The organism is Bacillus sp. FJAT-45350 (genome assembly GCF_002335805.1).
GTDB lineage: Bacteria > Bacillota > Bacilli > Bacillales > NISU01 > FJAT-45350.
Genome location: NZ_NISU01000002.1, coordinates 130,181 through 187,851, shown reverse-complemented (window position 1 = coordinate 187,851; position 57,671 = coordinate 130,181). Strand labels below are relative to the sequence as shown.

Sequence of the window (57,671 nt, the reverse complement as noted above, 5' to 3'; positions counted from 1 at the left end):
TTTGATTTAGCGATTACAACAACATCAAAACATTATGGAAAACACTTAGTACTAGATATGCTTTCAAATCGTTTCGCTATCATCGGTAGAGATGACCTTGAAGAGCCAGGCTATCTAGAACATGCTTACAACATCACAGAAGAAGAAGCGAATGACCTACGTGAGTTTTTATATGAGGTAGTATAACGACTAGGACCAATAGTTGATGTTTACTTTTAGCTCTTATTCAAACCGTATACAAAATCCACGATGACATGTCATCGTGGATTTTTTTATATGTTTGACTTGATTGCTTGTCTATCTAAGAAATTATTCTGTTTTCTTAGGTTTACTTTCTTTTTGCTTCTTCAGTACAAAATACGCACAACCAAAATTACAATATTCATACAAATATTCTGGTAATGTACTAATTTTTGTATCAAAGGTGGATTTACGATTATGATCTTCAAAAAAGCCCCGAAGTCGAAGCTGTTCGTAACCCCAATCTCCAACAATATAATCATATTTATTTAATACTTCACTATATCTCGCTTTAAACTCTTCTTCATTCCAAGCCTCTTTAACATCCTCAACTACTTCAAATTGAACACCTTGAACTCGAACCATTTTGAGTTACACCTCACCTTCAAACATAATTTTACCACAAATTTTGAAAAACAACATGAGAGCAATTAAATTGCAATTACAAATTATGAATTGCGAATTGCGAATTGGAAAGCTAAATTACTTTTTTTGCATTTGTACTTTAATTAAATTTGCCATTTGTAATTCTACATTTGCAATTTTTACTACCCTCCACTTCGGATAAAACGGTATTTTTCGGTCACTCTATTCAATAAAGGGAGGTATATGTTTTATGAAAAAATTGATACTTACGGCGTTTGTTGGTCTTTGTACATTGTCTCTTACTACTGGTTGCGGTCAAATGATGGGTAATGAATCTCCTACAGCACTTGGTGAAGCGGAAACAGACGTACGGTACCACCATTCACAAACTGAAAAAATTAATCGTGAAGATGTTGACCGAACTAAATTTGGTTATGTTCGACATCATGAAGCACAGGTAAGACAACAGAACCGTAACCCACGAGTAGCTTATTATGATCGTGCATTACTTGCTGATGCAATAAGTGAAATGGCAGTTTACTTACCTGAAGTTGAGGAAGCAGGGACACTTGTTTCTGATAAGTATGTACTTATAGCGTACACAACGGATTCAGAAGATCGTGAAGCTGTTGCAAATCAAGTGCGTTTAACAGCAGAATCGATTATCCCACGCTTTTATGACGTGTACGTTGCAGATAATCCACGTATGTTCAATGACATTCAACGTTTTGGGTCTTTAAGTACAAGTAGCCCTGATGTAGATGAAATTATGAGCCTAACAATAGAGGAAATGAGATCATATCCTCAAGGGCACGGGCAAGCACAGCAATATGATAATGAAACAAATTTAAGGAATGACGATACAAATATGCGTTAATAGCATAATAAGGGTGTGCCTTAGAAGTGGCACACCCTTATTTCCATCTATTCTACAGCTTTTTTTGCTTCTTCTCTCACTTGTGCTTCGTTTACTTGCTCATCAGCATGATACGAAGAACGTACTAATGGACCAGCTTCACAGTGATTGAATCCTTTTGATAAGGCGATTTCTTTAAGCTCTGCAAATTCATCAGGTGAATAGTACTTTTCAACCTTTAGATGCTTTCTTGACGGCTGTAAGTATTGACCTATTGTCATAATATCTACATTATTTGCACGTAAATCATCCATTACCTCAAGAATTTCGTCCCATGTCTCGCCTATACCAATCATTAAACTTGACTTGGTTGGGATTTGTGGTTGTAATTCCTTAGCACGACGTAAAAACTCTAATGAACGGTCATATGTTGCACGCGCTCGCACCCTTGGAGTCAAGCGACGCACTGTTTCAATATTATGATTCAGAATATTAGGCTTAGAGTCCATTAATGTTCTTAAGCTATCTAGAGAACCCATCATATCAGAAGGTAATACTTCAATTGTACAGAAAGGACTTTTTTTACGAACAGCACGTACTGTTTCTGCAAAAATAGTAGCTCCACCATCTTTTAAATCATCTCTTGCAACTGCTGTGATAACAGCATGCTTAAGACCCATTAACTCAACTGATTCAGCAACTCGTTCAGGCTCTTTAGTATCTAGTTCAGTAGGTAGTCCTGTTTTTACCGCACAAAAACGACAAGCACGAGTACAAACATCTCCAAGAATCATAAAAGTAGCTGTTTTTCTTTCTGCCCAACATTCATGGATATTTGGACATCTAGCTTCTTCACACACTGTATGAAGATTTTTTTCTCGCATCATTTTTTTTAAGCCTGTATATGTTTCATTCGTTGTTAATTTAATTTTTAGCCAATCTGGTTTTCGAATATGTTCTTCTTTCTTTGCCATTTTTTTCACTCCAATTATAAATTTGGCCAATAGCTCTTTATGTAGCCTATAGTGCTTAACTATTATTTTAATATTATCATCTCATGATTAATTGTATTTGTCGACTAACATACTTAAAAGGAATAGAAACCTTTCAACCTATAATGTAACACGGCATTGGACAAGTTCCAAATCTCACAGGAATTTTACCACCATTTACCTACTATTATTTTGAACAAATAGAATCAAACTAATTCTAACAGTAAGTGAGAAAGGAGCTTTTAACAATGATGAAAAAGGTTGCCATCATTTTCATTGTTTTTTTCATGGTTATACCTACAGTAACAGAAACAAATATTTACGCTAACGAAGAACTATCGTACGAAGAAAAGCTTGAAAAAAGAATGGCACTTTATAAAAAAGTAGAAACTGTCACAAATGTACCGTGGCAATACCTTGCTGCTGTTGATTATTACGAAAGAGGCTTGCGTAGAGCAAGAAAGGATAGACCGGAAGAAGAAGGTATCATTGGCATATACTTTGCGCCACAGCACTGGGTTGGACCACTTAATCCTAATTTAGAAGATGATGATCCTTTCTCTATTTCTCTTTTTGGTGGAATCGGTCTCGACGGAAATGGTGATGGAATTGCAAGCCGTACAGATGATGAAGATATTCTCTTCACATTTGCTCGACATATTGAGAAATATGGTTTTGAGGAACAAGACTTTCGCATTGCCTTGTGGGAATACTATCACCGGGAACAAACTGTAAACATTATACACGGTCATTCGAAAATATTCGAAACCTTTGACACATTAGACTTAAACAAAAATGCGTTTCCAATGCCACTTCACCACAACTATAGCTACAAAAATACATGGGGTGATAAGCGTGGCTGGGGTGGACGACGCATCCATGAAGGTACGGACATTTTCGCTAATTATAACGTTCCTGTTAAATCAACTACGTATGGTATCGTAGAACTAAAAGGTTGGAATCGATACGGTGGATGGCGCGTTGGTGTACGTGATCTAAACAATGTCTATCATTATTACGCTCATCTAAGTGGATTTGAAAAAGGAATTGATACTGGTACCGTTGTTAAGCCAGGAGATGTAATTGGCTATGTAGGAAGTAGTGGTTATGGAAAGCCTGGTACACAAGGGAAATTCCCACCACATTTACATTACGGTATGTACCGTGACAATGGTTATACAGAATGGTCCTTTGACCCATACCCATCATTAAAACGTTGGGAACGACAAGAGCGAGCAGCAAAGAAAAAATAAGGAAAGCATGCAAGTGGAATTTGTTGAATATGCTTTCATTTATCCACATTAAAGTACAGTTTCCTAAACAAAAATTGCGTCAAGGTTTATCAAACCTTGACGCAATTTCTACATATTATTTACTTTGTTTCGCTACTTTCACAGCATGAAGGATACTTAATGTTAATCCACCCCAAATAATTCCTAATCCAATAATCATCATAACGATTGCACTTGCACTCATTATTGATCAGCTCCTTTGTCAGTTGTTGTAGGAACCTCTAGGTCGTTTTTACCCCATTTAAGTGACGCAAAAATAAATCCAATTACAATTGCACCAATAGCAACGCCCCATCCAGAATATAGTAAGAACGATGTTGGATAACCTTCATAATTCTCTTGGAAGTTTCCAATTAAGTTTTGGATAGCCATGTATCCAAGTACAACAGGTGTAATAATACCTAAGCAGATTTTCCACCATTGTCCTAATACAATATCTGATACTGAGTTTGCATGACTTTGTAAATCAGGAAGCTTCTTCGCAAACCAAGCAATTGCAATAACACTGATTAAACCAGAAAGAGCGATACCAAATGTGTTAATGAAATAGTCAGCTGCGTCTAAGAAGTATAATCCACCTTGTGTAGCATATAAGATTGAAATTAATGCAGATAGTCCACCACCATACATAACTGCTTTTGTACGTGATACTTTAAACTTATCTTGAATCCCAGCTACATACGTTTGTACGATTGAAATTAAAGATGATAGACCTGCTAATACCAAACTTGCAAAGAATAAGAATCCAAATAATCCATTTAATGCAGGGAACTCATTTATAATTTGTGGGAACACCACGAAAGCTAAACCAATACCTGCAGCAGCAACTTCATCTACCCCTACTCCTGCTTGTGTAGCCATGAAACCTAACGCAGCAAATACACCAATACCTGCTAGCATTTCAAAACTAGAGTTACCAAAACCTGTAATGAAAGCGTTGTTTGTAATATCTGATTTTTTACCAAGATAGCTTGAGTACGTAATCATAATAGCAAAGGCAATTGATAAACTGAAGAATACTTGCCCATAAGCCGCTACCCAAACACTAGGCGTCATAATTTCACTCCAGTTTGGCTTGAAGAATGAATCTAAACCTAAAGCTGCTCCGTCAAGAGTTACAGCACGAATAACAATAATTAAGAATAATACCACTAATGTCGGAATGAAGATACGGTTTGCAACCTCAATCCCTTTCTTAACCCCTTTAAATAAAACACCTAAAGTAATCACCCATACAAGAATAAGTGGAATAAATACAGATGGTACAAGACTTCCAACCTGACCTGGAGCATCAGCTAGCTGTAAATGCTCTCCGAAAAGGAATCCTCCTGTATCATCACCCCATCTTAAATCTAGTGCAAAGTATGCATATGCCATAGCCCATGCGATGATAACAGCATAGTATGTTGCAATGACAAAGGATATAGCTACTTGCCACCAACCAATCCATTCAGTTTTCTTATTCATGCGTGCATATGATAGTGGGGCTGAGCCGCGATACTTGTGACCCATTGTAAACTCCATTATTAATAGCGGAATACCAGCAGTTAAAAGTGCAAATAAATACGGTAGTAAAAAGGCTCCTCCTCCATTTTCATAGGCCACATAAGGGAAACGCCAAATATTACCTAACCCTACAGCAGAACCAATTGCAGCTAGTATGAAACCAGCACGTGTGCCCCATTGTTCACGATAATTCATTTTCTCTACCCCTTTCTAAAGTGTTTTGTTTGACAATACATTATATTCTAAATATTTAAACATTATTATATATAAAAATATTATTCTTGTCTAAACATTTATTATAGTAAAAGAAAATACCTATTCACTTTAACGCATAAAATTAATAAAATGAGGCATTCCCTTCTTGAACCGTCTTTTTATTTTCTGACAATTCATTATTTTATTATAATTACGGGCTTTTAGTTTGTCAAAGGATTTTTTGAATTTTTTGACGAATTTTCTCGAAAAGTTGATGGAACATTTCTAATAGAAATAGGTGCCCCTAAAGCTAATAACTTTTAGGACACCTATCTTACTAACAAAATTAATTTTGATTGTTTTCAATTACCTCTCGTATATCTGATTCCCTTATAATCGCTGGAGCTGGCATTTCTCCACCACCAGAATTATAAAATTCAGGAACTTTTCCTTGAACGAACATAATGCCAACTGGAATTGATGTAGCAACCACTTCCGTATCTGTCGCAAATGGTATAACGACTTTTACATCGACTTGGATGTCAACAGAGACACGTATGTACGTGTTATTAATGCCTGTAGACTCAATTCTTTCACTCATTTGTGCCTTTACATCTCCAATCGCTGTAAAACGTACTGGTACTTGTGGACCTAAATGAGCGAGAAGGGCATTGTTTGTAGCTTGACCTAGAGGGATCGTATGAATAATTCCGTTTTGCGAGAACGATTGTTCATTCCACTCTACTTCAACTCCATCAGGTACTCCCAAATCTTCAATTTGACCTTGCTCTACCATTTTTAAATACTTTTGTACCCTTAGTGTTGCTTCTGATGTTACCCGGTTATAAATTTGCGTGTTAAAACTGACAGATGTAATATCACCGTTGTTATCCTTATCTACAATAATTAATTCTTCCATATCAATCTGTTCGACAATCTTTTTTGAAATTGCATCATTTATTGCCTGTGTACCGATTTTTTGAGTTTCTGTTTTAGCAATATGGATTAAGGTCGGTCTAATCCCCTTTTCCACAAGCCAGAAACCTTGCACGGTCAAAACAATAAAAATAACAAACGATAATAGCAACACATACCGAAAAGGCAGTGGGCCTTTGCGGGGTCTAGGTCTGTTCCATCTGCTGCGCATAGTAAAAAACCCCCTTTGCACTATACCTATGCATGCGGGGGACAGGGTTGACCTGCTATTTACGATTTTCTCTCATAAATTAAGAATTCGTGCTCATGTATATTTTTTTCATCTACAATTCCTTTTTCTGATGAAATTAGCTTCCATTGCTTCATATCTATCTCGGGGAAGAATGTATCTCCATCAAACTCTTCATGAATTAGAGTGATATATAATTTGTCTGCAATTGGGAGAGTCTCTTTAAAAATTTCTGCCCCACCAATAACAAATATCTCATCACTTCTCTCTTGTTCAAGCTTCTTTATTTCTTCTGTTGAATGAACAACGATACAGCCTTCTGCTTCGTAATTCTCGTTTCTAGTAATAATAATATTATCCCTACCTGGTAGTGGTCGACCAATTGATTCATGTGTTTTTCTGCCCATCAAAATCGGGTTTCCCATCGTCACCTTTTTAAAATATGCTAAGTCTGCTGGCAATTTCCAAGGCAAATCATTATCTTTTCCAATGACGCGGTTCGTATCCATGGCAACAATAAATGAAATCATTAGAACACTCCGTTCGTTCAGAATTTTAATATTTAAACTGCTATTGGGGCTTTTATTGAAGGGTGGGGATCGTACCCAATTAACTCAATGTCATCCATTTCAGCATCAAAAACTGAGCCAAGCTCTGAATTTATTTTGATTGTTGGTAATGCACGTACATCTCTTTCCAGCTGTGTTTCTACTTGCTCTTGATGATTTAAATAAATATGTGCGTCACCTAATGTATGAACAAACTCTCCTACTCCTAAACCACATTCATGTGCAATTAGATGAGTCAATAGCGCATAGCTTGCTATATTAAATGGAACACCTAGGAACACATCCGCACTTCGCTGATAAAGCTGGCACGACAATTTTCCATCTGCGACATAAAACTGGAACATCGTATGACAAGGAGGTAATGCCATATTGGGTACATCCTCTGGATTCCATGCTGATACTAATAAACGTCTAGAATTAGGGTTTGTTTTTATCATATCGATCACGTCTTTTAGCTGATCTATTGTCTCATCTGTAGTTGTACGCCATTCTCTCCACTGCTTCCCATAAACATTGCCTAAGTCGCCGTATTTCTTTGCAAAATCATCATCATTTAGTATTTTTTCCTTGAACTTGTCCATTTCATCCTGATACACTTTGTTAAAATCTTCATCTTGTTGACAACGAATCCCGAATTCTTCCATATTTGGACCTGAATACTCTTCACTTTTCGTCCACCGCTCAAAAGCCCACTCATTCCATATATTATTATTATGCTTTAATAGATAACGTATGTTTGTATCACCTTTAATAAACCATAATAGCTCACTGACAACTAATCTAAAAGGAACACGTTTTGTCGTTAATAAAGGAAAGCCTTCATTTAAATCAAATTTCATTTGGTGTCCAAATATAGAAACCGTACCTGTACCTGTTCGATCCCCTTTTTTAGCTCCTTTTTCAAAAATCGTCTGACATAAATTTAAATACTCCTGCTCATTCAAGCTCATATATAAACTTCCTTTCATCTACTTTTCATTAAACTATTGTACCACTTCTATCAAACAGGACAAATCTTAAAACGTACAATATTCTAAGGATAAAAGCAGAAATATTACACACGATAGAAGTAGAAACTTACATAGGGAGTGACTATTGTTGAAAAAGTTCTGTTTAAGCTTTGTAGCTGCAAGTGTTTTATTAGTAGGTCCATTAGTAGGTCATCAAATTCACGCAGAAGAAGCGGTTCCGGACCAAGAGGTATCTGAAATTCTATTGACAAAGAAACAACAGCAGGAATTATCAGTATTATATGAAGGTATTTTAGTAAAACAAAAAGAAGTCATTGGGAAATATGTTGAGTTCGGAGTCTTTACTGATGAAAAGGGTAAAAAGATAATTGAGCACTTTGAAAGTCATCATAGCAAATTAAAGGAAAACGGATATATTCCAAAATGGAATAAGCATAAGAAGGGACATAGTGAAGAAGAATAAAGTCCTCATAATTTAAATACACCCCAAGGCATTTCCTCCTTGGGGTGTTTATTTTACAAAATCGCTTCACATTCTGTAATCGTTACATTCATCTGTTTCATTAAGTCTACATCATATGGCTTGTCTAGAGGTGTACCATTTTCAGACAGAATCCGAATGACTGGACGGGTACTAAGCTGATTATTTTGTTTTACAACTATACCTTCTTTTCCATCACTTAACCCTACCGTTACACCCACAGGATATACAGCTACAGTACGACGAAATGCTTCGATCAATGCATTATCATACAACTTTCCTGCGCCAGCATATAATAGCTCTAACCCTTCATGTGGTAGCATCGCTCCTCGGTAAACTCGACTGGAAGTAACTGCATCAAATACGTCTGCAATTCCAATAATCTTTGCATATGTATGGATTTTATCCCCTATAAGCTGCTGTGGATACCCTGATCCATCTAACCTTTCGTGATGCTGCAATGCACAATGTGCTGTTAGTAATGAGATGTTAGGTAAATCCTTTAATAGCTCATATCCTTCTCTTGCATGTCTTTTGACAATAGCAAATTCTTCATCATTAAGTCTGCCAGGTTTATTTAAAATTTCCGCAGGTATTGCCATTTTGCCAACGTCATGAAGCATCGCACCAATACCAATTTCCATAAGCTGTTTATCAGTCATCTTCAACTGCATAGCAAGTCCTAAAGAATAAATAGTTACATTCATAGAATGGGTAAAAATATAAGAATCATACACATAAACATCAGTAAGCATCGCAAGGGCTTCTTGATTATTTTTTATATCATCTAATATAGCGCGAACTACTCCGGAAAAATTCTTACTCAAATGATCTCGATTAAAGCTTTTCTTAGACAGTAAGTCTTCAGAAATCGATGTGAACTCTTCTTTAATCGTAGTAAGAGCTTTCATCTTCGTCTGTTCAGAAACAACCTCTTTCATTACAATATCTCGAGTTAATTCATCCTCTATGTAAATAAAGGTTATGCCTATATTTATGAGTCGTTGGATCATCCTAGATGTTAAAGGGACTCCTTCATGTAACAGAATTTGCCCGTTCTCATTAAAAATTGGTTTCGCTAGCTTTGTATTTTCCTTGACTGATTTTGTTGCCACTAGTCTCATAAATGTTCTCCTAACTATTAGACATTCCCCATGTTATACTTAGAGTACCATTAGTGTTAAAGTTTGTTAACATGGTTTATGTTAACTATATGAAAAAATCTCAAAAAGTCCATATTATGTTTACTTAATTAGGAAATGAATAAAGCCTAATGAACTATACGGATAAAATCACATATAGTTCATTAGGCTTTTGATTCAAAAAGTTAACTACTTACTCTAAAAAGCTTCCTAGAAATTTAATACTCCATTTTTAATAAAGCGTCTTTCCCTTTCATACCAACTTTAATTCCTAACTCTTCTGCTTCAAGAGTAACTGACTCTAATGGAGCATCAAGGAGTTGGTCAATTGTACGTACACCAACTGCTCTTCCAGCAACGATCTTTCTTTCTTTTAGCTTTTCATTTAACAAAGCTACGTCAAGAGCACCACACATAATGTATCCTACATCATTCGTCACTGCCATAAAGTTTGTTTTTGGTAGCTTTAATGTAACTGCCGTAAATGGCTTACCCTCAATGATAATTGGTGTCATCTCTAACATGTTATCCACTCCTTTTATCAGGCGTTTATCCTTTCTCATGATTACTTTATGAGGCTACCTAATAAAAAGTGCAAAGCTTAGTCCAATGCCTATGCCTAAAGCTTTTTCAGCTTCCATGTAAGGATGTCCCTCAGCATTTCTGGCATGAAAAATTCCTTGTCTTCTGCTGCAGCAATTGCTGGGTATAGCTTTCCAAAGGTGAACATATCAAGAGTCGCGAAACGATACTCTTTTTCCAAAGATAGTGGCTCTCCCAATACCTTTATTTCAGTTACATGGTCTAATCCATCTTTTAATTTCTTAACTTTAACATCAATACCTGAAAAGACCATCTGCCCTAATACTTTTCCTCTAAAGCCATAGCCACGTAATTCAAGCTTTTTCATTCGTTCAGTAAAGGCATGATGGATTGTTTCTTTTAACCTCTTTCCTGAAAGTGTAACAACACACGGATTAATAGGATGTGGACAAATTCGATGTACATCTCCTTTCGTCACAGGACCTACAGGCAATTCCTCAAGGAGAACACCTGCATTAACCATACTCAAATCTGTTTGACACCATTCCTTTAAACCTTCCGCTAATAGCTCCACAGCATCAGATGTATCAAACCACTCTAAAGTTAATGGCGCTTTTAAATTTACAATAGTTTCACTCATTATTTTCTCTTTGATTTGATTAACCTCTGCTAGTAATTCAATCGTTTCTGCTGAAGGCTCTATATCTTTCATCTCTATTACACCAATACCGTACTCAACAATTGATTTTTCCTTTTCGTCATAAGTAATTTCAAGATGACCGACATACTCTCCAAACTTACCTGCTTGACCAATTAGAGTATTGTTCACAACACGTCCCTCTTCTAAGACATGATGAAGATGTCCTCCTAAAATGACATCAATTCCTTCAATCCCCTCTGCAATAAGCTCGTCCTGATAAATTCCTAAATGACTTAGAAGAACTACAAAATCTGCCTCTCTTCGTACTTTCTCTACTAATGGAGGTAATACTTTTAATGGATCTTTAATCGTCCAACCTAGCTTAGTGTAAAAAGGATAGAACGGAACAGTTACACCTATTACCCCAACCTTTACCCCATTCCTCAACTTATGTATATCAAATTCCTTTGTCCAACGAGGAGTTCGTCCTTGTTCGTCATATAAATTTGAAACAAGCACCTGGAAGTTTGCATCACTGTATAAATCACTTAAATCTTCCTTAGCAAACGTAATCCCTTCATTATTACCAATTGTTACATTATCGTAGCCAACTTCATTTAGTAGTGTTACATTGGCTTTCCCTAGCGAAGCATCTGTAAGCGGATGACATCTATCTGCATGATCACCAATATCAAAGAGAAGAACATCCTCTGAACGGTCATGGAGTTCTTTTCGCTTTTCCTTTAAATATGAAGCTATGTAAGGCCATTGTTCAAAATGGCTATGTAAATCATTTGTATGATAAATATGAAAGGTCGATAATGACATCACTTCACCTCTTTTTTTCAGGTAACACTCAGACTAATATATCTTTTTATGATAAATATAAATGGTACGAAAAAACAAGGAATGCTGTTATCCAGCTATTCCCTGCCAAATCAATCGAATACCTATGATAATTAAAAAAATTCGAAGTATATTTACGACAGTGTCGCTTTTTAGGCGTTGATTTATTGTTGCACCAAGTTTTCCACCAAACCAAGCTCCAGGTATTAGGGCTAGAGCATATAACCAATTGACATTCCCTAGGCTTATATGAGAAATGGAACTTACAATTGCAGATAAAAAAATCATAAACATTGAAGTTGCAACTGCTGTATGAGCTGGAAATCCAAATAATAAAATCATCGCAGGAACCATTAAGGAACCTCCGCCAATTCCAAATAGACCGGAGAACATGCCAACAAAGAAAGCAATCATTATGGCTAACGCAGGTTGAAACCCGTATTCTATCGTTATTCCTTCATCATTCACATAAGAGCGACGTATTCCTTTTGGACGTAATTTCAATGGCTTCAAGTACTTTCTAATCATTAAAACAAATGAGACAAATATAATAAAAATTCCAAAATAAATAAGAAAGCTTTGTACTTCTATATCTCTATTAAGCCATACACCAAATAATGCCCCAGGTCCACTTCCCGCAAAGAAAATTGCACCACTTTTATAATCAACCTTCTGTTGTTTAATATACGCCAACGTGGAAGATAATCCTGTAAAAATCATAATGACTAGTGATGTTCCTACTGCCACCTGAGGAGTAATCCCCATCAATATTACTGTATAACTGCTAAGGACCATTAAGGCAGGAACAATAATAATTCCACCACCAAGTCCCATTAAACTTCCAAGCGTACCTGCAATCAAACCTATAACAACTAACAAAACCCATTCCATGATAAACCAACTCTCTCTTAGTACAATTATGAGTTCTGGTTTATGAATTATGAATGTAAAAACAAAAACCTAAAACAACCATGCTAATTCTGATTATTCAACTGATAAATCATAACTCATCCTTCATAATTCAAAATCTGCTCTTCCCTTATTATCATTCAAACAGTCCCAATTGTCGAGGTGCTAGGCCTGTGTATTCGATGTTTAATAAATCAATTAAGTCTTTACCGTTTTGGGCCGCGTCGCCACCTGAGTTATTATTAAAAATGATATATAGTTCTTCTGTTGATTCCTTTAATTGAAGGATATTCTCTTTCCATTCTAGTAATTCCTCTTTTGAATAAGTATACAAGTATCGAACGTCTCTCCAGTTCCCGTCACCTGGATCATTCCAGCCTTTCGTATTCCTCCCGTGGAAACGAATCAGTGTCTTTTTAGAATCAGTATTCTCTAGTACAACAGGAATTGAACCAACACCTGCCTGTGGCTCATCACATATACTATGAATCCATCCTTCATCTCTCATGAACTGCAGCGTTTTCTGACGATACTGCAGTGAAAACCATGATTGATGACGAAACTCCAGAGAAACGGGTATTTCTCCAAATTTCCTTTTACAATATCGCAAAGCTTGCACATTTTCTTTCGAACAATGAAACCAAGGAGGAAACTGACAAAGAACCATAGCCAATTTATTACTAGTTATAAGAGGCTCTAAGGATTCTATAAACAACTCATACATAACATCCCTTGATTTAAAGGGCAGTTCACCTCTGCTATGACCTGTAATACCTTGAAATGCCTTAACAACGAAGCGAAAATCATCTGGGGTATCTTTAACCCATTTTTCGTAATTTTTCTTTGGCTGAATTCCATAAAATGAGGAATCTATCTCAACAACAGGAAAATGACCGCTATAAATAATTAGTTTCTCATTACTCTTTGTACTACCTTGATAGAGGTCATCATGATCTCCCCATCCAGCTAAACCAATGTAAATAATACAAATCAACTCCTATCGAGAAATGAATTGAATATCAGAGACAAAAAAATCCAACCACACGTGGCGGTTGGATTTTTTGTCATTACCCGATAGAGCCTTCCATTTCGAACTTGATAAGACGGTTCATTTCAACAGCATATTCCATTGGCAACTCTTTCGTGAATGGCTCGATGAAGCCCATTACGATCATTTCAGTTGCTTCTTCTTCTGAAATTCCACGACTCATGAGATAGAAAAGTTGGTCTTCAGACACTTTTGACACTGTCGCCTCATGCTCAAGAGTAATATTGTTATTTAAGATTTCATTGTACGGAATTGTATCAGATGTTGACTCATTATCCATAATTAGTGTGTCACACTCAATTTTAGATTTTGAACCTTCTGATTTACGACCGAAGTGGCAAACTCCACGATATGTTACTTTACCACCATGTTTTGAAATCGATTTAGAAATAATTGTTGATGAACAATTTGGCGCAAGATGATGAACCTTAGCACCAGCATCTTGGTGCTGCCCTTTACCAGCAATTGCGATAGAAAGAATAGTTCCTTTTGCTCCTTCACCACGCATTATAACAGCTGGGTATTTCATCGTTAACTTAGAACCAATGTTACCATCAACCCATTCCATCGTCGCACCAGCATCACAAACTGTACGCTTCGTAACTAGGTTGAAGATATTTGGCGCCCAGTTTTGAATTGTTGTATAACGGCAATACGCATTTTTCTTTACGATGATTTCAACAACCGCACTATGAAGTGAATTCGTTGAATATACAGGTGCTGTACAGCCCTCAACATAGTGAACATGGCTATCTTCATCAGCAATAATCAACGTACGCTCAAATTGACCCATGTTCTCTGAGTTGATACGGAAGTAAGCCTGTAATGGCTGTTCAGTCTTTATACCTTTAGGCATATAAATGAACGATCCACCTGACCATACTGCTGAATTTAATGCAGCAAACTTATTATCTGATGGAGGAATTACTGAACCGAAGTGCTCTTTGAAAAGTTCTTCGTGCTCTCTAAGAGCTGAATCAGTATCCATAAACAAGATTCCTTGCTCTTCAAGGTCTTCTTGCATGTTGTGATATACAACCTCTGATTCATACTGTGCTGAAACCCCAGCAAGATATTTTTGCTCAGCTTCAGGAATCCCTAGCTTATCAAACGTATTTTTAATTTCTTCAGGTACTTCATCCCAAGATTTCTCAGATTTCTCTGACGGCTTTACATAGTACGTTATTTCATCAAAGTGTAGCTCTGATAAATCGCCACCCCATTGTGGCATAGGCATTTGATAAAAAAGCTCCAGTGATTTTAGACGAAAATCTAACATCCACTTTGGCTCTTTTTTCATATTAGAAATTTCAGTAACGATTTCCGGAGTTAGACCTTTTTTCGAACGGAAAATTGACACGTCCTTATCCGAGAAACCATATTTATATTCCCCGATATCTGGCATTTTCTTCGCCATGTAAAAAACCTCCTAAAAGAGTGTATAAGAAAAACGAATAACGTTTTTTCTTAAAAGCAATGTGCGGAGCCACTACTGTGTTTTGAGAGTAACAGCATGTGTTTTTCTTGCTGTTACCCGTGTAGTGCGCAAAGCCATTGCCCTTCTTGAATTACTTACAATTACCTTAGTTTTCGTCACCAAGTCCCTTTTCCATTGCTTTCCAAGCTAATGTTGCACATTTAATTCGTGCTGGGAATTTAGCCACACCTTGTAATGCTTCTATATCTTCTAAATCAAATCGGTCAACATCATAGTCTTTACCTAGCATCATGTTTGAAAAAATTTCAGACATTGCAAAGGCTTCATCGACACTTAAGCCTTTAACCGCCTGTGTCATCATCGATGCAGATGCTAAACTTATCGAACATCCTTCACCTACGAACTTAGCATCCGCAATCTTTCCATCTTCAACCTTCATTTGAAGTTGAATACGGTCACCACAAGTTGGATTATTCATATTAACTGTGACAGAATCACCATCAAACTCACCACGGTTACGAGGGTTCTTATAGTGGTCCATAATCACTTGTCGGTATAGTGTATCTAGATTATTATTTAAAGACATCTCCAAAGTACTCCTTTGTTTTTATTAAACCTGTTACAAGAGCATCGATATCTTCTTTCGTGTTGTATAGATAAAAGCTTGCACGTGCAGTTGCTGTTACTTCTAACCACTTCATTAATGGCTGAGCACAGTGATGTCCCGCACGAACAGCAATTCCTTCTGCATCTAATACCGTCGCTACATCATGAGGATGGACGTCATCACAGTTAAACGTTACAAGACCAGCTCTTTCTTTCGGTCCGTAAATTGTTAACCCCTCAATTTCACTCATACGCTCCATTGCATAGGCTGCAAGCTCATGCTCATGAGCTTCAATTGCATCCAATCCGATATCCTCAAGGAAGTCAATTGCAGCGCCAAGTCCAATCGCACCAGCAATAATTGGTGTACCACCTTCAAACTTCCAAGGTAGCTCCTTCCATGTTGACTCTTGTAAGCCAACAAAGTCTATCATCTCTCCACCAAATTCAATTGGTTCCATTTTATCTAGAAGTGCCTTTTTCCCGAATAAAGCTCCAATACCAGTAGGACCTGCCATTTTATGAGCTGAAAGAGCGAAAAAGTCACAATCTAAGTCTTGAACATCAATCTTCATATGAGGTGTACTTTGAGCACCATCAACTACCATCACTGCGCCATGCTTATGAGCGATAGCTGCAATTTCTTTCACAGGATTGATTGTACCTAGAACATTCGATACTTGCATGACAGATACAATTTTTGTATTAGCTGTTACCGTCTTTTCAACATCAGCTAAATCGATCGTACCGTCTTCTTGTAACGGAATATATTTCAGTGTTGCTCCAGTTGCTTTGGCTACTTGTTGCCAAGGAATGATATTACTATGATGCTCCATTGGCGTAATAACAATTTCATCACCTTCTGAAACGTTGGCACGACCATAACTAGATGCAACAAGATTTAATGCAGTTGTTGTACCTCTTGTAAAGATAATTTCTTCAGTTGACTTTGCATTAATAAAAGAACGGACCTTTTCTCTCGCACCCTCATATCCATCTGTCGCGTATGTCCCTAACGTATGGACACCACGGTGAACATTTGAGTTATAGCGACGATAATAATCATCAATTGCTTCAATTACTTGAATTGGCTTTTGTGATGTTGCCGCACTATCTAAATAGACAAGAGGGTTTCCATTTACTTCTTGATTCAAAATCGGGAACAACTGTCGAATTTCTTTAACATTCATTATTGTACTTTCCTTTCGATAACAGCAGTTAAACGCTCTTTTACCGATTCTACAGGAAGTTGTCTTACAACTGGTGCTAAGAAGCCATGAATAACTAAACGCTCAGCTTCTTTCTTAGAAATCCCACGACTCATTAAATAGAACATTTGCAATGGGTCGATACGTCCAACTGATGCAGCATGCCCTGCTGTTACATCATCTTCGTCAATTAGAAGAATTGGATTTGCATCCCCACGTGCTTTTTCACTTAGCATTAATACACGCTCTGTTTGTTCCCCGTTTGATTTAGAAGCGCCATGCTCAATTTTAGTAATACCATTAAAAATTGCTGTCGCTTCTTCTCGCATAACACCATGCTTTAGGATATATCCTTCTGAATGTTTACCATGGTGGAAAATTTGTGTCGTGAAGTTTTGCTTTTGTTTTCCACGACCGATAGACACTGTCTTTGTATCAGCATATGAATTGTCACCAATTAGATGCGTTGTATTTTCTGATACTGTGTTTCCATCGTTTAACTGACCTAATGCCCAGTCTACTCTTGCATCACGGTCTGCATGAGCACGTCGCACGATATACGCTGTAGTTTCCTTTGATAAGTTATCAACTGCACCAAATGAAACTCTAGAACCAGCTTTCGCATATACTTCAGAAACAATGTTTGCTACAGTAGCTTCTTCTCCAAAAGAAATATAGTTCTCTACATATGTAACAGAACTATTTTCTTCTGCAACGACAACGACATGATTGAATAATCCAGCTTTCGCCTCATCTTGCCAGTAAATCGTTTGAAGTGGTTGTGTAACTTCAACGTTCTTCGGTACATAGATGAAAGTTCCACCATTCATTAGTGCCGCATGTAACGCAATAAGCTTATTCTCATCAATAGAAACTGCTTCTCCAAGGTAATACTGCTTTAACAGGTCACCATGCTCTTTAGCTGCAGTTTGAATATCTGTGAAGATAACACCTTTTTCCTTTAAGTGTTCACTTGTTTTATTGTAAATAGTCGAACCATCACGTTGAATTAAAATGTTTTGGTCATCATTAGCTTCACCAATTAACGCTTTAACATCAGCATGTAACTCATCTAGAGATGAAACCGCTGCTTTCTTCTCTACATTATGAGTAAACTCAGTGAAGTTCCACTTTGTAATATTTGTTTTATCTGGTTTTGGAAGTTCAAGTCTTTCCGCTAACTCTAAAGACTGAAGACGCTGTTGTAATAACCAATCAGGTTCCCCTTGGTCTTTAGAGAACTGTTTAATATAATCTTGATCGAACGCTAGTTTCGTTTCGACTGACATACTACCCATCCTCTCCTTACGCTTCTACTTTTTCGTCTTCGATGCCTAATTCTTCTTTAATCCAGTCATACCCTTCTGCTTCTAGTCGCTCAGCAAGCTCATAGCCACCAGATTTAACGATACGACCTTTCATCATTACGTGAACTTTATCTGGCTTGATGTAGTTCAGTAAGCGTTGGTAGTGGGTAATAATAAGACAGCCAAAATCTGGGCTTCTCATTTCGTTAACACCTTGTGATACTACTTTTAATGCATCGATATCTAAACCTGAATCGATTTCATCTAAAATCGCAATCTTAGGCTCTGTCATTAATAGCTGAAGAATTTCGTTACGTTTCTTTTCTCCACCAGAGAAACCTTCATTTAAATAACGTTGAGAAAATGATTGGTCCATCTCTAGAAGTTCCATTTTTTCGTCTAATTGACGAATGAATTTCATTAATGAGATTTCGTCTCCTTCTTCACGCTTTGCATTAATAGCAGAACGTAAGAAATCAGCAGTTGTAATTCCAGGAATTTCACTTGGATACTGCATTGCTAGGAATAGACCTGCTCTTGCACGTTCATCTACTTCCATATCAAGTAAGTCTTTACCATCAAATGTTACTTTACCACTTGTGATTTCATATTTCGGATGACCCATTAATGCAGATGAAAGTGTAGATTTACCCGTACCATTTGGTCCCATAATTGCGTGAATTTCTCCACCATTTATTTCTAAGTTAAAATCCTTTAAAATTTCTGTACCTTCTACAGAAACATGTAGGTTTTCGATTTTTAAGTTCGGTGCTGACATTCTCAATACCTCCAGTTTTTATCTCAAATTGTGCAAGAAACTATATGTTTAAAGCACGATTTAAATTCTCAATCTATTCTCATTACAATCTTATAACAAATCAAAATATACTTCAAGGGTTTCAGCTTTATTTTATATACTTTTTATACATTTATATATAAAAAGTAGCTACTACCTTATTCTTCTTTGTTTATCTTCTCTCTAATATAAAAACTCATTCTACCATTTTGTTTATTGGAATAACGAAAATCCGCCTTTTCTTCCTTTTCAGAAGTTACTAAAGGAAAATAAGAAAAATAAGGAAAACTTACAACTTCTTATTATCCTAAAGTTTCCGTCCTATGTCGAACAATATAACAACTTTATTTTATTAAATAAAAGAGGATGACTACATAAATAGTAGTCACCCTCCTTTATTGTTATCTGCCGTTAACTTCTAAAGCAATTTTATTAGACTTTTTATAGTCTTCCTCGCGAGCCTTTTCAACTTCTAAGCGCTTAGTTAAGCTTCTGTTGTATTCTGCGTAGCCCATCCCATGTGATTGTTGCATCGCCTTTTCCATTTCACCAGTATAATTGGCTTGGATAGTTAAGATAACAAATCATCCCTTCTTTTTTAACTGAGTTTATATACATTCTATAACCTCAATTTATGGAGCATTAAACTCCTTTTTTCTTACAAGTACTATGATAACAAATAGTTCGTAAAGCCCCAACATCGATAAAACGGTAAATTATCTAACAATTAGCGTTGTAAGCTAATCAGACACACTCAACAAACTTTCCTCTAGAATTGTAGTTAATCTCTCCAACATACTAAGGGAGAAAGCAATTATGAGTTATGAGTTATAAGTTATGAATGTAAGAGCCTCTTTTTATATTAATTTTTATAACAAGAAAGAGGCTCCCTAAAAGTAACCAATCCTTTTAGACAACCCCTAAACAAATCTTATACCATTTGTAATTCATAAATCATAATTCATAATTGCTCTACTGAACGTTCTGTCCATTAAACTCACTTAACGCATCTTGAACTAGCGTTACTGCTTGGCTCATTGCTGCTCCACCACCAAATGCTGCTGAGACCCCAACTGTTTCAAGTATCTCCTCTTCACTACACCCTTGGTCAACACAGCCCTTCGTATGATAAATAATGCAGTACTCATCCTGCGAGTAAATACTAATACCAAGAGCAATTAATTGCTTCTCCTTTTGTGACAACTTCCCTTCAGCAAAGCATTCCTCTGTGAAAGCATTATATTTTTTCGCTATTTGAGGCATTTTTTGCGTAAAATGGCCTAACCCTTCTTTATATTCTTGTAATGCCATTTGAATCATGCTACTGTTCTGTTCCATTTATAATTCCTCCCTATGTATACTCAAGACAAATATAGTATCTCTCAATAGAAACGAAATAATGTGTGAGCTTTCAAACAAAAAAAGTAGCCGCTTAATAAACGACTACTTTCTTCTTATATTAAAATGCAGGTACTACGTCGCCTTCCCATTTTTCAAGAATAAAGTTACGAACCTCTTCTGATTGAAGAACTTCAATTAACTTTTGAATTTCTGGACGAGTTTCGTCACCTTCACGTACTGCAACAACGTTCACATACGGATTGTCTTCTGGGCTTTCAACTACAAGTGCATCTGAACCTGGGTGTAATCCTGCACCAAGAGCAAAGTTTGCATTAATGAAAACTGCATCTCCCTCTTCATGTTCATATGCTTGTGGAAGCATAGACGCATCAATGTTTGCACGGAATGTAAAGTTTCTAGGGTTTTCCACTACATCTTCAACTGTTGCACCAATCCCTACACCTTCTGCTAATGTAACTAAACCATGATCTTCAAGAATTGCGAATACACGGCCATGGTCAGGGATTGAATTACTCATAACAATCTCTGCACCTTCTGGAAGCTCATCAATGCTTGCATATTTCTTCGTATATAGACCGAATGGTTCGATATGCATTCCACCAGCGTTTACGAACTCATATCCATGCTCAGCCATTTGTGCTTCTAAGTAAGGTATGTGCTGGAAGTAGTTTGCATCTAATGTTCCATCATCTAACGCTTGGTTTGGAAGTACATAATCTTGGAATGTTTCAATTTGTAAATTAATACCCTCTTCAGCAAGTATAGGCTGTGCGAATTCTAAAACTTCAGCATGCGGTACATTTGAAGCACCAATAACTAGTGTTACCGCTTCTTCAGTTGCTTGCTCTTCTTGTGGTGCATCATCTTGTGCTTCTTCTTGAGCTGGCGCGTCGTTCCCTCCGCCACATGCAACAAGTGCTAATGACAGAACACCTGCTGATAGAAAACTAAAAAACTTTTTCATCTTATTTGCCCCCTATTATCGTTTATCTGTTTTATTTGTAAACCAATCCCCAACCAACTGAATGACATAAACAATCAGTAGAATGGCAATGGTAGCTACCCATACATAATCCCATTGATTTCTCTGGAATCCATCCATAAATGCTAAATAACCTAGACCACCTGCTCCAATTACACCTGCCATTGCTGTATAACTAACGAGCGCAATTGCTGTAACTGTAATACCTGAAGTTAGAGCTGGCTTTGATTCTGGAAGTAAAACCTTCCAAATAATCTCCAAATGACTAGCCCCCATAGATTGAGAAGCTTCGATAACCCCTTTATCAATTTCTCGAAGTGCGATTTCAACCATTCTCGCATAAAATGGTGCTGCACCAACAACCAATGCTGGTACTGCTGCCTTCCATCCGAAAATCGAGCCAACAAAAAACTTCGTAAATGGAATTAACAATATAATTAATATAATGAATGGAACTGAACGAAACACATTTACAAATGCTGCTGTAATTACATGAACCACTTGATTTTGCCAAAGGTTACCCTTAGCTGTAAGGAATAATAACAAACCTAAAATTAGGCCAAAAAATGCAGTTAGTATAACGGATACGAACGACATATAAAACGTCTCTAATGTCGCTTCCCACACTCGTTCCCATCTGATGTTCGGAAATAATTGATTCATCGATCAATCACCTCCACTTCAACTTGCTGTTCCCTTATAAATGAAATCGCTTTTGAAAGTTCATCTTCACTTCCATCAATATGGATAAAGAGTGTTCCGTAAGAACCATCCTGAGTTTGAGAAATTTTCCCTTGCAATATATTAACCTCAACATCAAATTGACGAATCAATTGTGTGATTAATGGACGTTCTGTTTCATCCCCTACAAAAGTTAACTGGACAACTTGACCAGATTCTTTAAGTTGTAAGGAGTCTTTCGTTTCTTCAGGTTCTGTAATTTGCTTTACAAACTCCTTCGTAATATCAGCTTTCGGTTGTCTAAAAACTTCTAATACTGGTCCTTGTTCAGCAATGTTACCTGCTTCAATAACAGCAACTCGGTTACATATCTTTCTAATCACATGCATTTCATGCGTTATTAAGACAATCGTTAATCCTAGCTTTTTATTAATATCTACTAGTAAATCAAGAATTGAATCTGTCGTCTTTGGGTCTAGTGCCGACGTTGCCTCGTCACACAAAAGAACTTTTGGATTATTTGCGAGTGCTCTTGCAATACCAACTCTTTGTTTTTGTCCTCCACTTAATTGAGAAGGATAAGAGTCACCGCGCCCCTCTAGACCAACAAGCTGTATTAATTCTTTTACTCTCTTTTCACGGTCATTTTTTTTAACACCCGCAATTTCAAGAGGGAATGAAATATTTTCTCGTACAGTTCGAGACCAGAGTAAATTGAAGTGTTGAAAAATCATACTAATTTCTTGTCGGGCTTTTCTAAGCTCTTGCCCAGTCATTGATGATAGATTCTTCCCTGCAATAGAAACGGTTCCTTCTGTAGGCCGTTCCAAGTTGTTAAGCATTCTAATAAGCGTACTTTTACCCGCACCGCTATATCCGATTATTCCAAAAATTTCACCTTCGTTAATATCAAGGTTAATTCGATCAATAGCAGTAACCGTTCCATCTCGTGTTTGGAACACTTTCCTGATTTGACTTAAACTTATCAATGTAAACACCCTTATCTTTTTCTCTATTTACTACTATCTCTCTTTCATATCTAGTAATCTAACACTTAGTATACACATTGAAATACCCATAATTAAATATAAGAAAATCTCAAAATTTCGACAAATATAACTATATATCTACAACTGGATTATATAAGCTAACTACACTTGACTTTAGAGATTAAAAAAACCTTCCCGTCATCATCATGAGCAGAAAGGTTTAGTAGCGTATCTGAGCCTTTCTCTCATCTTTCAAAGCAATTTGCTTTGTAGGATTTAGCACCTTACTAAACATGTCAATACATGTTTAAGGTTGCTGGGTTTCATCGGGCCAGTCCCTCCACCTCTCATGATAAGAGTTACATTTAATTAATGTTTAATTTCATGAATGAATCATAGCATGGACAATCTTTTAGTGTCAACGGTTTTTTCTCTTTTTTACGACACCTTTCGCACCTTTTTTTTCCCTTGATCATTGTCATAACGACGAAAGACCAAAAAGAAGTAAATTGAACCAATTAAGTAAAGAGCTCCCGTAATCGAAAAAACGATAGCATAGCCATAATAAGAGCCATGAAGCATAACAATGGTCATCGAAACAGGACCCATGACAGCCCAGCCCAATTGGAAGACCATCTGTCCTACTGAGTTTGTTAACCCTTTTATTGAATCATCAACACTTCTCATCATTAACGACATTTGAATAGGGTTTCCAGCATTCATTAATGCCTGTCGAAACAGAAAACCAATCACAGCAATCCAGAGGTTTTCTGTGTAAGCAGTTAATAATAAGAAAGGCAATGATGACAATTGCAATATGACAACCGCTTTTACTTCACCAAACCGCTGAACTACAGCAGGACCAATCATAAATGCGACCGCCGTCATACCCTGGCCAAGGGAAAGAATTAGCCCAACAAGAGATTTGCTAATTTCAAACCGGTCAGTAAAATAAATGTTTAAATAAGGTATCACAAGACCAGAACCAAAACCAATCAAAATTTGAGCTACCGCAAATAACGCTATAATTTTAATTCCAGATTTATGCGTAGTGACTAACTTTTTTAAAGAGCTTGCTGCTGATTTTTCTGTTTTCAACTTACGAGTTTCACAGATTTTCAATATTGGCCACAATGCCGCAAAGAAGAAGATAGAACCAATTAATAACGTAATTCTTACACTTGTAAGAGTGTCAATTGTAAATACAAATTGAAATAAATCTGTTAAGCCTCCACCTAAAGCATTACCAATGACATTAGCCACCATAATAACCGCAAAGTTAAAACTAAATAAGTGTACTCGTTCCTTCTCTGTAGAGTTCTCAGCTAACAATGGTATAGAAGCTACTTGAATACAGGCCATAAACAGTCCTGTCATAAATGCTGTATATAATAGTGAAGACTCTGTCACCAGAATCGCCCGTAATAATAAACTAGCTGCTGTAAAGATTGCACCAATAAATATGATTTTTTTTCGTCCATACCGATCGCTTAAAATCCCTGCTGGTAATAAAGCTAATGCAGAAGCCGTTGCTGTCATCGCAATAACTTTGCCGTTCATCTGGTCATCAAAACCTAATTCTCGAACGTAGTAATTATAAATAACCATAAATATTCCCATGCCGATATTACCTAGGATAGAAGCAAGTAGAAATAGGCGAACATTTTTATTGTAATTCTTAAACTGGATTTTCCAGTCTCCAATAAATTGACTCATTTTAAAAGTCCTTCCATCATTTCGTATCCCTAAATAATAATAAACTATTTCGGGTTTAGAAAGACTTTTATTAGTATTACGCCACTATCTCTTCATTTTTTGTTTTCCTTTTATATATAAATTTCGACAATTGTACACTGCATTCATGGAGAAAAAGCAAAGGAATGGTAGCTGTAAGAAATTAAAAAAGACTGTGAAGCAATAAATCTGCTTCTACAGCCTTTTTCACTTTAACACCAACCCATGTCGCAACCTTCAACATATTGCTTTTCCTTTTCAGGGTGGTCATTTTCATATCTATATACTTTATTCTCTTCAAACTCAAAGTCCTCTGCCATCTCATATTGATTTCCTTGATTGGTCATCACAATCTTTCCAACCTTCGCCTCATCAATATACAGATTCATTGCACCATTCTCAAGCTTCCCTTCAACCTTACTCGTTACATCGACCTTCTTCAAATGATTATCATTCATTACTATGACCTCCTCTGGAGTTCGTTATAGTTACGATACCCAAAGGAGAAGAGAAATAAACAAATTACAAAATAATGAGTTCTGAATTCCGAATTTAATTTATAACTTATAACTCATAACTCAGCATTAAAAAAAGACAGCCTCAGCTGTCTTTTTTGTGCTCTTAGTCTTCAGATACCATTTTCTCGTACGCTTCAGCAGACATTAGTTTGTCTAATTCAGAAGCGTCAGAAGGTTCAACTACGATCATCCATGCTTTTTCGTAAGGCGACTCGTTTACGAATTCTGGTGAATCGTCAAGGTCTTCATTGATTTCAACTACTTTACCGCTGATAGGAGCGTAAAGCTCTGAAACAGTCTTAACTGATTCAACGCTACCAAATGGCTCGTCAGCTTCGATTTCGTCACCTACTTCAGGTAATTCAACGAATACGATATCTCCAAGTTCTGACTGTGCAAAGTCCGTAATTCCAATACGTACTTTGTCCCCTTCAGTTTTTACCCATTCATGCTCTTCTGAATACTTTAGTTCTTTTGGTAAATTCATTGTAATCCCTCCATAATTATGTACTCACGTTTACTATAGTATATTTAGAAAGCTTTCACAACTGAGATTTTATTATTTCCACGTCTGTTCAAAATCCTCTTCTTTAAAACCTACAGTTACCTTTTCTCCATCTGTCACAATTGGACGTTTGATCAGCATACCATCGGTTGCTAGTAAATCAAGTAATTCTTCATCAGAACTCGATTTGACCTTATCCTTTAAACCAAGCTCGCGATATTTTTTACCACTTGTATTAAAGAATTTTTTTATCTCTAATCCACTTTTCTTATATAATTCTTCTAGCTGTTCTCTTGATGGTGGGTTATCAACAATATGTACGTCATTATATTCTACCCCATTTTCTTCAAACCATGCCTTCGCTTTACGACAAGTACCACATTTTGGATACCAATAAAAAGTTAGAGCCACTCTTTATTCCCTCCCTTCTTATTGTAATAAGAGGCAAACATACCTCTTATCACAATTGTTTCCACTGAAATAATTATTGACTATAATTAGGTACAATACAACTGTTTTGCCTAGTAATTTGTCGATATTTTGGTCGTCTATAACTAATTTTATAGTGCATTAGCTATGATTTTTTCTATCTCCTATAACTTCTTGTTCCCAAACGGTTTGCATTTGATCTGCCACAGTTATTCCACTATCTAGCTCTTTACTGAATTCCTCTACAGCTGTCAAATTCTCATCCTGTATAATTTCATTTTTAGGCTTTTTCATTATTCTCAGTCCTTCCTACGCTAGATAAATATGTTTATTATCTGTTCATTGCCTAGAGTTATTATATGAGCATGGGATTTTTTTAAACGAATGAACCAGAACAAAGAAGCCCCAATATATGGGACTTCTTTGTTCTTAACTAGAGAGGAGAATGCTTCCTTTAAGAAAGGAGAATATATTTTTTTTGAGTTTTACCTCAAATTGAATAACAGTACTTAATTGTGGCTTTACGCCTAATTAGGAGGAATATCCCTAACTAGGCAGCTAATAAAAAGATAAAACAGCCTTTTTTGTAAAATACTTATACTACATATCTTTCAGCTTCAAGTACATTGGCTGCAATTTCACGTTTTTTGTGTACTACATTGATTGGCGTGTGGCGAGTTAACTTACGTAAGATTGAAAGCATTGTACGTAGAGTATCTCCTTCTTCCATTGTAATAAGAGATTCTTTCGCATATGCCTCAATTCGATTAAATGCTTCTTGACAATATACTTCAGTTAATAAAACTTTATTCGCATTTTTATCAGCACCAGTTTTGTTAATTGCCTTCTCTGTTCGTAAAATAACTGACTCCATAGAGAAGATATCACTAACAATATCAGCTACTTTTGCTAGGATTTCTTGCTCATGCTGAAGCTTTTGTTGATACTTTTGAGCTCCAGTTCCAGCAACCATTAAAAAGATTTTCTTTGCCATTTTTAGAAGGTGCTTCTCTTGGTCTAATGGCTCATTACCAACTTCCTCAGGCATCATTATCATAAGCTCTTCTTGAAGAGCAGTTGCCTTCTCTAGTAATGGTAATTCACCTTTCATTGCTTTACGTAAAATTGTACCTGGAACTAATAAGCGGTTAATTTCATTTGTTCCTTCAAAGATACGGTTAATACGAGAGTCACGATACATGCGCTCAACCTCGTACTCAGCCATAAAGCCATAACCACCATGAATTTGAACAGCTTCGTCAACGACAAAGTCTAGTGTTTCTGAACCTGATACTTTATTTAAAGAGCACTCAACTGCATACTCAGCAATTGCTTTCGCTACTTGGCGACCATCTTTTTGTTCCTCATCAGTCAAGCTACTTAATCTATCTTCAAACAATCCACCAGTACGATAGATAGAGCTCTCAGCTGCATACGTTAGAGATGCCATTGTCGCTAGCTTTTCTTGGATTAATGTAAAGCGCGAAATTGGAGTCTTAAATTGTTTACGCTCATTTGCGTATTTTGCAGCAAGCTCAATCCCTCTTTTCGATGCTCCCACACAACCAATTCCTAGCTTATAACGTCCAACATTAAGGATATTGAAGGCAATTACATGTCCCTTGCCTATCTCACCAAGAAGGTTTTCCTTTGGTACTAATGCATCTTCTAAGATTAATGTTCTTGTTGAAGAACCTTTAATCCCCATTTTCTTTTCTTCCGGACCAGTTGAAACCCCTTCATAGTCCTTTTCTACAATAAAGGCACTAAATTGTTCACCATCAACCTTTGCATAAACTACGAATACATCAGCAAAAGCAGAGTTTGTAATCCATTGCTTTTCACCGTTCAATACGTAATGTGTACCAGCGTCATTTAAGACAGCTGTTGTTTTTGCCCCTAATGCATCAGAACCTGAACCTGGCTCCGTTAACGCATATGCAGCAATTGATTCACCAGATGCTAAACCAGGTAAATACTTTTGCTTTTGCTGATGGTTTCCAAAGAATACGATTGGAAGAGAACCAATCCCTACATGGGCACCATAGCTTAATGAAAAGGAACCGGCACGAGAGAATTTTTCTGTAATTATCGATGAACTAATTTTGTCTAATCCAATCCCACCGTATTCTTCTGGAACATCTGTCCCTAGTAAACCAAGCTCACCAGCTTGTGTTAATAAGCGTCTTGAAATATCAAATTGATGTTCTTCAATTTTCTCAAGCTCAGGAACAACATCGTTTACAACGAATTCTTCCGTTGTTTTTCCGATCATTATATGCTCATCTGTGAAATCCTCTGGAGTAAATACCGAATCTGCTGCAACATCCTCTATTAAAAAGCTACCACCTTTAACTAATCTTTCCTTTGTATCTGCCATTAAAATTCCTCCCTTATTTTCTACTAGAGAATCAGGCTCGAGCTAGTAACTCTTCCTAATACCCTTTTACTATTTACGCTAACGCTCGAATTTTATAGAAGTTCAAATACGCCGGCTGCACCCATTCCTCCACCGATACACATTGTGACTACTCCAAATTGTTCATTACGACGTTTCATTTCATGAATTAGTGAAAGTGTTAACTTAGTACCACTACAACCCATTGGATGCCCTAACGCAATCGCTCCGCCATTTACATTTACTTTTTCAAGGTCTAGCTCAAGTGCACGAATGACTTGGAGAGATTGAGAAGCAAATGCCTCATTTAACTCAAATAATCCAATATCACTCATTTCTAATCCCGCTAGCTTTAATGCTTTCGGAATTGCTTCAATTGGTCCTACACCCATAATTTCTGGTGCAACTCCTGCTAGTGCAAAGGAACGGAACTTCACTAAAGGTTTAAGTCCATTCGCTTCTGCCTCTTCACGGTCCATCACTAATACGGATGCACCGCCATCACTCATTTGCGAAGAGTTTCCAGCAGTTACCGTACCCTTTGGATGGAAAGCTGGACGTAACTTCCCAAGAGTCTCAATGGTAGTATCAGCACGAACACCTTCGTCCTTTGAGAACGTAACTTTCTTTTCTTTTAATTTATTATCTGAACCTACAGAACGTAATGTCACTTCCACAGGAACAATTTCATCATCAAATCTTCCTGCCGCAATTGCAGCAGCAGCTCTACGGTGGCTTTCAGCTGAAAATGCGTCTTGGTCTGCACGACTTACTTCAAAACGTCTCGCTACTTCCTCTGCTGTATAACCCATTCCCATATAGTATTCTGGAGAATTCTCAACAAGGGTTGGGTTAGGTGATACAACATGCCCAGTCATCGGAACTAGACTCATAGATTCTGCCCCACCTGCAATTATTGCTTTTGCATGACCGACCATAATACGTTCTGAAGCCATTGCAATACTTTGTAATCCTGATGAACAATATCTATTAATTGTCATTGCAGGGACTGTATTTGGCACACCTGCTAGTGCAGCAATATTCCGAGCCATATTTAATCCTTGCTCAGCCTCTGGAATCGCACATCCAAAAATCACATCTTCTATTTTTGACGCATCATAGCCCGAGCGCCTTAAAGTTTCCTTAACAGTGATAGCCCCCAAATCATCGGGTCTAACATTTGCTAATGTACCTCTCTTCGCTTTACCGACTGGTGTTCTTGCACCAGCAACAATTACCGCTTCTCTCAAAGACATTCCCTCCATTTCGCTATAAATCAGTTCGAATTTAATGTAAAAGGTAAAACCGTCCTTACTCATCGGGCAATGGCTCCGTTCGTTGCGCGACTAATATGAGAAAACCACTCATAATTGCCTTAAAAAGATTGCAGCGACTTCGCTCATTGCTTCGAATTTAATGTAAAAGGTAAGAACGTCCTTTTACATTAAATTCTCTAGTTACGTAATGGCTTTCCTTTTGTTAGCATGTATTGCATACGTTGTTGTGTTTTTGGTTCGGCTACTAAGCTTAAGAACGCTTCACGCTCTAAGTCTAATAAATATTGCTCATCTACGTATGTTCCTTTTGGTACTCGACCTCCGGCTAATACGAAGGCTAATTTTTCTGCTATTTTTAAATCGTGGTCTGATATTAAGCCCCCGAATTTCATTGTCTTCGCTCCAAGTAACATTGTTGCATAACCAGTTTCTCCAACTACTGGGATTTTGTTGCGTTGTTTTGCAACATATCCTTGTTGTGATAAGTGAAGAACTTCCTGTTTTGCTGAATGAATCACATGGTCACCATTCATTGTGATTCCATCTCGTTCACTTAAGAAGCTATTGTCTCTAGCTTCTGCTGCAGAAGTTGCTACTTTTGCCATTGCAATCGTTTCAAACGTTTTGTTCGCGGCAGCCTGTAAATCTAATGGAGTTCCATCAGCATGTCGCTCAAGGTTTCGAAGGTATAATTCCTTGTTACCTCCCCCACCTGGTATTAAGCCAACTCCAACTTCTACTAAGCCCATGTATGTTTCTGATGATGCTTGAATGCTAGCAGACGGTAAACATACCTCTGCTCCACCACCTAAAGTCATTTGGTGTGGTGCTGTTACAACTGGTCTTGATGAGTAACGGATTTTTGCCATAGCATTCTGGAATTGACGAACAACTAAATCAATTTCAGGATAGTTATCATCCTGTGCTTCCATTAAGATAAGCATAAGGTTTGCACCGACACAGAAGTTCTTCCCTTGGTTTCCGATTACAAGGCCTTTATAGTTCTTTTCCACTTCATCAATCGATTTATTTATCATTTGTAGTACGTCTAAGCCGATTGAATTGTTTGGTGAATGGAATTCTAAGCATGCAACGTCATCACCTAGGTCTATTAAAGAAGCTCCACTATTTTTCAAAATTACGTTATTGTCACCCTTAAGCCCTTTTAGATTAATGGCTTTTGGATTAGTTTTAATTGTCTTGTACTCGCCTTTGTGGTAAAAACTGTCTCCTTTATAGAAGGAGGTATCTCCACTACTGATCATCTCTTTTATCCAAGTTGGTACAGTTTCTCCTTCTTCCTCCATACGAGCGACTGATTTTTCAAGTCCAATTGCATCCCATGTTTCAAACGGCCCAAGTTCCCAACCGAAGCCCCATTTCATCGCTTGGTCTACAGCTTGGATATCATTTGCTATTTCATCGATTTTTTCCGCTGAATAAATTAGCACTGGCTTAAGGAGATTCCATACAAGCTCTCCAGCTCTGTCCTTTGCATAAGCAAGAGTTTTGATTTTTTCTGGTAGCTTCTTTGCTTGCTTTGCTGCTTCTACTGAAGCGGCTTTCAGCTTCTTGCGTTGAACATACTCTAATGTATTTGGGTCTAACTCTAAGATTTCGCTTCCCTTTTCTCCCTTTTTCTTAAGGAAAAATCCTTGACCTACTTTACTTCCGATCCAACCATTTTCATTCATTGATTGCATAAAAGCAGGAGCTTCGAATACGACTTTCTCTTTTCCTTCTACATTGTCATAAACGTTCTTAATTACGTGTATAAATGTATCTAAGCCGACTACATCCAATGTACGGAATGTTGCACTTTTCGGACGGCCAATTAATGGACCTGTAACTGAATCAACTTCACCTACTGAATAGCCACCTTTCAGCATTTCAGACACCGTCACTAATAATCCGTACGTTCCAATTCGGTTCGCAATAAAGTTTGGTGTATCTTTACATTCGACAACACCTTTTCCTAGTGTATCTTCAGCAAACGCTTTCATAAATTCAATTACTTCATCCGCAGTATCATTCGCCGGAATAATCTCAAGTAATTTTAAATAGCGTGGTGGATTGAAGAAATGAGTACCTAAAAAGTGTGCTTTAAAGTCATCAGACCGACCTTCTGACATTGCATTTATTGAAATACCTGATGTATTTGAACTCACTATTGTTCCTGGTTTTCTATAAGTATCAACTTTTTCAAATACCTTTTTCTTTATTTCTAGATTTTCAACTACTACTTCGATAATCCAATCAACTTCACCTAATCGTTCCATATCATCCTCAAGATTACCGGCTTCAATTAGGTTTATGTTTGATTTAGTAGTTAACGGTGCTGGCTTTTGTTTTAATAACTTTTGTCTATTTTCATAACTAATTCGATTACGAACTAATTTATCTTCCAACGTTAATCCTTGTGCCTCTTCTTTTGCAGATAGCTCTCTAGGCACTATATCTAAAAGCAAAGTAGGAATACCAATGTTAGCAAGATGTGCAGCTATCCCCGATCCCATAACACCTGAGCCCAAAACTGCCGCCTTTCGAATTTGACCAACCATACTTGTCCTCCTTCTCGTAACCTTGAATGAATACTCATTCATTTTTATAATAAAAAATTTTTGTTACTTTTTTTTCGTTAATTACACTATAAAACATTTCTAATAATTTGGCAATAGTAAATTCAGAAAATTTACATAAAATCTTTTTTTGATAATTGTAACTTGTTATAACTTCCTCTATTTGAAACATACTAATCTTGATCGATTGATACAAAGTGGATAAGAGAGAGTTCCGCTCTCCCCTTTTCCAAAGAAAAAAGGAGGATGATTATGCAACAGCAGCAAAATGTAACCCAACAACAAGGCATCATGCCCCAACCACCAAATGTAGTTACAAGTAAGGACCACCTCTATATTAGTGATATGTTATCTTGGAATTTACTTGCAATGAAAAAATGTAACTTCTTTGCCCAGCAATGCATGGATCCTGAAGTAAAAAACGCAATCCAAAAGGCTGGACAAATGCATGAGAGACATTACCAAAAATTATTAGGCCATTTGCAAAGCCAAAATCAACCTAGCCAAATGCAACAACAGCAACTTCAATAATCAATAGGAGTGATGAAGGATGAACCAACAAAACAAAATTCAAAACCCTAAAACAGAAGTACCAGAAACTCCACAAATGTCTGACCGTGACTTTATAAATGATATTTTGGCTACAGAAAAATATATGACTAGTTCTTATAGCACTGCGATGAACGAAGCTAGTCATGAAAATTTATACCGTGATCTTAGTGCAATCGCAAATGAGTCTCAAAATTGCCAAAGAGAGCTATTTAACACGATGTTTAAAAAAGGTTGGTATTCTTTTGAGGCAACTCCTCAAGAGAAATTACAACAATCATACCAGCAATTCTCTGGCTACACGAATCAATTTCCTTACAGCAATACTAACACGATGTCTTAAAAAATAGTTTCAGCAATGGTGTCTCCCAACACCATTGCTTTTTTTAATACATTCCACCTCTATAGGGTTGTACATAATACATTTCTCAAAGTTACTTAATATTTCGCAAAAGTTCTGTTCTAAATCATCGTCCCCCTCAATATAATCTGAAGGATGCAAAATCATAATAAGGGGGAAGCACTTAGATGAATAAGTTTACAACGAGAAAGTATTATTACCCTTATGTCAGTCCCTTTGATCCATGTCCTCCAATTTTAAAAAAGCCTTATTCCACACCACCAAATCTCTATGTCGGCTACCAACCATATGGCACTCCTCAATTTTCGTCTCCTAGAGAAGCACTGTACGCCGGTACGCTTTGGCCAATTTTTTACGATCCATACTACAGCCCTTACAAACACCATAGAGAAAGTCAGGAGGGTGGAGAATGAAACAACAAAAACAGCTTCCAAAAGAATTTTATCAGCTAATGGAAGAACTACAGTCGGTTGACTTTGTTTTATTAGAATTAACATTATACCTCGATACTCACCCTGATGACTCCGATGCCATCAACCAATTTAATCACTTTTCGCAAATAAGACACCAGCTTCGATGCCAGGTTGAACAAATATACGGACCATTACTCCAATACGGTCAAAGTCCAAGTGCCTATCCTTGGAATTGGAACGAAGGCCCTTGGCCATGGCAGATATAATTACGTACTAGAATTTACAGAGGGGGAAAATATTTTTATGTGGATTTACGAAAAAAAGCTTCAATACCCAGTAAAGGTTAGTACATGCAACCCTCAACTAGCTAAATATTTAGTTGAACAATACGGTGGGGCTGATGGCGAACTTGCTGCCGCATTACGCTACCTTAATCAACGTTATACTATTCCTGAAAAAGTCATTGGGCTTTTAACAGATATAGGTACAGAAGAATTTGCACACTTGGAAATGATTGCTACAATGATTTATAAGTTGACAAAAGATGCAACACCAGAACAATTAAAAGCTGCAGGTCTTGCAGAACACTATGTTTCCCATGACAGTGCATTGTTCTACAATAATGCCGCAGGTGTTCCTTGGACAGCGTCCTATATCCAAGCAAAAGGGGATCCAATAGCAGATTTATATGAAGATATTGCAGCTGAAGAAAAAGCTCGTGCAACATACCAGTGGATTATCGATCAATCTGATGATCCTGACTTAAATGATGGTTTGCGTTTCTTACGAGAACGTGAAGTCGTTCATTCACAGCGTTTTAGAGAAGCAGTAGAAATGTTAAAAGAAGAACGGGATCGAAAGAAAGTGTTTTAGTTTATTAGCTACGTAGGCCGAATCCTACGTAGCTTTTTTATTACATTCCCAATTGTCTGTTATTTCTCCCTAAAAAAACCTCTATTTATTAGACTAGTTTTCTTATATTATGTAATTGATAACCTAATAAACTAGGAGGAACACCATGAAAAAATTATGTTTCTTATTACTTGTGTTACTATTAGCTAGTCTTTCTTATCCACTGGATTCAACTCAAGCAAATAACAACCCGCGAATTATTTTAGATGGGATAGAATTACAGACTCAGGCAGTTCTACATAACGGTTCTACGTTGGTCCCTATTCGAGCTGTTTCTGAATCATTAGGGGCAAAAGTTAATTGGAATAATAGCTCTAGAACAGTAACGATCATACAAGACAATAAAACAATATCATTTGTTGTTGGTTCAACAATCGCTAATGTAAACGGAACACAGATAACAATTCCTCCAGCAATGATTATGAATGGTTCGACAATGGTCCCTCTACGATTTATAAGTGAAACATTAGGCTTAACTGTGGATTGGAATGGTGCTACACGTACTGTTACACTTTCCTCAACCGACCATAAAGTACAATCAACTGCACCACCACATACAGCTGTAGCCAATGCAACTACAACTGTTTATACCGTGGTAGCTGGCGATACATTATTTAATATTGCTAATCGATTTGGTACAACTGTCACTGAACTTAAGAATGGTAACAATCTATCTACTGATACCTTACATATTGGACAAAGGTTACATATACATTCAGGTAACTCTACTTTGGCACAAGATACTACGTCTACTGCAAGTAACTCTAGTGTAACTGTTACATATATTGATCATACGATACGTTCAGGCGATACTATATGGAATTTAAGTACACAATACGGTGTTCCATTTAATGAATTGCTAAAAGAGAATAACCTTACAACAAGAAGTACGTTGAAAATTGGACAAACAGTTCGTATACCAGAGTACCACATACCAACTAAACCAGTTGTATCAGATAAACATGGTGAAGTACTTGACTGGTGGACTGAAGCAAGGTATGTATTTTCTACTGGAAAAACAGCTACAATAACAGATTTCCAAACTGGTCGAACATTTCAAGTTCGTCATACAATGGGTGGAAACCATGCAGACAGCGAGCCGCTTACTGCTCAAGACGCTCAAACTATGAGAGAAATTTGGGGTGGCCAATATTCTTGGACTCCACGTGCAATTATTGTTGAAGTTGATGGGAGAAAATTAGCTGCAGCTATGCACTCAATGCCACATGGTGATCATGTAATTAAGAATAATAATTATAATGGTCATTTCTGTATCCATTTTTTCAATAGTACAAGACATAAAGATGGTTTAGTACAGGATTCTATGCATAAGCAAATAGAAATTGCAGCGGGTCGTTCAATAAAATAAGTATCTATTAAGTTTTACAGTTTTGAGACAACCATTATGTTGTTTCTGCAATTATGTGATTGTTGCTATTTTTTAAATCAATATAGAAAGAGCTCAGACCAAATACGTGTCTGAGCTCTTTCTTATAAGACTATATAAACGAAATGACAATCATTAACACAAAAAGAACAGTCAAATGAATTAACGAAAAGACAAACATTTTTGTTGCCCATTTGATTGCATCAACTTTATTAAAATTAATGACCCCAATTAATAACCAAGCAAGTGTTAATCCAAACATTGTAAATGCAATTATTTTACTGTAAGGGAAAAATAAAAATGAAGAAAATAGCAATATTACGATATATACAATCGCCTGTACTTTTGTACGATGAATTCCTTTTACAACAGGGAGCATTGGTACTCCTGCCGCCCTATATTCCTCCATCCTTCTAATCGCAATTGCATAAAAATGAGGAGGCTGCCATAAAAACAGTAGAACAAAAAGCCCAATCGCTACAGGGTGAAATATATCTGAAGAAATCGCAGCCCACCCCATTAATGGAGGCATAGCTCCTGAAATGCTTCCCACTTCAGTATTATATATTGTCTTACGTTTTGTTAGCATTGTATATGGTACAACGTAAAAGAAAAAACCTAAAAATCCTATCAGTGCCGTCAATGGAGATATTGTTAATAAAATACCTACCCCGACAATCACAAGGAAGAACCCTAGCCATATAGCAAACTTAGGATTAATAGTGCCATCTACAGTCGGCCTAATCTTTGTCCGTTCCATAACCCCATCTATATCACGATCATAATAATTGTTAATTGCACCTGAGCCACCAATAACAAATGAAGTACCTATTAGAGCTAAGATAACAACAGGGAAATTTTCAACAAAGCTTAAATTGTTTACATACAAAGCAAGGCATAACCCTGCAAGCATGCCCATTGAGTTAGAATTAATAATCCCCGTTTTTATAATGGCCCTTATCACTTTCCATGAATAATATTGCTTCAATGGAATGGGTTTACTTACAACTCCACCAGTGTTTTTCACAAGCATGTCTCCCATTCTATTTATCTATTTAATACCTTTTGATAGTAGAAACAATATCATTATACATGTTTCGTCATATTATAACTAGCTTTCAACACTGAAAAGATAAAAAGCCTAGTGGATAACTTCACGGATATTGGAAAACCATGAATCCCCTTCCTCTTCTAATAGCTGTTTCATCTAACTACTTGTTAAATAAGAAGTAAAATAAGACAGTTTTGTGACCACCGTCTAGACCCATACATTTTGCGCAATATACATTTTAAATTTACCTTGTCGAATTAATAAAACAATTGTCGAAGTTATCTCTTTTTAGTGCACTTTCCTTTATACTATTACTTATTACCTAAATTCAGATATACATCTTAGTATTAAATTACCACTAAATACAACTCTAAAACTACACTAAAGGAGATATTAATGATTTCTAACGAAGAAATGGTTATATTTATTAAAGAAATTAATTTGTTAATTAATGACTACAATAGATGTGACGATATACTCGTAAAAAAGCAAATTTATGATGATATATTACTTTTAAATAAAGTATTGACCAATAGACCTCTAACTTAGTTACTTTGCTATCACCCTAGTTCTTTTTTTGTCTATTTTTATCGAAACCCTTTAAATTTAACCAATTATATGAGCATAATATCATGTAAACACCTAGAATTAGTCATTATTAATAGAGTTTATACAAATTTTCACAATGAGATGGAGTAATTAGTCATGGATAATAAGGAAGAATTAGAGGAAATCATAGAAAAAAAGAGAGAAGAAATGATTCAAGTAGGTATCACAAAGGGGCTTACACATAGCAGTACTATTAGATGCAGCCAAGAATTAGACCAGTTATTAAACATTAGGCGGAGCTTATATACTACTAATAAAAATATACAAGCTTTTTATAAATTAGTAGTTTAACTAGACTACCAAAAGCAATTCAAAGGTAGTTAGTGTTGAATTTCATGAAATAAAAACTTCAATTCAGTTGTTTTTTTCCCTTTTAATTGGATGGAACTCTTCCTAAATAGCAACCTAAAAGAGTCGTCTCCCTCTAAAAAGGAAGCGACTCTTTTAGGTTGCTATTTTCTAAAATATAATACTTACCTACAATTTAAAAACCCGAACAGTCTCTTGTAACTCCTCAGCCATTTTAGCCAGGGATTCAGCTGATGTTGTCACTTCTTCCATAGAAGCATTACTTTCTTCGGTTGATGCTGCTACATTCTGTGCATGATTAGCCGATTCTTTTGCAATGCCATGTTCACCAGCACGAGCAGCTTCAATCGTCGCATTTAGCGCTAACAAATTTGTTTGTTCAGCAATACTCGTAATCAATGAAATAATATTACCAATCTCTTCGGATTTTCCACCTAATTGCTTTATTACCTCTGAAGTATTCTTAGTTTGAGTATTAATTTGATTCATTTGTTGAATTGTTTGATTAATTACTTCTTTTCCTTCAACTGCGCTTTGTAAAGTTCTAGTGTATTGGTAACTATATCGTGACGGGTTACGTTCAATTCAGAAATAAGAATCCGTTGAGTTTCTTCATCCCCATTAAAAATTTCTATGGCAAGTTCATCAAACTTCTCATTTGCACTCACAATAGACTGAAGAAGTTCTTGTTGTTGATCGGTGTGCATTCTAGTAGAGATAGAGTTCAAATATCCAGTTAATTTCTCATCCTGTGTGTTATAGAAGTTTTCATCATATGTACCGTTTCTAACAAAATCACTTACTTGTATATACTTAGAGCGTATTAATGCTCCCATGTCCGTTATTACTACGGCTCTGTCACTTCTTTTTTCTAAGATTTCTACCTCTTCTGATACAATGTCTAACTGAACTTATCGATGGTAATTAGCATTAGTAAATCTTAGCAACTGTTAGTTTACTAATCAAAAAAAGCCATGGAGTTCACTTAATCCATGGCTTTTCCTTAACTTATATTTTAAATCCTTTTATCATTTCTCTAAGTTTATCACTAGACTCGTTTAAGTTCTCAGCTGACTTAGCCATCGATTGAATCGCTCTAACCTGTTCTTCAGTCGATGCTGTAATTTGTTCGGTTGAAGCGGCCGACTCTTCAGCAACAGCACTAACATTTTGGAGGGTTCCAATCACATCATCTTTCGAACCATTCATTGCATGAATATCATCATTACTCGTTTTAATTGATTGTAAAATATCTTGTAAATTATTATTAATTGATTTAAATACGTTCTCGGTATCTAGAGCTACCTGAATTTGTTCCTTTGAACTTTTATTCGACTTGTCCATTGTGTCCAGCACATTAGTAGTTTCTTCTTGAATACCTAAAATGGTTTGCTTCACTTTTTCTGTAGCTACTGAAGATTGTTCAGCCAACTTACGAACTTCGGATGCCACTACCGCAAACCCTTTTCCATGTTCTCCAGCTCTAGCTGCCTCAATTGATGCGTTTAACGCTAGTAAATTGGTTTGTTCGGAAATTTCATTTATACTACTGATTATCGTCTCGATTTCTTTGATTTTACTAACTAAATTTGAAATGTCCGTATTTACCGATTGAATAACTTCGCTTGTTTCATTAGTTTTTACTTTCAAGATTTCAGCTTGAGCTACACCTTTTTGACTAGATTCGTCCACTTTTTTTGATAAGACATTCATCTGTTCATTTTGTTCACTGACTTTCTCTATTTGTGAAGATAAAGTAAATGACTTTTTATTTGCCAATTCAATATCAAATGCTTGTTGATTTGCGCCACTAGCAATTTCTGCGATGGCCCTTCCTACTTCTTCGCTAGAAGCTGTTGTTTCTTCTGAAATTGCGCTTAAATTCTCCGATGCTTGCGAGACTTCTGTCACAGAGTGTTCTACAGAAGAAATAAGCTTTTTCATATTCCCTACCATATCATTAAAGTGATTTGATAGTTCACCAATCTCATCCTTAGACTTTGATTTAACGTAAACAGTTAAATCTCCCTCTGCTACTTTGTTTACTTGCTCTTTTAATCTCAAGATAGGTTTGGTCAAACTTTGGGATATAAAATAAGTGACCACTATAGCTACCCCAATCCCTATCAGTGAAACTATAAAAATTATAAATAAGAAATGGTTAGCTTCTTCAAGTAAACGTTCTTCATAATAAACGGTTCCTACTTTCCAATCCGTTTGTTCTATCGTCCCATAGGATAGAACGCGGGCTTGGTCATTGTAAATGTAATCAAAATACCCTTGTTCTTCAGATTGATACATCGATTGTATAAAGTCTAAATGAAATAAATCATTTCCTCTTTCAGTAGGATGAACTAAAGCTACTCCTTGTTTATCTAACAATATTGAATAACCGTCATATCCTACAAAAGTTTCGCTAATGATTTGTTCTAGCGAATCTAAACTTAGGTCATTCGCCACAACACCTAAAGTCTGATTCGTTTGAGGATCAATGATTGCTTTAGCAACAGTTAATACATACTCTCCATTACTACTATCAATATATGGTTCAGTAAAAATAACTTCATTTGGATTTTGAATTGCATCTATGTACCAAGGTCTTGTTGTAGGATCATAATCACCTGGTAAATCGACGAATGGTTCGGTGTACATATCTCGACTAACTGAAGCAATGTATGCAAGAGTGATATTGGGGTAGGATTCTAGATATTTTCCAAAGTCAGTTTGAATACTTTCCCAACTGAAGTTGGAATTTTCATTCTGTGAATCACGTAAAAACTGAATGAGCATTTCATTACTACTATATCGGTCAACACTAGTACTGAACTGATCCAAGTAAAGTTCAGTGACTGTTTTCATTTCATGTACACTAGAACTAGCTTGTACTCTTGCATTTTCTTCTATAGAGTCTTTACTTAAGAAATAGGTGGTAGTAGAGACTGATGTTAAAATAATGAAAATTAATGTTATAAATGATAGCACTAATTTCGTATTAATTTTACGAAACATATAATTCCTCCTTAGATTTATAATAAACAACACAATAATAGTAGAAATGCACAATGGCTATTTTACCATAACTTTTTATACAAAACTTTTTATATAAAATATTTTATATATTCAGACTATTTTTTGGTTCGTATATCTTGTAAAGGCTCCAATAAAAAATATACACATTCTACTAATAACTAGTAGAATGTGTATATTTACCAAGCTAATTCATTTAATAAATAAGAAGGCATTCAACAATGTTCTTGATAACGACCTTCGTAAACTCACTATGGAATAAAAGGTCAAGCAGACCTTTTATTCCAGCCTCTTTATAGCATTAACTACGGATTTTTCGATCATTTAAACGTTAATTAAAGAAGTAAAAATCATGAAAATACCTAAATAAATATAACCAAAAATTTAAAAAATATTTTTTCTATGACAGCTAAAAAATTCTTGTGAAGTAAAATTCAAACAATTATAATATGAGGAAAAGAAATATAAAACATACGTTCCCAAGAAAGGAGATGAACCACTTAGATGAAAGATACTGATGCAACATATATTGCTGGTATTATAGATGGACTCTTAAATTTATCATACCCATCTTAAAAATACCCAAAAAACTTAAAAGAGCAATTCATATCTTAGAAAACTATGACCGTGTCACTCTAAGAAATGGTAAGTATAATAGAACCACTCTACTTCAGAAAAAACTTTTCGAAGACAGCTTTTTTAAAATTTAAACACAAAAAAACCACCAATATATGTATTGGTGGAGACGGTGGGACATGTAATTCCATGCTTTCGCAATGGCACTGACTATATCTTGAACTTGAGATTATCAAGTCCCTTGGCGTATTATACAGAATATAAATTTATCGTACCAGATAGAATTCTGCATCCTAGTACTACCTAATGTTAGGCAGCCTATAAGTCGATACACGGCTGTTGGATTACTCCACATACCGCTCGATGTTACCTTATCACGAAGGTGACGTAGACTTCATCGATAAAGCCAAGTTTTCACTTGTATGTTACCACACAAGGCGACTATTTCCATAATCGAACCCACGTCCAGAAACATTGGCACTTAAGCTTCTACGAGTGTAGTTACTGTATTAGCATTTCGCAATCACTTCAGCCCAGTAACAGGCTTCTGTGACGCTAGTCTGGTTGTTCTCTTCCTTTTCCCTCAGACGGTGAGATCCGGCGTAGCCCACTAAGAGTGAGTCCCGTTACCTACCACATGGGCGATGGAGGGCGGAACCGCTAGCAGACTAGGCTGCTAAAGCGAAGTTGTTTTGTTCTTTGCCAGTTATAGGCGTTGGCGTTTTAACGAGGCCGACCCCCTCGACTCGCAACTTAAGCTCAAACTATCCCTGTCGAATCCAAAACGTCCCCATATAATAGGTATTGTTCAAACTTAATTGAACGAATACGATGGAAGATGTTTGGCTTATAGCGCATATGAAGTTGTATGCTTGCCTTGGTACATTTTTATTATAACACATTCATGGAGAAATTCAAATTCCAGTTTCTGTATTACACATTACATCTTTTGACTGTCTCTGAATGCGCGCTCTACTTCACGCTTTGCATCTTTCTTTTTCAATGTTTCTCTCTTATCGTAATTCTTTTTACCCTTTGCAAGACCAATTAAAACTTTAGCAAACCCATTTTTAATATAAATCTTTAATGGAATTAACGAATATCCCTTTTCGCGTGTTTGACCAATTAGCTGGCTAATTTGTTTCTTATGAAGCAATAGCTTTCTCGTTCGATCCGGATCATGATTGTAACGGTTTCCTTGTTCATATTGGCTAATGTGAGCATTAATTAAAAAAGCTTCACCATTTTGAATTCTAGCAAAGGCATCTTTAATATTAGCACGACCACCACGTACAGACTTTATTTCCGTTCCAGTCAATACAATGCCTGCTTCGTATGTTTCTTCAATAAAATAATCATGTCTTGCTTTTTTGTTTTGAGCTACAACTTTCCCCTCGGTCGACTTCGCCATATTATTGCCTCCTCTGCTTTCATTTCATTTAATCATTATAACAATAATTAGCAGGGAATGCGAATGAGAGCTACTAATTTAATTTCTTCTTGTATGGAATTATAGAGGCTGGGACAAAAGGTCTTTTGACCTTTTGTCCCAGCCTCTCTCGATAATTACTCTTCAATTATTATTGTCTTTTCTTTCCTTTGTGTGCCTGGAATTGGTGTATGATTGTTTTCAGCAAGCTCTACTTCTACTTCATACTTGCCAGGAGGAAACTCTTCAAGGTCAAGTTCTTTTGTAAAATGATTTTCTTTCACACCAATTCGAGTCCCTACCTTTTCTCCCTCTTTTTTCAACCAAATATGTGCATGCCCTTCCCCGTCCACATTTTTCACTCCATAGTTCTCAGCAGACAGCTCTAGGTTTATCGTTTCAATATCAAAAGTCAATACACGTTCATCCAATGTCAATTCATATGTATAATCAATATCATGATTTACACTGTCTTCATTCGCCCATTCTTCAGGCACTCTCTCCATATCATGCCCATGAGCATGTTCCTCTTGTTCATCTACTTCAGCAATTGTTTCAGTTGCCTCAGGTTCTTCCTCCTGATTATCAGAACATCCAACTAAAATAGAACCTAAGAATACCCCAGCAACTACTAGTTTCATTTTATTCATTAATCCTTACCTCCTTTTCATCTCACCTACCTTTGTTCCCAACAGATTATACTTTTATACACTACATTATCTTTCTAACTAGATTTCCTCAAAAAAAAAGGCAAGCCACAGGCTCACCCTAAATTAATAAATCATAATTCAGCATCCATAATTAACAATTGTCAATTAACCATTAACAATTGCTCTTCTTTACCCCTTGCTCTTCTTACCTTTTTTACGCTTATTCTTAGGAGCATTTTCGTAGTACGGTTTGTTCTTTTTCTTCTTTTTCTTTTTCGGATCTTTTTCTTCTTGCCCATCTTTTCTTTGTGGTTTTGGATTGCGTTTGCCACCTACAATGATTTTTGGCTTTTGCGGTCGCTCACGCTTGTTATCCTTCATACCGACAATTTCAAAATCAATTGACACTTCGTCCACATTTACATTGATACAGCGAACTTCTAGCTCATCACCAATACGTATAACATGACCTGTTCGCTCACCGATCATCGCATATTGCTTTTCATCATAATGATAGTAATCGTCTGTTAGGTTTGATACATGCACTAACCCTTCAATTGTATTTTCAAGCTCGACGAAAATACCGAAATTGGTTACACCACTAACCATACCAGTGAACGTTTCACCAATTTTATCTTCCATGTATTGCGCTTTTTTCAATGCATCAGTGTCACGTTCTGCTTCAACTGCACGGCGTTCCATTTCAGAAGAATGCTTCGCAATTAATGGTAGCTTCTCATTCCATTCTTGTTGTGTCTCTTCATCCACTTTGTTCTGAATTAAATACTTTCGAATTAAGCGATGAACGATTAAGTCCGGATAACGACGAATCGGTGACGTAAAGTGAGTGTAGAATTCAGTAGATAAACCAAAGTGCCCCAGACTCTCTGGGTCATATTTTGCCTGTTGCATTGATCGAAGCATGACCGTACTAATTACCGTCTCTTCTGGTTTACCTCGAACTTCATCTAATAGCTCCTGTAACGCTCTAGGATGGACTGTATTTGCATTTCCACGTACAACATAGCCAAAGTTCGTGATGAATTCTAAAAACTTCCCTAGCTTCTCTGCATCTGGGTCATCATGAATACGATACATAAACGGTAGCTTCATCCAATGGAAATGCTCAGCTATCGTTTCATTTGCAGCAAGCATAAATTCTTCAATCAGCTTCTCAGCTACAGAACGCTCCCTTATCACAATATCCTGTGGCTTTCCTTCCTCATCTACAAGAACTTTCGCTTCTTTAAAGTCAAAGTCAATTGCACCACGCCCAAATCGTTTTTTACGTAAAATAGCTGCAAGCTCTTCCATGTCTTTGAAGAACGGAATTAGAGGCTCATATCGTTTTGTTACCTCTTCATCCTCTTCTAATAAAATCTTCCTTACATCGGTATATGTCATTCTTTCCGTAGTTCGAATTACACTTTGGAAAATATCATGCTTAATAACTTGTCCTTCAGGATTAATTTCCATCTCACATGATAATGTAAGTCGGTCTACTTGTGGATTTAGACTACAAATCCCATTAGATAAGCGATGAGGTATCATCGGGATTACTCGGTCGACTAAGTATACACTTGTCCCACGCTCTGCAGCTTCTCTGTCTATTGGAGAACCTTCTCTTACATAGTAGGTAACATCAGCAATATGAACACCTAGCTTGTAGTTCCCATTTTCTAATCGCTCAACATTGACAGCATCATCTAAGTCCTTCGCGTCAGCACCATCAATTGTTACAATTGTTTGGTCTCTTAAATCCCGACGGTTTTTAATTTCAGCTGGATCAATTTGATCTGGCACACCCTCAGCTTGAGAAGTAACTTCCTCAGGAAATGCCTGTGGTAAACCATGCTTATAAATGATAGATAAAATATCGATGCCTGGATCATTTTTATGACCTAAAACTTCAATAACTTCACCTTCAGCAGACATTCTTCCTTCAGGGTATTTCTTAATTTTCACAACAACTTTGTGACCATCTACTGCACCTTTGTCAGCATTTTTAGGGATAAAAATATCATTTGGGATACGCTTATCATCAGCAATAACAATACCGTATTGCTCATTATCTACGAACGTCCCTACTACATCCGTAACACGACGCTCAATGATTTTAATTACTTTCCCCTCAGGTCTTGAACCTGTTGACTTTTGGTGTAGACGAACGAGAACAATATCCCCATTCATCGCCCCTTCTAAATCACCCTGATTAACATAAACATCTTTTTCACCAGATTCTTCAGGAATGATAAAAGCAAAACCTTTTGCGTTCCCTTGTACTCTCCCTTTCACAAGGTTCATTTTCTCAGGAACACCATAGCGGTTATTACGAGTCCGAACAATCTGTCCTGACTCCTCCATTTGATTCAATACCTTAACAAACTCCTTAAATTCACTTGAGTCCTTTAATCCAAAAGCCTCTTCAAGCTCTGTAACGGATAATGGTTTGTACGCTTCCTCTTTCATAAACGAGAGAAGCTGCTCTACACGTTTCTCACTCATACCAACACTCCTTCCTATTTTAAGAGCAATTACAAATTACTAGTTATGAATTATAAATTCATCACTCATAACTCATCATTCATAATTAATCAAACTGTCCACTCTAGACTTTCTAAGAACTGATACACGTCTTCATGTAGCTGTTCTTTTTCTTTGCCTAGTGTAATGACATGTGTTGATTCCTCGTACCATTTGATTTCTTTCTTTTCACTCTCGACATTGTCATAAATAATATTAGCACTTTCACTATCTATTGTTTCATCGTGTCTCGCTTGTATGACGAATACAGGATTATAAATATAATCTAGATTTTCACGAACATCTTCTATTAAGTTTTTCAAGTCCTTCAGAGATTCCATTGGTGTTTCTTTAAATTTTTCCATTTCAGCTTTAATTTGTTCCTCAGACTTTTGCTCTCGTTTTTTGTAATCTTGAGCGTAGTCTACAATCCCTTGATACTTCAAGCCCTCAGCCTTCGTAATAGCCGGTGCACACATTGGGACAATTCCCTTTACAGGTAAAGTGTATCCTACTTTTAAGGAAAATACCCCTCCAAGAGATAAACCGCAAACGGCAATCTCTTCATATCCTTCATCTTTCAAAAGCTCGTACCCTTGACGTACATCTTCCCACCAATCCTCTGGCCCAGCCATAAGTAATTCCTCCGGTGGAACCCCATGACCTTTGTACAATGGAGCATGACACGTATACCCTCTCTCTTGTAAAAAACGTCCGAGCATTCGTACATCCGCTGTATTGCCTGTAAAGCCATGTAACAATAGAACAGCTCGTTTGCCTCCTTCAAATGTAAACGGCTTCGGTGCTACTATTTTCATGTTCAATCACTTCCTATTTACTCTCTGTCTTTGATTGCTATCCTCAAAAGTAGCACAATCATATGTAAAAATCCACTGAAAAGGATAAATATTCCCTAATATCATGTATATATATTTGCATTATTCCCACTTGAAAGGAAGGTTACTCTTGAATCTGACCTTGCAATTCAAAACAAATAAAAAAAGCAGTAAGCTGCTCTGCTCACCACTTCTTCATCCGCTCTTCATTTATCTTGTTAGATAAGATACGCAACTGCAATTGTTAGTAAGAAAAACAACACCCCAAGAACAACTGTCGCTTTACTTAAAAACGCATCAATACCACGTGCTTTTTGCTTACCGATTATTTGCTCTGCTCCACCAGAGATAGCCCCAGAAAGACCAGCACTACGTCCAGATTGAAGTAAGACAACTACGATTAAAGCGATTGATACAACAATTAATAGTACAAAAGCTAATGTTTGCACTAAATCCACCTCCAAAAAAACAGTTCACACTACCTTCTAATTTACCACAAGAGAAGTGTGAGTACAAGGGGGGTTGTTAATTATGAATGATGAGGTATGAGTTATGAATTTTTAAAGAGAAGTAATAAACCATCTCTATATTTTGCAAGTCAGTTTATTTTATTATAGGTAAAATTATGTTTTCCATTCATAACTCATAACTCGTAACTCATAATTAAAAAAGATAGAGCCCCCTGAAGACTCTACCTCAAATATTATTCAGTAAGCATGAAGTCCCCTGAAAACTCCATACATACTTAAAACGTTTTGCAATTTGCAATTCTACATTTGCAATTCGCACTTAAATTCATAACTCATAACCAATAATTCTTAATTGCACTTATTAAGGTTATAAAACGCTTTACGTCCCCCATATTGACCAATTGTAGCTAAACCATCTTCAATACGTAGTAATTGGTTGTATTTTGCTACACGGTCAGTACGTGAAGGTGCACCTGTTTTGATTTGTCCTGCGTTTGTTGCTACGGCAATATCAGCAATTGTAGCATCTTCTGTTTCACCTGAACGGTGAGAGATAACCGCTGTGTAACCTGCACGTTTTGCCATTTCAATCGCATCAAATGTTTCAGTTAATGTACCGATTTGGTTAACTTTGATAAGAATTGAGTTACCAATTCCTTTTTCAATACCTTCAGAAAGCTTTGCAGTGTTTGTTACGAATAAGTCGTCACCTACAAGCTGTACTTTATCACCTAGTGCATCCGTAAGCTTCTTCCATCCATCCCAGTCGTTTTCGTCAAGTCCATCTTCAATTGAGATGATTGGGTACTTAGAAACTAAATTAGTATAGTATTCCACCATTTCTTGAGAAGTTTTTACTACACCTTCTCCTTTTAAGTGGTACTTACCGTCTTCATACATTTCAGAAGCAGCTGCATCCATTGCAAGCATAATTTGTTCACCAGGCTTGTACCCTGCTTTTTCAATGGCTTCCATGATTGTTTGAAGAGCTTCTTCATTTGAAGCTAAGTTCGGCGCGAAACCACCTTCATCACCTACAGCCGTGTTGTAGCCTTTTCCTTTAAGAACAGCTTTAAGGTTGTGGAAAATTTCAGTACCCATACGAAGAGCCTCACTGAAGTTTTCAGCTCCTACTGGCATAACCATGAACTCTTGAATGTCCACGTTGTTATCAGCATGCTCTCCACCATTTAAGATGTTCATCATTGGTACTGGTAATTGTTTTGCATTGAATCCGCCAAGATAAACGTATAATGGTAAATCTAAAGCATCTGCAGCAGCATGTGCAACCGCCATAGAAACTCCAAGGATTGCATTAGCACCTAATTTTTCTTTGTTACTAGTTCCATCTAATTCAATAAGTAATTGGTCGATCCCAACTTGGTCAAGAGCATCAAAACCAACTAACTCAGGAGCAATGTCTTCGTTCACATGCTCAACTGCTTTAAGAACACCTTTCCCCATATAACGGTCTCCACCGTCACGAAGCTCAACAGCTTCGTATTCGCCTGTAGAAGCACCACTTGGAACTAACGCACGACCCATAGCTCCAGACTCTAGATGAACTTCTACTTCAACTGTTGGATTACCACGAGAGTCTAAGACTTCACGTGCATACACATCAGCAATAATCGTCATAATTTTCATCTCCTTTTTATTTAAAACCAATAGATTTTACACTTTAAGAGCATGTTCAAAAAGTAGTGGCAATGGCTTCGCGCGCTGTGCGCCTTACTAGGAGAAAACCACTCCTAGCAAGGCTTTTAAAAGAATACAGCGGCTACGCTCATTGCCTCGAATTTGTTCAAAAAGGTAAAATCCGACCTTTTTGAACAAATTCTTTAATCAAACATAGCGTACGATAAGTGCACCTAATTCATTCGCGAAAATTGTCAAAACTCCTGCAAAATAAAAAAGTTGATTTTTACTTTTTTTATTTTGCAATGCAATGAGCGTAACCGCTGCCTTATTTTAAGCCTATTATGAGTGGTTTTCTCATAATAGGCGCGCAGCGTGTGCAGCCATTGCCTTCCCCGAGTCAACTTCATTCTACTTTGTAGTCGCTGCTTTGTTTTTAGTCTTTCATGAGTGGTTTTCTCTTAAAAGACGTGCAGCGTACGAAGCCATTGCTCTCCCTGAATGCACTAAAGATTACTCTCAATCCGAGTCAACCGCTGCCTTATTTTAAGCCTATTACGAGTGGTTTTCTCATAATAGGCGCGCAGCGTGTGCAGCCATTGCCTTCTTCGAATATGCTCCGTTGCATTTTCTTTTTACTTCGAAGTCATTACTTTTTTAGTCTCTTATACCCTCAATTAATTACTTCACCAACGTCTTCCCTGTCATTTCCTTCGGTTGCTCAGCACCTAAAAGTGACAGCAATGTCGGTGATAAATCTGCAAGAATTCCGTCTTCTCTTAATTCTAAGCCTTCTTTTGTTACAATCACAGGAACTGGATTTGTCGTATGTGCCGTCATTGGCTTATCATCAACAGTCAATACCTCATCCGCATTTCCATGGTCGGCAGTAATAATAGCAGCTCCACCTTTTGCCACAATGGCATCAACAACTCTACCTAAGCATTCATCTGTTACTTCAACTGCTTTGACTGTTGGTTCAACCATACCTGAATGACCGACCATATCCGGATTAGCAAAATTAAGAACAATAACATCATGCTTGTCTGCTTCAATTTCTGCAACTAACGCATCTGTTACCTCATAAGCACTCATTTCTGGCTGAAGGTCGTAAGTTGCTACCTTTGGTGAATCAATTAAAATTCTCTCTTCACCAGGAAACTTCTCTTCACGTCCTCCACTAAAAAAGAATGTCACATGAGGATATTTTTCTGTCTCTGCAATCCGTAATTGCTTATAGCCTTGCTGAGAGACAACTTCTCCTAATGTATTATCTAAATTTGTTGGTTGGAATGCTACGTACCCTTGAACTGTTTCACTAAAATGTGTCAGGCACACATAGTGAAGGTCTCTAGGATGCTTGTCTCCACGATCAAAGCCACGAAAGTCTTCATTTGTGAATACCTGTGACATTTGGATTGCTCTGTCCGGTCGGAAGTTAAAGAATATGATTGCATCATTGTCCTCAATATTCCCTACTGGGTTTCCACCTTCATCTGTGATTACTGACGGAACAACAAACTCATCGTGAATTTCATTATTATAAGAGTCTTCTAGAACTTCTAGTCCACTTTTATATGTAGGACCATCTCCATAGGCCATTGCACGATAGGATTTTTCAACACGATCCCAACGTCTGTCACGGTCCATTGCATAGTAGCGACCATGAATCGATGCAATTTTACCGATACCTAATTCGTCAATTTTATTCTGTAAATCACGAATATAAACTTCAGCTGAAGTCGGACCTACATCACGACCATCTAAAAAGCCATGAATATATACTTGCTTTACATTTTCTTTTTTCGCTAACTCAAGTAAAGCAAATAAATGCTCAATATGACTGTGTACACCACCATCTGATAACAGTCCATATAAATGAAGACTACTATCCTTCTCATTTACATGTCGTATCGCATTTAGGAACGTTTCATTCTCAAAAAACTCACCTTCACGAATAGACATATTCACTCTAGTTAAGCTTTGGTAAACAATACGGCCAGCACCAATGTTAAGATGCCCAACCTCCGAATTCCCCATTTGTCCCTTTGGTAGACCAACTGCTTCGCCTGATGCTTTTAACGTCGTATGTGGGTATTTATCCCAATACCTATCGAAGTTCGGCTTTTTGGCTAGTGCAACTGCATTCCCCTTTGTTTCATCTCGAAGGGCAAACCCATCAAGTATGATCATTGCGACTGGCTTTTGACTCATTTTTCTGCCTCCAATAGCTGTACGAACGAACTAGGCTCAAGACTTGCTCCACCAACAAGAGCACCGTCAATATCTGACTGACCTAAATACTCGGCAATATTCTCAGGTTTTACACTTCCACCGTATTGAATGCGAACAGCATTTGCTGCTTCCTCACCAAACTTAGCTGATACAACTGAACGAATATGTGCACACGTTTCATTTGCTTCCGCTGAAGACGAAGACTTTCCTGTACCGATAGCCCAAATTGGCTCATAAGCAATCACAAGCTGTTTTACTTGGTCTTCAGATAAGCCCTCAAGACCTTTTTCAACTTGTCCTTTTACTAACTCATTTGTTTTACCCGCTTCACGCTCTTCTAACGTTTCACCGCAACATATAATTGGTACTAAAGAATGTTTAAATGCAGCATGAACCTTTTTATTTACTGTCTCATCAGTCTCAGCAAACATTTCACGACGCTCTGAATGACCAATGATGACATAAGAAACACCGATATCTTGTAGAGCAACAGGACTTACTTCTCCCGTAAATGCCCCACTTTCTTCAAAGTGCATCGTTTGTGCACCAATTTTCAATTCTGTTCCTTCTGTTTCTTTTACTAATGCATCTAAAAATAATGCAGGAGAACAAACAACTGAATCAACACTAGTAGAAGCTGGAATTGTTGATTTTACTTCCTGAACGAATGATACAGCCTCCTGTAACGTTTTGTTCATTTTCCAGTTTCCAGCAATAATTGGTTTACGCATTTTTTTACACCCCGTATCAGTATGAATGAATTCTTATAAGTTATTTATCATTAAGAGCCACTACACCTGGAAGGTCTTTTCCTTCCATAAACTCTAAAGAAGCTCCTCCACCAGTAGAAATATGGCTCATGCTATCAGCATAGTTGAACTTCTCTACAGCTGCAGCAGAATCCCCACCACCAATAACAGTATAAGCGTCGTCCGCATCAGCTAAGGCAACTGCTACTGATTTTGTTCCATTAGCAAAAGCTTCATATTCAAATACACCCATAGGTCCATTCCAAAGTACAAGCTTTGAATTCAGGATGACTTCACGATATGTATCGCATGTTTTTGGACCAATATCGAGCCCTTGCCAATCAGCTGGAATTGAATCTACATCTACTACTTGAGTTGTCGCATCTCTAGAAAATTCATCAGCTATGACAACATCCTCAGGCATGTAGAATTTAACACCTTTCTTTTCAGCCTTTTCGATAAAAGACTTAGCTAAATCAATCTTATCTTCTTCTAATAAAGATTTCCCGATTTCATAGCCTTTTGCCTTTGTAAAAGTATAAGCTAGTCCACCACCGATGATTAAGTTATCAACCTTATCTAAAAGGTTATCAATTACACCGATTTTGTCCTTTACTTTTGCTCCACCAATAATCGCAGTGAAAGGGCGCTCTGGATTTGATAGAGCCTTACCAAGTACCTCTAGTTCTTTCTCCATAAGGAAGCCTGCCACCGCTGGAATGTGCTGAGCAATCCCTTCAGTCGAAGCATGCGCCCGGTGAGCGGCACCGAATGCATCATTTACATAAAGGTCCGCAAGTGCTGCAAATTCCTTTGCTAACGCTTCATCGTTCTTTTCTTCTCCTGGATAGAAACGAACATTTTCTAAAAGAAGTACATCACCATTGTTCAAGTTTGAAATAGAGTCATTAACCTCAGAACCATAAGCTTCATCTGTTTTCGTTACTTCTTTTGCTAGCAAGTCACTTAGTCGTTTTGCTACCGCATCAAGACGTAATTCTTCCACAACTTCCCCTTTTGGACGACCAAGGTGACTAGCTAAAATAATCTTAGCTCCTTGTTCAATCAGGTATTGAATCGTCGGAAGAACCGCACGAATACGCGTATCATCTGTTACTTCACCATTACTCATAGGCACATTAAAGTCCACACGGCAAAAAACCTTTTTTCCTTGTAGCTCTACGTCACGAACTGTTTTCTTGTTCATTTTAAGTGATCCCCCTCAGGTTAAATAATAAGGAAAAGAAGAAAGAGGAGCGAGGATTCATGGTGACTTCCTCCTCCTCTACCAACATTTTCACTATAGATGATTATAGTCCTTGTTTAGCAATATATTCAACTAAATCTACTACACGATACGAATAGCCTGCTTCGTTATCGTACCAAGAAATAATTTTTGCCATATTTCCTTCCATTACCATTGTTGATAAGCCATCAACAGTTGAAGACATAGGGCAACCATTGTAGTCTTTAGAAACTAAAGGTAATTCACTATAAGCTAGAATTCCTTTTAACGGACCTTCTGCAGCTTCTTTGAATTTCGCATTAATTTCTTCTGCTGTCGTATCTTTATCTAACTCAACTACTAAATCTACAAGAGATACATTCGGTGTCGGAACACGCATTGCACCACCGTTAAGCTTCCCTTTTAACTCAGGTAATACTAATGCAACTGCTTTTGCTGCACCTGTCGTAGTAGGGATAATTGATTCAGCCGCAGCACGAGCACGACGGTAATCTTTATGTGGTAAGTCTAAAATTTGTTGGTCATTTGTGTATGAGTGAACTGTTGTCATCATACCGCGGCGAATACCAAAGTTATCGTTAAGAACCTTCGCAAATGGTGCTAAGCAGTTCGTTGTACAAGATGCATTTGAAATAACATGGTGACTCGCTGCATCATACTTTTCTTCGTTAACACCTAATACAATTGTAATGTCTTCATTTGAAGCAGGTGCTGAAATGATAACTTTTTTAGCTCCAGCATCAATATGTTTAGAAGCATCTTCACGAGATGTAAAGCGACCTGTCGCTTCTACAACTACATCTATACCAAACTCTCCCCATTTTAAATCTGCAGGGTTACGCTCAGCTGTTACTTGAATCTCTTGTCCATTAACTACTAAGTTCTCTCCATTTACAGATACCTCAGCATTGAATGTTCCATGAACAGAGTCATATTTTAATAAATGAGCTAACATATTAGCATCAGTTAAGTCATTAATCGCCACTACATCTACATTAGGGTTTTCCATCGCTGCTCGAAATACAATACGTCCAATACGTCCAAATCCATTAATACCTACTTTAGTTGCCATTAAAAAATTCCTCCCTAAGTGTAAAAAAAATTTTATTTATTATTGAAAAGGGTTGTTCACTTGAAGACGTGAGCATCATTTAGAGCTACCCTTTGTTCACCTATACTCTTACATTCAATAAAGTCTTTGCAGCAGCCTCATCTGTTATGAGAACATGGCTAGGTCGGTAATTCATATAAGCAGAAATCGCCTCTGCTTTTGACGTCCCACCTGCAACTGCAATTACATATTTTTCTTCGTTTAGATCTTCAAGCTGTAAGCCTATCGTTCGTTCCCTGTGAATAATATCTCCTGATTTATCAAAATAATAACCAAAAGCTTCTGCAACTGCTTTTTCAGCTTTTATTTTTTTTATAATTGATTCAGGCGATCCTCTTCTTGAAGCCATAGTAGTAGCTTCTCCTATCCCATGGATAACGATACTAGAGGCTTTAATTAACTCGATAACCTCTTTAACTGATGGCTCAGAAATTAATGATAAGTATGCTTCTTCACTCAATTGGTCTGGTACATGAAGGAGACGATAACTCCCCTCCGCATTTTGAGCCATGCGTGCACTTATTGTATTCGCTTGATTCTCCATTTGTTCACCGATTCCACCACGAGCAGGTACAAAAGTTACCTCGCTACTTTCTGGTGTCATCATCTCAGCTACCGAAGCAAGAGTAGTCCCGCCTGTCACCGCAACAACATCATTTTCTTGAAATTTCTTTTTTAACATTGCCACACATGCTCTTCCCATTTCTTTCTTAACCCATGGAAACTCATCGCTATTACCGGGTAGTACTATCACTTGATCTACTTGTAATGTTTCCGAAAGACGTTGTTCTAAAACTTTCAAACCTAATAGTTCTTTCATTACTTCTTCTAGTTGAAGTAATAACGTTTTCCCTTCGCTACTAAGACTCATACCAGCTGAAGCTACGTTAAGCAAACCTTGTTCTTTCAAAAAAGTAACTTCACTTCGCAAAACACGTTCTGAAATATCCAAACTAGAAGATAGGCTTCTACGACCGATTGGCTCCATTAGTCGAATAAATTGTAATATCCGAAATCTCTTCACCATGATATCTAGTACATCTGGTAATAATTTTTTCTGAATGTCTAATAATAATCGCATTGAAAGATCTCCTTACCATTACAGAGGTCATAGTCACATAGGGTCACACAATGTCCCTATGTGACATTTTTCGTCCCGATAGGGTGAAAAAAAAGACCATTACCTTATCTTCGAGTTCATTTTATCAAGGAAATGATCAATGCACAAGCGTTAATTAACCTATTAACGAAAGTAAACGTTTTCTTATTTTTTCTTTTGACAAAATGCCAAAGTCTACTTCCTCTCCATCAACTTCAACGACAGGAATCATGATTTGGTATTTCTCCAGAAGAGCGTCATCCTTATAAATATCAACAACATTTATTGTTAATGGATATTCTTCTTGTAGTTCTTCAACTATATCTAAACCCTCATCACACAAACAACAATTTTCTTTTGAATAAAATGTTACTGTTAGTATTTTCACTTTTTCCTCCGTTATTCAAACCTTTTTCTTTTTGAGGACGATGGAATATTTAACTCTTCTCGATATTTTGCAATAGCACGACGAGATATATGAATATTCTGCTCCTCAAGCAATTTCTTTACAATCTTTTGGTCCGATAAAGGCTTTCGTTTATCTTCATCTCTTACCATGTCCTTAATTAACTCTTTAATAAATACAGTAGACTTCTCCTCATTTGCAAGGCTACTACTAAAGAAATATTTGAGCTCTAGCAATCCTCGAGGTGTTTGAGCATACTTATTTGTCGTCGTACGACTAACAGTAGATTCATGAATATCAAGTTCTTCAGCAATTTGCTTTAAAGTCATCGGCTTTAATGATTCTGCGCCATGAAAGAAAAATTCACGCTGGTGTTTTACAATCGCTTGCGTCACTCGATAAAGTGTTTGTTGACGTTGCTGAATACTCTTTACAAGCCATTGCATATGCTCATACTTATCCTTCACAAATTGAACTTCCTCAGTTTTTCCCTTCCCCTTTAACATATGGCGATACTCTCGACTCATTGAAATCGTCGGTAAGTAATCGTCATTAACTATGACAATAAGCTCACCTTCTACAAGTTCAATTGACACATCAGGAATAATAAATTTCGTCGGTTCATTTCCAAAATTGGAACCAGGCCTCGGTTCCAATTGTTGAATTTCATCGTATACCTCTTGTATCTCATGCATTGTAACGGATAAACTTTTTGAAATTTCTTTCCACCTTTTCTCCGCTAATAAATCTAAATAGTCTTCAACAATGATTTCTGTTAGAAAGTTTCTTTCCTCCCGATGCCTTAATTGAATTAACAAACACTCTTGTAAATTGCGTGAGCCCACACCTACTGGTTCTAGAGATTGTATAATTCCCAAACACTTCTCTGTTTCCTCAACTGATAAATGTAATTCCTCTGCCAACTCTTCTACTGTTCGATGTATATACCCATCATCTGAAACACTTAAAGCAATATACTCTACGAACGGAATTTCCTTTTTCTTTAATGGTAATAATCGAATCTGGTTTATAAGGTGCTCCGTTAAACCAATTCTACCATTACAGATAAAATCAAAGGGTGACGGTTGAATGTCCCCTTCATAGGGTCTCGCATCCTGACTTATTTCCTCTCTATCAATAACTGTTGTACCACTCTCTTGAGGCATCTCATCGTTTAATTCAATAAGAGGATTTTCAATCGCCTGTTCCTTAACAAATGTAACTAAATCTAGTGTAGAGAGCTGCAATAACGAAATGGCTTGGCGTAATTGTTGCGTCATATAAAGGCTTGTTGTTTGCTGTTGATATAAGCCAAAATCCATTTTCATACTAAATCTCCCCTTTTATAAATATACGCGGCTGCGGTAATGTAAACGCTTACTTTAATACATACGAAACAATCCCTGTCTACATTCTTCTACTTAGTTATTATTGTAAAGAAACTTTCAAGTACCTGTAAAGGACAAGATCCTTCCAAGAAGGATTTGTCACATTATTTTATCTCCATCTTACCAT

58 protein-coding genes, 1 other RNA gene, 2 pseudogenes and 1 riboswitch (2 of these 62 running past the window's edge) are annotated in these 57,671 nt (G+C 36.9%); of the genes and pseudogenes, 11 read left to right on the top strand and 50 right to left on the bottom strand.

The annotated features are described in order from the left end of the window. Positions 1 to 186 carry the 3' portion of a DUF3055 domain-containing protein gene (locus CD003_RS17475; RefSeq protein ID WP_096202533.1) on the top strand. 81 nt of this gene lie to the left of the window's left edge, so 186 of the gene's 267 nt are visible here — the last part of the coding sequence; its start codon lies beyond the left edge, outside the window; its stop codon occupies positions 184 to 186. Positions 187 to 309: 123 nt separating this feature from the next. Here CD003_RS17475 and CD003_RS17470 read toward each other — a convergent pair whose 3' ends face one another. Then, positions 310 to 606 carry a YutD family protein gene (locus tag CD003_RS17470; RefSeq protein WP_096202532.1) on the bottom strand — a complete coding sequence of 99 codons (297 nt, stop codon included), beginning with the start codon at positions 604 to 606 and terminating at the stop codon, positions 310 to 312. A 250-nt stretch (positions 607 to 856) separates the two neighbouring features. On the opposite strand from CD003_RS17470, the gene CD003_RS17465 reads away from it, so the two are divergent. Then, positions 857 to 1,483, top strand: coding sequence for a YhcN/YlaJ family sporulation lipoprotein (locus tag CD003_RS17465; protein ID WP_096202531.1), 627 nt, complete (start codon positions 857 to 859; stop codon positions 1,481 to 1,483). Between the two features lie 47 nt (positions 1,484 to 1,530). Here CD003_RS17465 and lipA read toward each other — a convergent pair whose 3' ends face one another. Continuing rightward, positions 1,531 to 2,436 (bottom strand): lipoyl synthase, encoded by a 906-nt coding sequence (lipA, locus tag CD003_RS17460; protein ID WP_096202530.1) that lies wholly within the window; start codon positions 2,434 to 2,436, stop codon positions 1,531 to 1,533. Between the two features lie 269 nt (positions 2,437 to 2,705). On the opposite strand from lipA, the gene CD003_RS17455 reads away from it, so the two are divergent. Then, positions 2,706 to 3,707, top strand: a complete 1,002-nt coding sequence (locus tag CD003_RS17455) for a M23 family metallopeptidase (protein WP_096202837.1) — start codon at positions 2,706 to 2,708, stop codon at positions 3,705 to 3,707. A gap of 115 nt (positions 3,708 to 3,822) precedes the next feature. On the opposite strand, the gene CD003_RS21555 is transcribed toward CD003_RS17455, so the two are convergent. From CD003_RS21555 to CD003_RS17435, 5 genes are all read right to left on the bottom strand, one after another. Next, positions 3,823 to 3,930, bottom strand: a complete 108-nt coding sequence (locus CD003_RS21555; protein WP_142302891.1) for a methionine/alanine import family NSS transporter small subunit — start codon at positions 3,928 to 3,930, stop codon at positions 3,823 to 3,825. Next, on the bottom strand, positions 3,930 to 5,447 hold the full coding sequence (locus CD003_RS17450) for a sodium-dependent transporter (RefSeq protein WP_096202529.1): 1,518 nt from the start codon (positions 5,445 to 5,447) through the stop codon (positions 3,930 to 3,932). The genes CD003_RS21555 and CD003_RS17450 overlap by 1 nt, the downstream gene beginning before the upstream one ends. A 346-nt stretch (positions 5,448 to 5,793) precedes the next feature. Beyond that, positions 5,794 to 6,594, bottom strand: coding sequence for a sporulation protein YunB (gene yunB / locus CD003_RS17445; RefSeq protein ID WP_096202528.1), 801 nt, complete (start codon positions 6,592 to 6,594; stop codon positions 5,794 to 5,796). A gap of 59 nt (positions 6,595 to 6,653) precedes the next feature. Beyond that, complete coding sequence (locus tag CD003_RS17440) at positions 6,654 to 7,142, bottom strand: dihydrofolate reductase (protein WP_096202527.1); 489 nt, start codon at positions 7,140 to 7,142, stop codon at positions 6,654 to 6,656. A gap of 32 nt (positions 7,143 to 7,174) precedes the next feature. Further along, positions 7,175 to 8,131: a thymidylate synthase gene (locus tag CD003_RS17435; RefSeq protein WP_096202526.1), complete on the bottom strand. Its 957-nt coding sequence runs from the start codon at positions 8,129 to 8,131 to the stop codon at positions 7,175 to 7,177. A 148-nt stretch (positions 8,132 to 8,279) separates the two neighbouring features. On the opposite strand from CD003_RS17435, the gene CD003_RS17430 reads away from it, so the two are divergent. Beyond that, a complete protein-coding gene (locus tag CD003_RS17430) occupies positions 8,280 to 8,615 on the top strand; it encodes a YckD family protein (protein ID WP_179295607.1) in 336 nt (111 codons plus the stop codon). A gap of 53 nt (positions 8,616 to 8,668) precedes the next feature. Here the strand turns inward: CD003_RS17430 and CD003_RS17425 are convergent, their stop codons facing one another. The 23 genes from CD003_RS17425 to CD003_RS17325 all read right to left on the bottom strand — a co-directional run bounded on the left by CD003_RS17425 (position 8,669) and on the right by CD003_RS17325 (position 32,552). Continuing rightward, positions 8,669 to 9,757 carry an HD-GYP domain-containing protein gene (locus CD003_RS17425; protein WP_096202524.1) on the bottom strand — a complete coding sequence of 363 codons (1,089 nt, stop codon included), beginning with the start codon at positions 9,755 to 9,757 and terminating at the stop codon, positions 8,669 to 8,671. Positions 9,758 to 9,993: 236 nt separating this feature from the next. Beyond that, a complete protein-coding gene (locus CD003_RS17420) occupies positions 9,994 to 10,299 on the bottom strand; it encodes a YunC family protein (RefSeq protein WP_096202523.1) in 306 nt (101 codons plus the stop codon). 95 nt (positions 10,300 to 10,394) lie between these two features. Beyond that, positions 10,395 to 11,786: a bifunctional metallophosphatase/5'-nucleotidase gene (locus CD003_RS17415; RefSeq protein ID WP_096202522.1), complete on the bottom strand. Its 1,392-nt coding sequence runs from the start codon at positions 11,784 to 11,786 to the stop codon at positions 10,395 to 10,397. Positions 11,787 to 11,873: 87 nt separating this feature from the next. Then, positions 11,874 to 12,695, bottom strand: a complete 822-nt coding sequence (locus CD003_RS17410) for a sulfite exporter TauE/SafE family protein (protein WP_096202521.1) — start codon at positions 12,693 to 12,695, stop codon at positions 11,874 to 11,876. Between the two features lie 154 nt (positions 12,696 to 12,849). Then, positions 12,850 to 13,698: a DUF72 domain-containing protein gene (locus CD003_RS17405; RefSeq protein ID WP_096202836.1), complete on the bottom strand. Its 849-nt coding sequence runs from the start codon at positions 13,696 to 13,698 to the stop codon at positions 12,850 to 12,852. Positions 13,699 to 13,780: 82 nt separating this feature from the next. Then, positions 13,781 to 15,178 (bottom strand): Fe-S cluster assembly protein SufB, encoded by a 1,398-nt coding sequence (gene sufB, locus CD003_RS17400; RefSeq protein WP_096202520.1) that lies wholly within the window; start codon positions 15,176 to 15,178, stop codon positions 13,781 to 13,783. 166 nt (positions 15,179 to 15,344) lie between these two features. Then, positions 15,345 to 15,785: a Fe-S cluster assembly sulfur transfer protein SufU gene (gene sufU, locus CD003_RS17395; RefSeq protein WP_096202835.1), complete on the bottom strand. Its 441-nt coding sequence runs from the start codon at positions 15,783 to 15,785 to the stop codon at positions 15,345 to 15,347. Further along, positions 15,772 to 16,995, bottom strand: coding sequence for a cysteine desulfurase (locus CD003_RS17390; RefSeq protein ID WP_096202519.1), 1,224 nt, complete (start codon positions 16,993 to 16,995; stop codon positions 15,772 to 15,774). The genes sufU and CD003_RS17390 overlap by 14 nt, the downstream gene beginning before the upstream one ends. After that, positions 16,995 to 18,302 carry a Fe-S cluster assembly protein SufD gene (gene sufD / locus CD003_RS17385; RefSeq protein ID WP_096202518.1) on the bottom strand — a complete coding sequence of 436 codons (1,308 nt, stop codon included), beginning with the start codon at positions 18,300 to 18,302 and terminating at the stop codon, positions 16,995 to 16,997. Before sufD ends, CD003_RS17390 begins: the two co-directional genes overlap by 1 nt. A 16-nt stretch (positions 18,303 to 18,318) precedes the next feature. Beyond that, positions 18,319 to 19,098, bottom strand: coding sequence for a Fe-S cluster assembly ATPase SufC (sufC, locus tag CD003_RS17380; RefSeq protein ID WP_096202517.1), 780 nt, complete (start codon positions 19,096 to 19,098; stop codon positions 18,319 to 18,321). Between the two features lie 419 nt (positions 19,099 to 19,517). Further along, the gene (locus CD003_RS21995) at positions 19,518 to 19,661 is read right to left on the bottom strand and encodes a hypothetical protein (RefSeq protein WP_179295606.1); all 144 of its coding nucleotides are present in this window, start codon (positions 19,659 to 19,661) and stop codon (positions 19,518 to 19,520) included. 427 nt (positions 19,662 to 20,088) lie between these two features. Next, on the bottom strand, positions 20,089 to 20,454 hold the full coding sequence (locus CD003_RS17375) for a carboxymuconolactone decarboxylase family protein (protein ID WP_096202516.1): 366 nt from the start codon (positions 20,452 to 20,454) through the stop codon (positions 20,089 to 20,091). A gap of 121 nt (positions 20,455 to 20,575) precedes the next feature. Then, positions 20,576 to 21,442 (bottom strand): MetQ/NlpA family ABC transporter substrate-binding protein, encoded by an 867-nt coding sequence (locus tag CD003_RS17370; protein WP_096202515.1) that lies wholly within the window; start codon positions 21,440 to 21,442, stop codon positions 20,576 to 20,578. Between the two features lie 15 nt (positions 21,443 to 21,457). Further along, a complete protein-coding gene (locus CD003_RS17365) occupies positions 21,458 to 22,123 on the bottom strand; it encodes a methionine ABC transporter permease (protein ID WP_096202514.1) in 666 nt (221 codons plus the stop codon). Next, on the bottom strand, positions 22,120 to 23,130 hold the full coding sequence (locus CD003_RS17360; protein ID WP_096202513.1) for a methionine ABC transporter ATP-binding protein: 1,011 nt from the start codon (positions 23,128 to 23,130) through the stop codon (positions 22,120 to 22,122). The genes CD003_RS17365 and CD003_RS17360 overlap by 4 nt, the downstream gene beginning before the upstream one ends. A 242-nt stretch (positions 23,131 to 23,372) precedes the next feature. Further along, positions 23,373 to 23,489, bottom strand: a riboswitch (SAM riboswitch). A gap of 79 nt (positions 23,490 to 23,568) precedes the next feature. Further along, entirely contained in the window at positions 23,569 to 24,846 is a 1,278-nt protein-coding gene (locus CD003_RS17355) for an MFS transporter (protein WP_096202512.1), read from the bottom strand. Positions 24,847 to 25,076: 230 nt separating this feature from the next. Continuing rightward, a complete protein-coding gene (locus tag CD003_RS17350; protein ID WP_096202511.1) occupies positions 25,077 to 25,322 on the bottom strand; it encodes a YusG family protein in 246 nt (81 codons plus the stop codon). A 163-nt stretch (positions 25,323 to 25,485) separates the two neighbouring features. Continuing rightward, positions 25,486 to 25,869: a glycine cleavage system protein GcvH gene (gene gcvH, locus CD003_RS17345; protein ID WP_096202510.1), complete on the bottom strand. Its 384-nt coding sequence runs from the start codon at positions 25,867 to 25,869 to the stop codon at positions 25,486 to 25,488. 72 nt (positions 25,870 to 25,941) lie between these two features. Then, positions 25,942 to 26,298, bottom strand: a complete 357-nt coding sequence (locus CD003_RS17340; RefSeq protein WP_096202509.1) for an arsenate reductase family protein — start codon at positions 26,296 to 26,298, stop codon at positions 25,942 to 25,944. A gap of 159 nt (positions 26,299 to 26,457) precedes the next feature. Continuing rightward, a complete protein-coding gene (locus CD003_RS21990) occupies positions 26,458 to 26,610 on the bottom strand; it encodes a hypothetical protein (RefSeq protein WP_179295605.1) in 153 nt (50 codons plus the stop codon). A 301-nt stretch (positions 26,611 to 26,911) separates the two neighbouring features. Next, positions 26,912 to 28,696, bottom strand: a complete 1,785-nt coding sequence (locus CD003_RS17335; RefSeq protein WP_096202508.1) for an acyl-CoA dehydrogenase family protein — start codon at positions 28,694 to 28,696, stop codon at positions 26,912 to 26,914. A gap of 92 nt (positions 28,697 to 28,788) precedes the next feature. Then, on the bottom strand, positions 28,789 to 29,964 hold the full coding sequence (locus CD003_RS17330; protein WP_096202507.1) for an acetyl-CoA C-acetyltransferase: 1,176 nt from the start codon (positions 29,962 to 29,964) through the stop codon (positions 28,789 to 28,791). A gap of 203 nt (positions 29,965 to 30,167) precedes the next feature. Beyond that, on the bottom strand, positions 30,168 to 32,552 hold the full coding sequence (locus tag CD003_RS17325; RefSeq protein WP_096202506.1) for a 3-hydroxyacyl-CoA dehydrogenase/enoyl-CoA hydratase family protein: 2,385 nt from the start codon (positions 32,550 to 32,552) through the stop codon (positions 30,168 to 30,170). Between the two features lie 270 nt (positions 32,553 to 32,822). On the opposite strand from CD003_RS17325, the gene CD003_RS17315 reads away from it, so the two are divergent. The 6 genes from CD003_RS17315 to CD003_RS17290 all read left to right on the top strand — a co-directional run bounded on the left by CD003_RS17315 (position 32,823) and on the right by CD003_RS17290 (position 36,174). Continuing rightward, complete coding sequence (locus CD003_RS17315) at positions 32,823 to 33,101, top strand: hypothetical protein (RefSeq protein WP_096202504.1); 279 nt, start codon at positions 32,823 to 32,825, stop codon at positions 33,099 to 33,101. 19 nt (positions 33,102 to 33,120) lie between these two features. Continuing rightward, a complete protein-coding gene (locus CD003_RS17310; RefSeq protein ID WP_096202503.1) occupies positions 33,121 to 33,462 on the top strand; it encodes a spore coat protein in 342 nt (113 codons plus the stop codon). Between the two features lie 185 nt (positions 33,463 to 33,647). Beyond that, complete coding sequence (locus CD003_RS17305) at positions 33,648 to 33,893, top strand: spore coat associated protein CotJA (RefSeq protein WP_096202502.1); 246 nt, start codon at positions 33,648 to 33,650, stop codon at positions 33,891 to 33,893. Beyond that, positions 33,890 to 34,159: a spore coat protein CotJB gene (locus CD003_RS17300; RefSeq protein ID WP_096202501.1), complete on the top strand. Its 270-nt coding sequence runs from the start codon at positions 33,890 to 33,892 to the stop codon at positions 34,157 to 34,159. Before CD003_RS17305 ends, CD003_RS17300 begins: the two co-directional genes overlap by 4 nt. Positions 34,160 to 34,196: 37 nt before the next feature. Beyond that, a complete protein-coding gene (locus CD003_RS17295; protein WP_096202500.1) occupies positions 34,197 to 34,766 on the top strand; it encodes a manganese catalase family protein in 570 nt (189 codons plus the stop codon). A 145-nt stretch (positions 34,767 to 34,911) separates the two neighbouring features. Further along, on the top strand, positions 34,912 to 36,174 hold the full coding sequence (locus tag CD003_RS17290; RefSeq protein ID WP_096202499.1) for a stalk domain-containing protein: 1,263 nt from the start codon (positions 34,912 to 34,914) through the stop codon (positions 36,172 to 36,174). Between the two features lie 130 nt (positions 36,175 to 36,304). Here CD003_RS17290 and cyoE read toward each other — a convergent pair whose 3' ends face one another. Next, positions 36,305 to 37,219 (bottom strand): heme o synthase, encoded by a 915-nt coding sequence (gene cyoE / locus CD003_RS17285; protein ID WP_096202498.1) that lies wholly within the window; start codon positions 37,217 to 37,219, stop codon positions 36,305 to 36,307. Between the two features lie 729 nt (positions 37,220 to 37,948). On the opposite strand from cyoE, the gene CD003_RS17280 reads away from it, so the two are divergent. Then, entirely contained in the window at positions 37,949 to 38,143 is a 195-nt protein-coding gene (locus CD003_RS17280) for an aspartyl-phosphate phosphatase Spo0E family protein (protein WP_096202497.1), read from the top strand. A 186-nt stretch (positions 38,144 to 38,329) separates the two neighbouring features. On the opposite strand, the gene CD003_RS17275 is transcribed toward CD003_RS17280, so the two are convergent. The 19 genes and pseudogenes from CD003_RS17275 to CD003_RS17190 form a co-directional block, all read right to left on the bottom strand. Then, a complete protein-coding gene (locus CD003_RS17275) occupies positions 38,330 to 38,650 on the bottom strand; it encodes a methyl-accepting chemotaxis protein (protein ID WP_096202496.1) in 321 nt (106 codons plus the stop codon). A gap of 20 nt (positions 38,651 to 38,670) precedes the next feature. After that, a complete protein-coding gene (locus CD003_RS17270; protein WP_096202495.1) occupies positions 38,671 to 38,997 on the bottom strand; it encodes a hypothetical protein in 327 nt (108 codons plus the stop codon). 172 nt (positions 38,998 to 39,169) lie between these two features. Further along, positions 39,170 to 39,796, bottom strand: a pseudogene (locus CD003_RS22750) (methyl-accepting chemotaxis protein); the annotation flags it as partial. Positions 39,797 to 40,114: 318 nt separating this feature from the next. Next, positions 40,115 to 41,170: pseudogene (locus tag CD003_RS22745) on the bottom strand (cache domain-containing protein); the annotation flags it as partial. 1,044 nt (positions 41,171 to 42,214) lie between these two features. Beyond that, positions 42,215 to 42,548: a transfer-messenger RNA gene (gene ssrA, locus CD003_RS17260) on the bottom strand. 156 nt (positions 42,549 to 42,704) lie between these two features. Beyond that, on the bottom strand, positions 42,705 to 43,175 hold the full coding sequence (gene smpB, locus CD003_RS17255; RefSeq protein WP_096202493.1) for an SsrA-binding protein SmpB: 471 nt from the start codon (positions 43,173 to 43,175) through the stop codon (positions 42,705 to 42,707). Positions 43,176 to 43,330: 155 nt separating this feature from the next. After that, positions 43,331 to 43,843: a hypothetical protein gene (locus CD003_RS17250; protein WP_096202492.1), complete on the bottom strand. Its 513-nt coding sequence runs from the start codon at positions 43,841 to 43,843 to the stop codon at positions 43,331 to 43,333. A 189-nt stretch (positions 43,844 to 44,032) separates the two neighbouring features. Beyond that, positions 44,033 to 46,348, bottom strand: coding sequence for a ribonuclease R (gene rnr, locus CD003_RS17245; RefSeq protein WP_096202491.1), 2,316 nt, complete (start codon positions 46,346 to 46,348; stop codon positions 44,033 to 44,035). A gap of 89 nt (positions 46,349 to 46,437) precedes the next feature. Then, positions 46,438 to 47,184, bottom strand: coding sequence for an alpha/beta hydrolase (locus tag CD003_RS17240; protein WP_096202490.1), 747 nt, complete (start codon positions 47,182 to 47,184; stop codon positions 46,438 to 46,440). A 236-nt stretch (positions 47,185 to 47,420) separates the two neighbouring features. Further along, positions 47,421 to 47,651, bottom strand: a complete 231-nt coding sequence (gene secG, locus CD003_RS17235; protein ID WP_096202489.1) for a preprotein translocase subunit SecG — start codon at positions 47,649 to 47,651, stop codon at positions 47,421 to 47,423. Between the two features lie 369 nt (positions 47,652 to 48,020). Further along, positions 48,021 to 49,310, bottom strand: a complete 1,290-nt coding sequence (gene eno / locus CD003_RS17230; RefSeq protein ID WP_096202488.1) for a phosphopyruvate hydratase — start codon at positions 49,308 to 49,310, stop codon at positions 48,021 to 48,023. A gap of 681 nt (positions 49,311 to 49,991) precedes the next feature. Beyond that, complete coding sequence (gpmI, locus tag CD003_RS17225; RefSeq protein ID WP_096202487.1) at positions 49,992 to 51,524, bottom strand: 2,3-bisphosphoglycerate-independent phosphoglycerate mutase; 1,533 nt, start codon at positions 51,522 to 51,524, stop codon at positions 49,992 to 49,994. Further along, positions 51,521 to 52,276: a triose-phosphate isomerase gene (gene tpiA, locus CD003_RS17220; protein ID WP_096202486.1), complete on the bottom strand. Its 756-nt coding sequence runs from the start codon at positions 52,274 to 52,276 to the stop codon at positions 51,521 to 51,523. Before tpiA ends, gpmI begins: the two co-directional genes overlap by 4 nt. 40 nt (positions 52,277 to 52,316) lie before the next feature. Further along, positions 52,317 to 53,501, bottom strand: a complete 1,185-nt coding sequence (locus CD003_RS17215) for a phosphoglycerate kinase (RefSeq protein WP_096202485.1) — start codon at positions 53,499 to 53,501, stop codon at positions 52,317 to 52,319. A gap of 103 nt (positions 53,502 to 53,604) precedes the next feature. Continuing rightward, positions 53,605 to 54,612, bottom strand: a complete 1,008-nt coding sequence (gap, locus tag CD003_RS17210; protein WP_096202484.1) for a type I glyceraldehyde-3-phosphate dehydrogenase — start codon at positions 54,610 to 54,612, stop codon at positions 53,605 to 53,607. 100 nt (positions 54,613 to 54,712) lie between these two features. Beyond that, complete coding sequence (locus tag CD003_RS17205) at positions 54,713 to 55,732, bottom strand: sugar-binding transcriptional regulator (RefSeq protein ID WP_096202483.1); 1,020 nt, start codon at positions 55,730 to 55,732, stop codon at positions 54,713 to 54,715. A 154-nt stretch (positions 55,733 to 55,886) separates the two neighbouring features. After that, positions 55,887 to 56,132 (bottom strand): glutaredoxin family protein, encoded by a 246-nt coding sequence (locus CD003_RS17200; RefSeq protein WP_096202834.1) that lies wholly within the window; start codon positions 56,130 to 56,132, stop codon positions 55,887 to 55,889. A gap of 17 nt (positions 56,133 to 56,149) precedes the next feature. Continuing rightward, on the bottom strand, positions 56,150 to 57,484 hold the full coding sequence (gene rpoN / locus CD003_RS17195; protein WP_257008374.1) for an RNA polymerase factor sigma-54: 1,335 nt from the start codon (positions 57,482 to 57,484) through the stop codon (positions 56,150 to 56,152). A gap of 164 nt (positions 57,485 to 57,648) precedes the next feature. Continuing rightward, on the bottom strand, positions 57,649 to 57,671 hold the 3' end of the coding sequence (locus tag CD003_RS17190; protein ID WP_096202482.1) for an amphi-Trp domain-containing protein. 259 nt of this gene lie beyond the right edge of the window; 23 of the gene's 282 nt are visible here — the last part of the coding sequence; its start codon lies off the right edge, out of view; the stop codon is at positions 57,649 to 57,651.

What these genes read in the sequence shown, in the direction of transcription:
- CD003_RS17470 (WP_096202532.1), bottom strand. Translation starts at nt 606, where the DNA reads ATGGTTCGAGTTCAAGGTGTTCAATTTGAAGTAGTTGAGGATGTTAAA.
- CD003_RS17465 (WP_096202531.1), top strand. Translation starts at nt 857, where the DNA reads ATGAAAAAATTGATACTTACGGCGTTTGTTGGTCTTTGTACATTGTCT.
- lipA (WP_096202530.1), bottom strand. Translation starts at nt 2,436, where the DNA reads ATGGCAAAGAAAGAAGAACATATTCGAAAACCAGATTGGCTAAAAATT.
- CD003_RS17455 (WP_096202837.1), top strand. Translation starts at nt 2,706, where the DNA reads ATGAAAAAGGTTGCCATCATTTTCATTGTTTTTTTCATGGTTATACCT.
- CD003_RS21555 (WP_142302891.1), bottom strand. Translation starts at nt 3,930, where the DNA reads ATGAGTGCAAGTGCAATCGTTATGATGATTATTGGATTAGGAATTATT.
- CD003_RS17450 (WP_096202529.1), bottom strand. Translation starts at nt 5,447, where the DNA reads ATGAATTATCGTGAACAATGGGGCACACGTGCTGGTTTCATACTAGCT.
- yunB (WP_096202528.1), bottom strand. Translation starts at nt 6,594, where the DNA reads ATGCGCAGCAGATGGAACAGACCTAGACCCCGCAAAGGCCCACTGCCT.
- CD003_RS17440 (WP_096202527.1), bottom strand. Translation starts at nt 7,142, where the DNA reads ATGATTTCATTTATTGTTGCCATGGATACGAACCGCGTCATTGGAAAA.
- CD003_RS17435 (WP_096202526.1), bottom strand. Translation starts at nt 8,131, where the DNA reads ATGAGCTTGAATGAGCAGGAGTATTTAAATTTATGTCAGACGATTTTT.
- CD003_RS17425 (WP_096202524.1), bottom strand. Translation starts at nt 9,757, where the DNA reads ATGAGACTAGTGGCAACAAAATCAGTCAAGGAAAATACAAAGCTAGCG.
- CD003_RS17420 (WP_096202523.1), bottom strand. Translation starts at nt 10,299, where the DNA reads ATGTTAGAGATGACACCAATTATCATTGAGGGTAAGCCATTTACGGCA.
- CD003_RS17415 (WP_096202522.1), bottom strand. Translation starts at nt 11,786, where the DNA reads ATGTCATTATCGACCTTTCATATTTATCATACAAATGATTTACATAGC.
- CD003_RS17410 (WP_096202521.1), bottom strand. Translation starts at nt 12,695, where the DNA reads ATGGAATGGGTTTTGTTAGTTGTTATAGGTTTGATTGCAGGTACGCTT.
- sufB (WP_096202520.1), bottom strand. Translation starts at nt 15,178, where the DNA reads ATGGCGAAGAAAATGCCAGATATCGGGGAATATAAATATGGTTTCTCG.
- sufU (WP_096202835.1), bottom strand. Translation starts at nt 15,785, where the DNA reads ATGTCTTTAAATAATAATCTAGATACACTATACCGACAAGTGATTATG.
- CD003_RS17390 (WP_096202519.1), bottom strand. Translation starts at nt 16,995, where the DNA reads ATGAATGTTAAAGAAATTCGACAGTTGTTCCCGATTTTGAATCAAGAA.
- sufD (WP_096202518.1), bottom strand. Translation starts at nt 18,302, where the DNA reads ATGTCAGTCGAAACGAAACTAGCGTTCGATCAAGATTATATTAAACAG.
- sufC (WP_096202517.1), bottom strand. Translation starts at nt 19,098, where the DNA reads ATGTCAGCACCGAACTTAAAAATCGAAAACCTACATGTTTCTGTAGAA.
- CD003_RS21995 (WP_179295606.1), bottom strand. Translation starts at nt 19,661, where the DNA reads ATGGAAAAGGCGATGCAACAATCACATGGGATGGGCTACGCAGAATAC.
- CD003_RS17375 (WP_096202516.1), bottom strand. Translation starts at nt 20,454, where the DNA reads ATGGAACAGAACAGTAGCATGATTCAAATGGCATTACAAGAATATAAA.
- CD003_RS17370 (WP_096202515.1), bottom strand. Translation starts at nt 21,442, where the DNA reads ATGAAAAAGTTTTTTAGTTTTCTATCAGCAGGTGTTCTGTCATTAGCA.
- CD003_RS17365 (WP_096202514.1), bottom strand. Translation starts at nt 22,123, where the DNA reads ATGAATCAATTATTTCCGAACATCAGATGGGAACGAGTGTGGGAAGCG.
- CD003_RS17355 (WP_096202512.1), bottom strand. Translation starts at nt 24,846, where the DNA reads ATGAGTCAATTTATTGGAGACTGGAAAATCCAGTTTAAGAATTACAAT.
- CD003_RS17350 (WP_096202511.1), bottom strand. Translation starts at nt 25,322, where the DNA reads ATGAATGATAATCATTTGAAGAAGGTCGATGTAACGAGTAAGGTTGAA.
- gcvH (WP_096202510.1), bottom strand. Translation starts at nt 25,869, where the DNA reads ATGAATTTACCAAAAGAACTAAAGTATTCAGAAGAGCATGAATGGGTA.
- CD003_RS21990 (WP_179295605.1), bottom strand. Translation starts at nt 26,610, where the DNA reads ATGAAAAAGCCTAAAAATGAAATTATACAGGATGAGAATTTGACAGCT.
- CD003_RS17335 (WP_096202508.1), bottom strand. Translation starts at nt 28,696, where the DNA reads ATGGCAGATACAAAGGAAAGATTAGTTAAAGGTGGTAGCTTTTTAATA.
- CD003_RS17325 (WP_096202506.1), bottom strand. Translation starts at nt 32,552, where the DNA reads ATGGTTGGTCAAATTCGAAAGGCGGCAGTTTTGGGCTCAGGTGTTATG.
- CD003_RS17315 (WP_096202504.1), top strand. Translation starts at nt 32,823, where the DNA reads ATGCAACAGCAGCAAAATGTAACCCAACAACAAGGCATCATGCCCCAA.
- CD003_RS17310 (WP_096202503.1), top strand. Translation starts at nt 33,121, where the DNA reads ATGAACCAACAAAACAAAATTCAAAACCCTAAAACAGAAGTACCAGAA.
- CD003_RS17305 (WP_096202502.1), top strand. Translation starts at nt 33,648, where the DNA reads ATGAATAAGTTTACAACGAGAAAGTATTATTACCCTTATGTCAGTCCC.
- CD003_RS17300 (WP_096202501.1), top strand. Translation starts at nt 33,890, where the DNA reads ATGAAACAACAAAAACAGCTTCCAAAAGAATTTTATCAGCTAATGGAA.
- CD003_RS17295 (WP_096202500.1), top strand. Translation starts at nt 34,197, where the DNA reads ATGTGGATTTACGAAAAAAAGCTTCAATACCCAGTAAAGGTTAGTACA.
- CD003_RS17290 (WP_096202499.1), top strand. Translation starts at nt 34,912, where the DNA reads ATGAAAAAATTATGTTTCTTATTACTTGTGTTACTATTAGCTAGTCTT.
- CD003_RS17280 (WP_096202497.1), top strand. Translation starts at nt 37,949, where the DNA reads ATGGATAATAAGGAAGAATTAGAGGAAATCATAGAAAAAAAGAGAGAA.
- CD003_RS17275 (WP_096202496.1), bottom strand. Translation starts at nt 38,650, where the DNA reads ATGAATCAAATTAATACTCAAACTAAGAATACTTCAGAGGTAATAAAG.
- CD003_RS17270 (WP_096202495.1), bottom strand. Translation starts at nt 38,997, where the DNA reads ATGGGAGCATTAATACGCTCTAAGTATATACAAGTAAGTGATTTTGTT.
- smpB (WP_096202493.1), bottom strand. Translation starts at nt 43,175, where the DNA reads ATGGCGAAGTCGACCGAGGGGAAAGTTGTAGCTCAAAACAAAAAAGCA.
- CD003_RS17250 (WP_096202492.1), bottom strand. Translation starts at nt 43,843, where the DNA reads ATGAATAAAATGAAACTAGTAGTTGCTGGGGTATTCTTAGGTTCTATT.
- rnr (WP_096202491.1), bottom strand. Translation starts at nt 46,348, where the DNA reads ATGAGTGAGAAACGTGTAGAGCAGCTTCTCTCGTTTATGAAAGAGGAA.
- CD003_RS17240 (WP_096202490.1), bottom strand. Translation starts at nt 47,184, where the DNA reads ATGAAAATAGTAGCACCGAAGCCGTTTACATTTGAAGGAGGCAAACGA.
- eno (WP_096202488.1), bottom strand. Translation starts at nt 49,310, where the DNA reads ATGACGATTATTGCTGATGTGTATGCACGTGAAGTCTTAGACTCTCGT.
- gpmI (WP_096202487.1), bottom strand. Translation starts at nt 51,524, where the DNA reads ATGAGTCAAAAGCCAGTCGCAATGATCATACTTGATGGGTTTGCCCTT.
- tpiA (WP_096202486.1), bottom strand. Translation starts at nt 52,276, where the DNA reads ATGCGTAAACCAATTATTGCTGGAAACTGGAAAATGAACAAAACGTTA.
- CD003_RS17215 (WP_096202485.1), bottom strand. Translation starts at nt 53,501, where the DNA reads ATGAACAAGAAAACAGTTCGTGACGTAGAGCTACAAGGAAAAAAGGTT.
- gap (WP_096202484.1), bottom strand. Translation starts at nt 54,612, where the DNA reads ATGGCAACTAAAGTAGGTATTAATGGATTTGGACGTATTGGACGTATT.
- CD003_RS17205 (WP_096202483.1), bottom strand. Translation starts at nt 55,732, where the DNA reads ATGCGATTATTATTAGACATTCAGAAAAAATTATTACCAGATGTACTA.
- rpoN (WP_257008374.1), bottom strand. Translation starts at nt 57,484, where the DNA reads ATGAAAATGGATTTTGGCTTATATCAACAGCAAACAACAAGCCTTTAT.